Genomic DNA, 53,474 nt, shown 5'->3' with positions numbered 1-53,474 from the left:
AGCGCCGGCAGCACCTGGTCGGCGTACTGGTCGAAGCGGGTGCGGTACTTCTGCGGCTGGGTGCCGGCAATCGGCTGGTAGTGGCGGTCGAACAGGTCGTCGAGGCCGATGCGCCCGGCCTGGACGTCCGCCTCGAACTGCGCGGCGATGGCCGCGGCGCCCTCGCGGGCGAGGTCGTAGGCGCGCTGGTGGTAGGCGTCGAGGCCGACCTCGGCAAGCTGCTCGCTGACCGTCTCGGCCTGGCCCACCAGCTGTTCGGCGGCGCCGGCGAGCTGGCGGGTCTGCGCCTCGCTGCCCTGCACGTCGCTCTGCAGCTGCACCGCGGCGGCGGACAGGCTGGCCAGGCGCTGGTGGTTGTCGGCGGTGCCGGCACTGATCTGCGCCACCTGCTGCTCGACCTCCTCGGCCTGCTCGGCGATGCCGTGCAGCTGGCTGCCGGCCATCTCGATCTGCTGCGCAGCCTGCTCCAGCTCGCCGCTCTGGCGCTGGATATGGGCGACCACCGCGGCGCTCTGCTGGCGGATGTCGGCGACCATCTGGCTGACTTCCTCGGTGGCGCTGGCGGTGCGCGCGGCGAGGTTGCGCACCTCGTCGGCGACCACGGCGAAACCGCGGCCCATCTCGCCGGCGCGGGCCGCCTCGATGGCGGCGTTGAGCGCCAGCAGGTTGGTCTGGCTGGCGATGGACTGGATCACCTGGGTGACCTGCTCGATCTGCTCGGTGCGGCTGCCGAGGCCGTCGATCAGCTCGCGGCTGGCCAGGGTCTGCGCACTGAGCTGCTGCATGCGCGCGATGGCCTGGCTCAGCTCGGCCTGGCCGCTGGCGCTGGCATCGCGTACCTGGCGCGCGGCGGCCAGGGTCTGCTCGGCGCGGGCGGCGCTGTCCTGCTCGGTGTGGGTGATGGCCTCGGCGGCCTGGCTGACCTGCGCCACCGCCGCCAGTTGCGACTGCAGGCGCTCGGCCAGCTGCTTGACCGCATGCGCCACCTGGGCGGCGGACAGCGCGTTGTGACAGGTGTGCCGCGACAGGCCGCGGCTGAGTTCGACGAAGTCGCCGCCGGCCGGCTGCTGCGCGGCCGCAGGCTCGTCGCGACGCTGCCAGGGGCCGAGCCAGGGCCACAGCGCCAGCAGCAGCAAGGACGGCACGCTGACATAGAGCGGAAGCGCCGTCTGCTGGTAGACCAGCATCAACCCGGCCAGGCCGAGGGCGTGCAACAGGCAGGCAATCGGGGAACGGACAAAGGCAGCTTGCATGACCGACCTCAGAGTTCTTGTTCTTGGGCGCGGCGAGGCGCTGTAGGCGGACGGGGTCACGGCGGGTTCTCCTCGAACTTCCCGCGTAACCTGGCGCAGGCTACGCGATCGACAGGCCCGGCGGCAAAGACGCGCGCAACTCGGGCAGGATGGAATCGATTCGAACACCTTGGAAGCAGCAGCACCATCGCACTTTGGTCGCAGCTGGCTGCGACCTTAACCCACCAGACGATGACGCTGGATAAAGCGCTGATCCAGCCAATCCTTGCAGCGCCCGTAGAACTGCCCGCCGGCGCTCCAGTCGTGCCAGGCGAGCAGCGCGCCGCCGTCGCCGGTGGCCAGCAGCGCCAGGCTGTGGCGCTGCGGGCGGTACTGACGCAGCGGCCGGCCCTGCAATGCCGCCTGCAGGTTGGCCGCCAGCACCGGGCCCTGGCGCACCGCGTAGACGCCGCTGCGCCGCGCGCCAGCCAGGCTGGCGCAGTCGCCGACGGCGAACAGCTGGGCATGGGACTGGCTCTGCAGGCTCGGGCGAATGGCGACGAAGCCCGCGTCGTCGCAGGCCAGGCCGCTGGCCGCCAGCCAGGGCCAGGGCCGTGCGCCGCTGGCCAGCAGCAGGCGCCGGCCGCGCCATACCGGCTCGTCGCCGCTGAGCAGCCAGTCGTCCTCGATCCGCCCGATCGGGCAGTGCTCGCGCACCTGCACGCCGCGCTGACGCAGGTGGCCGAGGGCGCGCAGGCGCAGGCCCGGGGCGTGCCCGGCGAGCAGCGGGCCGGCGCAGAACAGCGCCAGCGCCGGCACCTGCCCGGTCAGCGCCAGGGCCAGCTCGACCCCCGCCGCGCCGCCGCCGAGGATGGCCAGGCACCGTGGCTCGGCCTGCCACTGCTGCCAGCCGGCGAGAAAACCGGCGAAGGGCTTCACCGCCAGCAGCTGCATGGCGTCGCCCTGCTGCGGCGGCGCAGCCACCGCGGCGCCGACATTGAGCGCCAGCCACTCGGCCGCAAGGCGCCGGCCATCTGCAAGTTCGACCTGGCGGCTGGTGGCATCCAGCGCGGCGATCTCGCCCTCGATCAGCTCCACCTTCGCCGCGCGGCACAGCGGCTGCAGTTCCAGGCGACAGTCGGCGGCGGCGTAGCGCCCGGCCAGCAGACCCGGCAGCATGCCCGAATACCAGGCCTCGGGGCCGGGGCTGAGCAGGGCGATGCGTCCCGGCGGGCGCTCCACCAGGGCCCAGCGGCGCAGCACGCCGAGGTGGGCATGGCCGGCGCCGGCCAGCAGCAGGTCGTACTGGCTCATGGCTGCTTCAAGCCGTCGCGGTACTGGCTCGGCGTCTGCCCGGTCCAGCGCTTGAAGGCGCGGCCGAAGCTGCTGCTGTCGCTGAAGCCGAGCAGGTAGGCGACCTCGCCGATGGAGCAGCGTGGATCGCGCATATGGCGCAGGGCCAGGGCGTGGCGGGTGTCGCCGAGCAGCGCCTCGTAGCTGGTGCCCTCCTCGGCCAGGTGGCGTTGCAGGCTGCGCAGGCTCAGGTGCAGGGCCTGGGCGATGCGCTCGGCCGAGGGCTCGCCGTCCGGCAGCTGCGTCTCCAGGCAGCTGCGCACCCGCTCGCTGCAACTGGCGGCGCGAAGTTGTTCCAGGCTGCGCTTGAGCACCGCCTCGTTGTGTTCGGCCAGCTCCGGGTTGCCGTCGTCCAGGCGCTGCTCGAAGGCGGCGCGGGGGAAGCGCAGCAGGCTCTCGGCCGCATCGAACTGCAGCGGCGCGCGGAACACCGCCTGCCAGGGCGCGGGATCGGCCGGCGCCGGGCGCTGCAGCTGCACCAGCAGCGGGGCGAAATCACGGCTCAGGCGATTGCGGCAGCTGCGCACGTAGATCGCGGCGAAGGCGTCCAGCGCCTCCGGGGCCGGCGGCGGGCTGCCGGGCGGCACGCGAAAACGGAACTCGTAGGCGTCGTCCAGTTGACGCAGCTCCAGTTCCAGGGCGTCGCTGACCACCCGGTGGTAGCGCACGATGCGCTCGAACATCTCGCGCAGGCTGCTGCTGGCGATCAGCGCGTAGCCGAGGGCGTGGAAGGTGGTGGGGCTGACGTACTGCGAGGTCTTCAGGCCCAGCGCCGGGTCGCCGCTGGCCGCCACCGCCAGTTGCCACAGGCGCGTGGTCACCGACAGCGGGCAGCGCGCGTTGGGGTCGTCGAGCAGCGCCGGGTCGAGGCCGGCGGCGTGGCACAGCGCGGCGCTGTCCAGGCCGAGGGCGTCGAGCTGCTTGCGCAGGGCGCGGGTCCAGCTGGCCAGGGTGGTGGGTTCGGCGGTCATTGCAGGTTGGCGTGTCCGGTAGGCAGGTTGGCGTGCTCGGTCGGGCGCGTTGGCGGGCGCGGCGGCACAGTAGCGTCACTGTCCAAGCACAAGAGGATGTCGGCATGTCCCCCTCCCCCGCAAGCCTTAATGACCAGCAACGCGCCGCGCTGATCCGCGAACGGGTGATGGCCCATGGCAACGCCCTGCGCCAGCGCTACCCGATCCTGCAGCACCAGGACGCCCTCGGCGCCGCCATCCTCGCCTTCGCCCTGGCCGGCATGCTCGGCTCGGCCGCGCTGTATATCGGCGGGCACATGGCCTGGTGGGCCTGCCTGCTGCTCAACGCCTTCTTCGCCTCGCTGACCCACGAGCTGGAGCACGACCTGATCCACTCGATGTACTTCCGCAAACGCCCCGTGCCGCACAACCTGATGCTGGCGCTGGTCTGGCTGGCGCGGCCGAGCACCATCAACCCCTGGGTGCGCCGCCACCTGCACCTGAACCACCACAAGGTCTCCGGCAGCGAGGCCGACATGGAGGAGCGCGCCATCACCAACGGCGAGCCCTGGGGCCTGGCGCGCCTGCTGATGGTCGGCGACAACATGATGAGTTCCTTCATTCGCTGGCTGCGGGCGAAGAACCCCGAGCACCGCCGGCTGATCCTCAGTCGCACGCTCAAGGTCTATGCGCCGCTGGGGCTGCTCAACTGGGCGACCTGGTACCTGTTCCTCGGCTTCCATCTGCTCGACTGGGCCGCCGCCGCGCTCGGCGCGCCGATCGCCTGGTCGGCCACCACCCTGAGCCTGATGCAGGTGGTGAACATCGCCGTGGTGGTGCTGGTCGGGCCCAACGTGCTGCGCACCTTCTGCCTGCACTTCGTCAGCTCCAACATGCACTACTACGGCGACGTCGAGCCGGGCAACGTGATCCAGCAGACCCAGGTACTCAACCCCTGGTGGCTGTGGCCGCTGCAGGCGTTCTGCTTCAACTTCGGCAGCAGCCATGCGATCCACCATTTCGTGGTCAAGGAGCCCTTCTACATCCGCCAGCTGACCGTGCCCTTCGCCCACCAGGTGATGCGCGAGATGGGCGTGCGCTTCAACGACTTCGGCACCTTCGCCCGCGCCAACCGCTGGACCCGTCGCGCCCCGCAAGCCGCCGGCGAACGCACCCAGACCGCCTGACGTTCACCTGGCCGCGGTGCGCACGGCGCACCCTAGCGGGTCTCGATTAGCGCGGGCGCGGCGAAAGAGCTGTCGACGCGCTCGCCGGTGTTGTCGCTGTCGGCGGCGAAGACCACGCCGAGGATGCGCCGCGGCGCGCTACCGAAGGCGGCGATGGCGTCGCTGCGCAGGTCGCGCGACTCCGCCAGCCACTGCCCCAGCGGCGCCTCCGGGCCGCGCAGCACGCGCATCTCCACCGTCTCGCTGTAGGCGCTGCGGGCGTGGCTGCCCGGCGCTTTGCGGTTGTCCCAGACGTAGCTCAGGGTCGCCGCCGGCAAGTCGGGGTCGAAGAAGGTGCGCGCCAGGCGCAGCTTCTGCCGGGTGAGGAAGGTGAGCGACTCCAGCGGGTAATCCAGCAGCACATAGACCCGCGCCACGTAGTCGTCGCCCTCGCGGGTGGCGAAGCGCGCCTGCTCCAGCCGCTGCTCGCTGCGCCACTGCCAGCTCAGTTGCCAGGGCCGCTCGCCGGGCAGCTCCAGCGGATGCAGCAGGCCGCCGGCGGCGGCAGCGGCCTGGATGCGCAGCACCAATCGGCCGTCCTGCTCGACCAGGCTGCGCTGCGCCGGCGCGATCTTCGGGATATCGGCCAGGCGCCAGGGCGGCGACCACGGGCCGCCCGGCGGGCCGGCCGTCCAGGGCGTCAGCCGGTTCTCCGCCAGTGCCGGCGCCGCGACCAGCAGCAGCGCGAGCCACAGCGCCCGCATCAGCCGCGCCTCCAGGCGTGAAAACGCTCGACCCAGCGCAGCAGCCCCTGCGGCGCATGGGCGCGCTTCCATTGCCCGGCCGCGTATTTGTTGGCCTCGGCCAGGGTCGGGTAGCTGTGGGTGGTGCCGAGGATCTTGTTCAGGCCGAGGCCGTGCTTCATCGCCAGCACGTACTCGGCGAGCAGCTCGCCGGCCTGGGCGCCGACTATGCTCACGCCGAGAATGCGGTCGCGCCCCGGCTCGGTCAGCACCTTCACATAGCCGCGGGCGACGTCGTCGACTATGGCCCGGTCCAGGTCGTCGAGGCCAAAGCGGGTCAGCTCGAAGGCGATGCCCTGCTCCTGCGCCTCGCGCTCGCTCAGGCCGACCCGCGCCACCTCGGGGTCGGTGAAGGTGCAGTGGGGGATGGTGCGGTAGTCCACCTTGAAGCGCTTGAGGCCGCCGAACAGCGCATTGACCGCGGCGTACCAGGCCTGGTGCGCGGCAACGTGGGTGTACTGGTGGGGCCCGGTGACGTCGCCCACCGCGTAGATATTGGGAAAGCGCGTGGCCAGGTACTGGTCGGTTTCCAGGCTGCCGTCGGGGCGCAGCGCCAGGCCCAGTTCCTCGGCGCCATAGCCGGCGACATGGGGCTGGCGACCGAGCGCCAGCAGCGCGGCGTCGAAGGCGATGCTGCGTTGCTCGCCGCTGCCTAAGTCGCGCACCAGCACGCGCTGCTCACCCTCGACCAGTTCGAAGCGCTCGACCACGTGGCGCAGGCGCACGTCGACACCGTCGTCGCGCAGGCTGGTCAGCACCAGCGCGCTGGCGTCCTCGTCCTCGCGCGGCAGCAGGCGCGCATTGCGCTGCAGCAGGATCACCTGGCTGCCCAGGCGCTGGAAGGCCTGGGCCAGCTCGCAGCCCACCGGCCCGCCGCCCAGCACCAGCAGCCAGCGCGGCTGCTGGCGCAGGCTCCAGATGCTCTCGCTGGTATAGCTACGCACCTGCTCCAGGCCGGGAATCTCCGGCACCCGCGGCCGCGCCCCGGCGGCGATGACGATGCTGCGTGCGGTCATACGCTCACCGTTCACCTCCACCGCCCAGGGCGACACCAGTTTCGCCTGGCCCTGGATCACCTCGACGCCCAGGCCGCTGTAGCGCTCGACCGAATCGTGCGGCTCGATGGCGGCGATCACATTCTGGATGCGCTGCATCACCGCGGCGAAATCCACCTGGCCCTGCACCCCGCGCAGGCCCAGCGCCTCGGCGCGGCCCAGCTCATGGGCCAGCTTGGCCGAACGCAGTAGCGCCTTGGACGGCACGCAGCCGCTGTGCAGGCAGTCGCCGCCCATCCGGTGCTTCTCGATCAGGCCGACCTTGGCTTTGACCGCCGCGGCGATATAGGCGCTGACCAGGCCGCCGGCGCCGGCGCCGATCACCAGCAGGTTGCGCTCGAAGCGCTTGGGCTTGTGCCAGCCGGCATAGACCCGGCGCGCCTGGAGCACATCGAGCGCACGCCGGGCCAGCAAGGGGAAAACGCCGAGCAGAACGAAGGCGCCGAGCAGCCCCGGCGAGAGGATGCCGGCCAGCGACTCCAGCTGGCCCAGCTCGCGCCCGGCGTTCACGTAGACCAGGGTGCCGGGCAGCATGCCCAGCTGGCTGACCCACCAGTAGGTACGCAGCGGCAGGCGGGTCAGGCCCATGGCCAGGTTGATCAGAAAGAACGGGAACACCGGCACCAGGCGCAGGGCGAACAGGTAGAAGGCCCCCTCGCGCTCGACCCCGGCATCGATCCCGGCCAGACGCCGGCCGAAGCGCTGCTGCACCCAGTCGCGCAGCAGGAAACGGCTGCTGAGCATGGCCAGGCTGGCGCCCAGGGTCGAGGCGAAGGACACCAGCACCAAGCCTTCGAGCAGACCGAATAGCGCACCGCCGAGCAGGGTCATCAGCGCCGCGCCCGGCAGGGACAGCGCCGTTACCAGCACATAGGCGAGAAAGAACAGCCCGGCGGCCTGCCAGGGCTGGGCAGCGACTTGGGCATTCAGCGCGGCTTGCTGCGCCTTGAGCGCGTCGAGGCTGAGGTACTGGCCGAGGTCGAAGACGAAGAAGCTGCCCAGCAGGGCCAGGATCAGGCCCATCAGGGCCAGTTTGCGGCTATTCATCGATCACCTCTGCTGGGGAGCGTCGGGCGCACCGACCGCGCGCCCGGGTGCGCACGGCGCACGGCCTAGTCATGCAGCGCACCGCCGCAACTGGAGCCCTGCCCGGCGGTGCAGGCGAAGCAGTGGTCGCGGCTGACGATGGGGTTGCCGTCCAGACGCGCATCGAGCAGGTCGCGCAGATGGGCGCGCTCACGGCCGATCAACGCCAGCGGCAGATCGAGCATCTGGTTGAAGTCGCAGTCGTAGAGGTAGCCCTGCCAGTCGACGCTGACCAGGCTGCGGCACATCAGGCCCTCCAGATTCTCCGGCCGGTAGCTGTCGCGCAGCAGCTGCATATAGGCGGCGAACTGGCCCTTGCTGACCAGGGTGCTGCCGAAGCGGGCGATGGGCTGGTTGGTGATGCACAGCAGGTGGTCGAAGCGGACGCCGAAGTCCTCGGCCAGGTGGCGCTTGTAGTCGGCCTCCAGCGCCGCCTGCGGCGGCGGCAGGCTGGGGCCCTGCGGGTTGTACACCAGGTTGAGCAGCAGGCCGCTGCCGGGTTGGCCGTAGCCGAGGGCGTTGAGCCGCCTGAGGCCGGCGATACTGGCGGCGAACACCCCGTCGCCACGCTGGCGGTCGACGTTCTCGCGCGAGTAGCAGGGCAGCGAGGCGGTGACCTCGACGCCGGCGCCGGCGAGGAACTCGGCCAGGTCTTCCTGGCCCGGTTCGCCGAGTATGGTCAGGTTGCAGCGGTCGATCACCCGCAGGCCCTCGCGCCGCGCGTGCCGCACTATCTCGCGAAAGCGCGGGTGCAGCTCCGGGGCGCCGCCGGTGAGATCCAGGGTGTGCACCGGATGGGCATCGATCACCCGATGCAGCACCGCCAGGCACTCGTCGCTCATGGCCTCGGTGCGGGTCGGCCCAGCGTTGACGTGACAATGCAGGCAGCGCTGGTTGCAGCGGTAAGTCAGGTTGACCTGCAGCGCTTCCAGCACACCGCGACGGATGGGCGGAAAGGCCAGCTGGTCGAGCAGGGGCAGCATGGCGTGCATCAACAAGTCCTCGGCGACGGCCAGCCATTAGAGCAGGTCTGGCGTGGCTCGTTACAGCATGGGCCGAAATCGCCGCCAAGCCCAGGGGCCGACATCGTTGCGAGGCTGGAGCGGGCTCCGCCTGCAGATCCGGCGACAGCGTCCGGGTCGAGCATGGCGATACCCGGCGCCGCAGAAATCGCAGGCACAAAAAAGCCCGCCATGCGGCGGGCTTCTTCGACAGGTCGCCGATCAATTACTTGATCTTGGCTTCCTTGTACATCACGTGCTTACGCACGACCGGATCGAATTTCTTGATTTCGATCTTGTCGGGGGTGGTGCGCTTGTTCTTGTCGGTGGTGTAGAAGTGGCCGGTACCGGCGCTGGACACCAAACGGATCAATTCACGCATGACTCTCTCCTTAAACCTTTTCGCCGCGAGCGCGCAGCTCGGCCAGCACTACGTCGATGCCACGCTTGTCGATGACACGCATGCCCTTGGCAGATACGCGCAGACGCACGAAGCGATTCTCGGACTCGACCCAGAAGCGATGGTGCTGCAGGTTCGGCAGGAAACGACGACGGGTTTTGTTGTTTGCGTGGGAAATGTTGTTCCCGGTTACCGGACCCTTACCGGTAACTTGACAGACTCTCGACATGCCTCAGCCCTCTAAAACCACATGCCCAACCCGGCATGGGTTGGCCGCTTAAACTCAATGTCATTGGCGCTCGGCGCCGCGTTTCTCGAGGGTCTTACCGGGCGCACTGCAAAGCGCAAGAACCGGGCCCCTAGAAAAGAGCGCTGCTTTATACCAGAAAGCCCCTGGCGCAACAAGGGAAAGCGCAGGATAAAAACAGTCGCCCGCACCCCGCCACCCAGCCGCCCCGGAGCCTGCCGGGGTTCACCCAGGCTCGACCATTCGTCGCCCGAAGCGGTATTCAGCTCCCGGCAAATCGACTAGGGTTAGGTCGTTGCCGGCCAACCCGGCGTTTCGTGAAGAAGGAGTTCGCCATGCGCCTGGCTCTCGCCGCCCTGCTCTGCGCCCCGCTACTGGCCCAGGCCGCCACCCTCAGCGTGTGCACCGAGGCCAGCCCGGAGGGCTTCGACGTGGTGCAGTACAACTCGCTGACCACCACCAACGCCTCGGCCGACGTGCTGATGAACCGCCTGGTGGAGTTCGACGCCGAACAGGGCAAGTTGCTGCCGAGCCTGGCGCGCAGCTGGTCGATCTCGGACGACGGCCTGGTCTACGACTTCCAGTTGCGCGACGACGTGCGCTTCCACCAGACCGCCGACTTTACGCCCAGTCGCAACCTCAACGCAGAGGATGTGCTATTTAGCTTCCAGCGCATGCTCGACCCCGCCCATCCCTGGCACCAGAGCGCCGCCAGCGGCTACCCGCACGCCCAGTCGATGCAGTGGCCCAGCCTGATCGCCGGCATCGAGGCGCCGGATGCGCATAGCGTGCGCATCCGCCTGAACCGCCGCGACGCCACCTTCCTCGCCACCCTGAGCATGGGCTTCGCCTCGATCTACCCGGCCGAGTACGCCGCCCAGCTGCTCGCAGCCGGCACCCCGGAAAAACTCAACAGCGCCCCGGTGGGCAGCGGCCCCTTCGTTTTCGAGCGCTTCCAGAAGGATGCCGTGGTGCGCTACCGCGCTAACCCCGAGTACTTCGCCGGCAAGCCGGCCGTCGACCGCCTGTTGTTCGCCATCACCCCGGACAGCAACGTGCGCCTGCAGAAACTGCGCCGCGGCGAATGCCAGATCGCCCTGTCGCCCAAGCCGCAGGACGTGCAGGCCATCGCCGGCGACGCCAAGCTCAAAAGCGCGCAGACCGCGGCCTTTATGACCGCCTTCGTCGGCATCAACAGCCAGCATGCGCCGCTGGACAAGCCGCAGGTGCGCCAGGCGATCAACCTGGCGTTCGACAAGGCCAGCTACGTCAAGGCGGTGTTCGAGGGCAGCGCCGAGCCGGCCAGCGGGCCCTACCCGCCCAATACCTGGAGCTATGCCGGCGAGTTGCCCGGTTACCCCCATGATCCGGCCAAGGCCCGCGCCCTGCTGGCCGAAGCCGGTCTGGGCGAGGGTTTCAAGACCACCATCTGGACCCGGCCGAGCGGCAGCCTGCTCAACCCCAACCCCAGCCTCGGCGCCCAGCTGCTGCAGGCCGACCTGGCCAAGGTCGGCATCGCTGCCGAAATCCGCGTGATCGAATGGGGCGAGCTGATTCGCCGCGCCAAGGCCGGCGAGCACGACCTGCTGTTCATGGGCTGGGCCGGCGACAACGGCGACCCAGACAACTTCCTCACCCCGCAATTCGCCTGCGCCTCGGTGCAGTCCGGGCTGAACTTCGCCCGCTACTGCGACGACGCGCTGGACCTGCTGATCGCCGACGGCAAGGCCAGCAGCGACCAGGCCGAACGCAGCCGCCTGTATCGGCAGGCGCAACAGATCATCCAGGAGCAGGCGCTGTGGCTGCCGCTGGCCCACCCCACCGCCTTCGCCCTGCTCAGCGCCAAGGTCGAGGGCTATAAAGTCAGCCCCTTCGGCCGGCAGAATTTCGCCGCGGTAAGCCTGGCACCTTGAGCCGGGCACACTCGTGTGCAGGGCGTACCGGTGCGCCCTGCACGGTTGCCTCCACCGCCCCGCTATATCCAGCCCAGCTCGGCCATCGACAGAGGCTCGCCGTCGCCGACGATGAAATGGTCGAGCACCCGCACGTCCACCAGCGCCAGCGCGTCCCTGAGGCGCTGGGTCAGCACGCGGTCGACCTGGCTCGGCTCGGCGACGCCGGATGGATGGTTGTGGGTCAGGATCAGCGCGGCGGCGTTGTGTGCCAGGGCGCGCTTGACCACCTGCCGTGGGTAGACGCTGGCGCTGTCGATGCTGCCGTGAAACAGCGCCTCGAAGGCCAGCACGCGATGCTTGGCATCGAGGAACAGGCAACCGAACACCTCGTGCGGCTCGTGGCGCAGCAGTGCCTTGAGGTAGTCGCGCACCGCCTGCGGGCTTTCCAGCGCGGAGTCGCGGCGCAGCCGTTCGGCCAGGTGGCGGCGGGCCATTTCCAGCACCGCCTGCAACTGCGCGTACTTGGCCGGGCCCAGGCCGAGGTGCTGGCTGAAATCGGCCAGATCGGCCTGCAGCAGGGCGCGCAGGCTGCCGAACTCGGCGAGCAGCTGGCGCGCCAGGTCCACCGCGCTCCTGCCCGCCACCCCGGTGCGCAGGAAGATCGCCAGCAGCTCCGCATCGGTCAGCGAGGCGGCACCCTGGGCCAGGAGTTTTTCCCGCGGGCGCTCCGCCGCGGGCCAATCGCGAATGCTCATCTCACCTCCTTGTCCGAGCCAGGCGCCCGCTGCTCCGCTGCGGGCGCTGTGCTATCGTAGCCCATCTTTTTACGCGGGGCCGGCCTGGGGAGGCGTTGGCACCGTGGCGCACATCCACCTGTATATAAAAGGCAGGCCTATGCAGCGGCTGTATCGCAAACGCATCATCGTCGGCGTCGGTGGCGGCATCGCCGCCTACAAGAGCGCCGAACTGGTGCGCCGACTCAAGGATCAGGGCGCCGAAGTGCGCGTGGTGATGACCCAGGGCGGGCGCGAGTTCATCACCCCGCTGACCCTGCAGGCCCTCTCCGGCCATCCGGTGCACCTCGACCTGCTCGACCCGGCCGCCGAAGCCGCCATGGGCCATATCGAGCTGGCGCGCTGGGCCGACCTGATCCTCATCGCCCCGGCCACCGCCGACCTGATCGCGCGCCTGGCCCAGGGCATCGCCAACGACCTGCTGACCACCCTGGTGCTGGCCACCGATGCGCCGATTGCCCTGGCCCCGGCGATGAACCAGGCGATGTGGCGCGACGCCGCCACCCAGGCCAACCTGGAACTGCTGCAGCAGCGCGGCATGCGCATGTTCGGCCCGGCCGCAGGCGCCCAGGCGTGCGGCGACGTCGGCCTCGGCCGCATGCTGGAAGCCGAGCAGCTGGCGCAACTGGCCGCCGACTGCTTCCAGCGCCAGGCGCTGGACGGCCTGCATATCCTGATCACCGCCGGGCCGACCCAGGAAAACATCGACCCGGTGCGCTACATCACCAACCACAGCTCCGGCAAGATGGGCTTCGCCCTGGCCGAGGCCGCCGCCGAAGCCGGCGCGCGGGTGACCCTGGTCAGCGGCCCGGTGCACCTGCCGACGCCGGACCGGGTCAGCCGCATCGACGTGGTCAGCGCCCGCGACATGCTCGCTGCCTGCGAAGCGGCGATGCCCTGCGACGTGCTGATCGCCGCCGCCGCGGTGGCCGACTACCGCCCGGAAGTGGTCGCCCAGCACAAATTGAAGAAAGACCCCACCAGCGGTGATGGGCTGCTCCTGCAAATGGTGCGCAACCCGGATATCCTCGCCACCATCGCCGGCCGCGCCGATCGCCCGTTCAGCGTCGGCTTCGCCGCCGAGACCGAGAACCTGCTCGAATACGCCTCGCGCAAGCTGCGCGACAAGAACCTCGACCTGATAGTCGCCAACGATGTGGCCAACCCCAGCATCGGCTTCAACAGCGAGGAAAACGCCATCACCGTGATCGACCGCGAGCTGCAGCAGAGCAGCTTCGCCCAAACCAGCAAGGGCAAGATCGCCCGCCAGTTGATCACCCTTATCGCCGACCGCCTGAACAAGAACTGACCATGCACGCTTTGCAAGCCAAGATCCTCGACCCCCGCCTCGGCCAGGACTTTCCCCTGCCGCAGTACGCCACACCCGGTTCGGCCGGCCTCGACCTGCGCGCCATGCTCAAGGAGGACGTCGTTCTCGAGCCGGGCCAGACCCTGCTGATCCCCACCGGCCTGTCGATCTATATCGGCGATCCGAACCTGGCCGCGCTGATCCTGCCGCGCTCGGGCCTGGGCCACAAACACGGCATCGTCCTCGGCAACCTGGTCGGCCTGATCGACTCGGACTACCAGGGCGAGCTGATGGTGTCGTGCTGGAATCGCGGCCAGAGCGCGTTCCGCATCGCCGTCGGCGAGCGCATCGCCCAGCTGGTGCTGGTACCGGTGGTGCAGGCGCATTTCGAGTTGGTCGAGGAGTTCGACGAGAGCCAGCGCGGCGCCGGCGGCTTCGGCCACTCCGGCAGCCACTGAGCCCAATGCCAACACGGACGACCCGCCGAGGAGCCCCCGCGTGAAACTCTTCAAGCGCACCGCCAAGGAAGCCGACAGGCCTCTGAACGACGCCGCGGCAGCGAAACAGCCGACCGGCAAAGCGCTCGGCCCGTTGCTGCCCGGCCTGCTCGCCGCCGCCCTCGGCATCGGCGCCGGCGGCGCCCTGCTGTGGTTCGCGCAGAACAGCGACAGCCAGGCCCGCCAGGCCGAGCTGACCCAGGCCATCGGCAGCAGCCAGGCCGCCGCCGTGCAGCAGGCGCTCAAGCAGCTGCAGGCCGACAACCTCGCCGCCGCGCGCAACCCCGAGCTGCTGCAGGCGCTGCAGAGCGGCGACAACCAACAGCAACGCGACGCCGAGCGACGCCTGGGCTACTGGGACGGCGTGGTCGACGCCCACCTCAACCGCCGCGCCGAAGCGGTGCAGGACGGCAGCCGCGCTGCGCCGATGAACTTCGCCGGACTGGACATGCTGCGCCGCGCCGAAAGCGGCCAGCAGCCGGCAGTGGAGGCCTATCGGGTCGGCGACCGCTGGCTGGCTTACAGCGCCGTGGCGCTGCGCCTGAACGACAACCAGCCGGCGCAGGGCACCCTGCTGCTGGCCGTCGACCTCCAGCGCCTGCTCGCCAGCCTGCCGCCGCTGCCGGTGGAGCTCGGCCAGCTGCAACTGGTGCAGAAGTTCGGCAACAGCCCGCCCCAGGTGTTGCTGCAACGCGGCCAGAGCGAGGGCGGCACGGCGCAGAGCTTCGCCACCGGCAACCCCAACTGGACGCTCAGCTTCGCCCCCGGCCCGGCCCTGGCCAGCGGCCTGCCGCCGACCCTGCTCGGCCTCGCCGCCCTGCTCGCCCTGGGCGGCGCGCTGATCGGCCTGATGCTGCTGCAGAGCGCTCAGCAGCGCCGCCTGCTCGACGACGTTCAGCGACTCGCGCAGATGCTCAAAGAACTCTCCGCGGGCAAAGCCGTCAAAGCCATCAGCCTGAGCCTGCCGGCCCTGGACAGCCTGGCCCAGGGCCTGGCGCGCCTGCCGCGCCGCAGCAACGACAGTGCCGGCAGCGCCACGGGCAACGGAACAGCCGCGGCCCCCGCCGCCCAGCCCGCGAGCAAGCCGGCGGAGGCGGTCGACCCGCTGTTCCAAGACACCGATATCCTCGATATCGACATTCTCGACGACGACCAGGATCTCCTGGGACTGGAGCAGACATCCGCAATGACCATTAGCCAAAGCGCCCCGACCCTCCCCGCCGACATCTTCCGCGCCTACGACATCCGCGGTGTGGTGGGCGACAGCCTGACCGCCGAATACGCCTACTGGATCGGCCGCGCCGTCGGTTCGCAGAGCCTGGCGCAGGGCGAGCCCAACGTCATCGTCGGCCGCGACGGCCGCCTGTCCGGCCCCGAGCTGCTGCAGCAACTGGTGCAGGGCCTGCTCGACTGCGGCTGCCAGGTCACCGACGTCGGCATGGTGCCAACCCCGGTGGTGTACTTCGCCGCCAACGTGCTCGAAGGCCGCTCCGCGGTGATGCTCACCGGCAGCCACAACCCGCCGGACTACAACGGCTTCAAGATCGTCATCGCCGGCGACACCCTGGCCAACGAGCAGATCCAGGCGCTCAAGGCGCGCATCGACAACAACGACCTGGCCAGCGGCGTCGGCAGCGTGCAACAGGTCGACGTGCTGGAGCGCTACTTCAAGACCATCCGCGACGACATCGCCCTGGCCAGGCCGCTCAAGGTGGTGGTCGATTGCGGTAACGGCGCCGCCGGGGTGATCGCCCCGCAACTGATCGAGGCCCTCGGCTGCAGCGTGATCCCGCTGTTCTGCGAAGTCGACGGCACCTTCCCCAACCACCACCCGGACCCGGGCAAGCCGGAGAACCTGGTCGACCTGATCGCCCGGGTCAAGGCGGAAAACGCCGACCTCGGCCTGGCCTTCGACGGCGACGGCGACCGCGTCGGCGTGGTGACCAACACCGGCACCATCGTCTACCCGGACCGCCTGCTGATGCTGTTCGCCAAGGACGTGGTGTCGCGCAACCCCGGTGCCGACATCATCTTCGACGTCAAATGCACCCGCCGCCTGACTCCGCTGATCAGCGGCTACGGCGGTCGCCCGGTAATGTGGAAGACCGGCCACTCGCTGATCAAGAAGAAGATGAAGGAAACCGGCGCGCTGCTGGCCGGCGAGATGAGCGGGCACATCTTCTTCAAGGAGCGCTGGTACGGCTTCGACGACGGCATCTACAGCGCCGCGCGCCTGCTGGAAATCCTCAGCCTCGACAAGCGCGACGCCGAACACGTGTTCAGCGCCTTCCCCAGCGACATCTCCACCCCGGAGATCAACATCCAGGTCACCGAGCAGAGCAAGTTCCCGCTGATCGAGCGCCTGCAGCGTGAAGGCCAGTGGGGCGAAGCCAACCTCACCAGCATCGACGGCGTGCGCGTCGACTATCCCAAGGGCTGGGGCCTGATCCGCGCCTCCAACACCACGCCGGTGCTGGTGCTGCGCTTCGAGGCCGATACCCAGGAAGAGCTGGAGCGCATCCAGGATGTGTTCCGCGGCCAACTGCACAAGGTCGCCCCCGACCTGCAACTGCCCTTTTGATCGATTTGTTCCAGGAGCCCCCCATGACCCTCGAGCGTGACGCCGCCGCCCAGGTTGCCAAGGTACTGTCCGAAGCCCTGCCCTATATCCGCCGCTTCGTCGGCAAGACCCTGGTGATCAAGTACGGCGGCAACGCCATGGAAAGCGAGGAGCTCAAGCAGGGCTTCGCCCGCGACATCGTGCTGATGAAGGCCGTCGGCATCAACCCGGTGGTGGTGCACGGCGGCGGCCCGCAGATCGGCGATCTGCTCAAGCGCCTGTCCATCGAGAGTCATTTCATCGACGGCATGCGCGTTACCGACACCGCCACCATGGACGTGGTGGAGATGGTGCTCGGCGGCCAGGTCAACAAGAGCATCGTCAACCTGATCAACCAGCACGGCGGCAGCGCCATCGGCCTGACCGGCAAGGATGCCGGGCTGATCCGCGCCAAGAAGCTCAAGGTCAGCCGGCAGACGCCGGAAATGACCCAGCCGGAAATCATCGATATCGGCCACGTCGGCGAGGTCACCGGGGTCAACACCGACCTGCTCAACATGCTGGTCAAGGGCGACTTCATCCCGGTGATCGCACCGATTGGCGTCGGCCCGGACGGCGAGTCCTACAACATCAACGCCGACCTGGTGGCCGGCAAGGTGGCCGAAGCGCTCAAGGCCGAGAAGCTGATGCTGCTGACCAATATCGCCGGCCTGATGGACAAGCAGGGCGAAGTGCTCACCGGCCTGACCACCGAGCAGGTCGACGCGCTGATCGCCGACGGTACCATCTACGGCGGCATGCTGCCGAAGATCCGCTGCGCCCTGGAAGCGGTGCAGGGCGGCGTGCACAGCGCGCACATCGTCGACGGCCGGGTGCCCAACGCGGTGCTGCTGGAGATCTTCACCGACAGCGGCGTCGGCACCCTGATCACCAACCGCAAGCGCCATTGAAAAGCGGCCGCTAGCGGCCTGCCGATGCCCCTCTCCCTCCGGGAGAGGGTGCCCGCGGCCGTACCGCCCAACCGGCGTGTTCGCAAAGCCGGTGCGCACGGCCTGGGCGGCCACGCTATGCCCTACGGGCTAACGCCGGCCATCGAGCCGGTTTATCACCGGCCATCCGTGTGGCGACTCGAACTTGCCGCAAGTCCGCGCAAGAGCGACCCTCGCCAGGCAACCCTCGTAACGGAGCGCCCATGAGCAGCCGGCCCGAACCCAGCCAGTTCAGCTTCTTCCACCCCCTGCGCGTGCGTTGGGCCGAGGTCGATCCGCAGAGCATCGTCTTCAACGGCCACTACCTGACCTACGCCGACGTCGCCATCACCGAGTATTTCCGCGCCCTCGGCGTGGCCTACCCGGCCGATCTGGCGCAAGACGGCGGCGACTTCTTCGCCATCCGCACCCTGCTCGAATACCGCGCCCCGGCGCGCTTCGACGAGCAGCTGCAGATCGGCATCCGCGCCGCCCGCCTCGGCCGCTCCAGCCTGACCTTCGCCCTTGGCATCTGGCGCGACGGCGAGCTGCTCACCAGCGGCGAGATCGTCTACGTGCATGCCGATGGTGCCACGCGCAGCAGCGCGCCGCTGCCGGGTTGGCTGCGGGAGAAGATTCTGGGCTTCGAGAGGACGGCGCCGCAGAGCTGAGGCGCCAGCGCTTAGGGCTTGGCCTTAGGCGCGCCGAACAGCTCGGCCAGCCGGGCACGGTCGGCAGCGAAATCGGCCTCGGCCTTCTTGCGCGCCTCCTGGTAGCGGGCGATATCGCGCAGCAGGCGCTGCTGTTCGTCCTTGAGATTGTTGATCTGCACCAACAGGTGCTCCGGCACCGCCCGTCCGGCACGTTCGTGGTCGGCAGCCTGGCTCTGCAGGTTGGCCTGCTGGGTACGCACCGACTGCAGGTTGCCGCGCGCCACGCTGGTCACCCCGTCCAGCTCGGCGAGCTTACGCTCGCGGGCCCGGTCGACGTCGTCCAGGTTGGTGTACAGCCGCAGCAACTGCGCATCGCTGCTGGCACGCGCCTTGTCCGCCTGCATCCGGGCGAACTCCTCGGCCGTCGGCGCCGGCGGGATCACCCGCAGCACCCGGCCCTGGTCGTTGAGCACCTCGTAGCCCTTGGCGATGAACTCCGGTGGCACGCCCTGGCGGCTGAGCACCGTCACGCCCTTGTCGTCGACGTAGCGATACAGCTCGGCGGCCACCCCCGACAACGGCAGTAGCAAGCTGAGCAGCAGCGTACAGCGGGTCAGGAGCGGCTTGGGCATAAGAGGCAGATACCTTGTGCTGGACTAGATTCCGTACTCGGCGCGATAGGCTTGCACAGCCGGCAGATACTGCTTCAGTTCAGCATCCCCCGCCAGATATTCCAACACCTGCTCGAGTGACACGATGCTCACTACCGGCATGCCGAAGTCGCGCTCGACTTCCTGAATGGCGGACAGCTCGCCCTGGCCGCGCTCCTGGCGGTTCAGCGCGATCAGCGTGCCGGCGGCCTGGGCGCCCTGGCCCTGGATGATCTGCATCACCTCGCGGATCGCGGTGCCGGCGGTGATCACGTCGTCGACGATCAGCACCCGGCCCTTGAGCGGCGCGCCGACCAGGGTGCCGCCCTCGCCGTGGTCCTTGGCTTCCTTGCGGTTGAAGCACCAGGGCAGGTCGCGGCCGTGGTGCTCGGCCAGCGCCACCGCGGTGGTCGCCGCCAGCGGGATGCCCTTGTAGGCCGGACCGAACAGCACGTCGAAGTCGATGCCGCTGTCGACGATGGCCGCGGCGTAGAAACGCCCCAGCTGGGCCAGCGCCAGGCCGCTGTCGAACAGCCCGGCGTTGAAGAAATAGGGGCTGGTGCGCCCGGACTTGAGGGTGAACTGACCGAAACGCAGCACCCCGCGTTCGATGGCAAAACGGATGAAATCGCGCTGGTACGCTTGCATGAAAAAGCCCCGGGCGGCACGGATTTAGCTAATTAAGATGAGCTCGGGTATCATACACGCACGTGTTTTTGGGGGCCATTTATGCGGATCATCAGTGTGAACGTGAATGGTATTCAGGCTGCGGCCGAGCGAGGATTGCTCAGCTGGCTGCAAGCCCAGAATGCCGACGTGATCTGCCTGCAGGATACCCGTGCCTCCGCCTTTGAAATGGACGACCAAGCCTTCCAGCTGGATGGTTATTTCCTCTATGCATGCGATGGTGAAGTGCCCAGCCAAGGTGGCGTGGCACTCTATTCGCGGTTGCAACCCAAGGCGGTGATCAGCGGCCTCGGCTTTGAAATGGCCGACCGTTATGGGCGCTACCTGCAGGCCGATTTCGACAAGGTAAGTATCGCTACCCTGCTGCTGCCATCGGGGCGGGACGGCGACGAGAGCTTGAACCAGAAGTTCAAGTTCATGGACGACTTCACCCATTATCTGGACAAGCAACGGCGCAAGCGTCGCGAGTACATCTACTGCGGCTCGCTGCACGTGGCGCACCAGAAGCTGGACGTGAAGAACTGGCGCGACTGTCAGCAGTCACCGGGCTTCCTCGCGCCCGAGCGCGCCTGGCTGGATGAGGTGATCGGCAGCATGGGCTATGTCGACGCCCTGCGCGAAGTCAGCCGCGAAGGCGACCAGTTCAGCTGGTGGCCGGACAGCGAGCAGGCGGAAATGCTCAACCTGGGCTACCGCTTCGACTACCAGCTGCTCACCCCGGGCATGCGCCGCAGCGTGCGCACCGCGCGCCTGCCGCGCCAGCCGCGCTTCTCCCAGCATGCGCCGCTGATCGTCGACTACGACTGGATTCTCAGCGTCTGATCGACAGGTAGAAAAAAGCCGGCATCGCGCCGGCTTTTTTATTTATTACACCCTTATTTTTAGCGGATTCTAACGTAGCTCCATCGCCAGCCCATACTTCAGCCCATACTCTTAAGTGAGGCTTGCCCTCCACGCCTCGGCCCCTCGACGGGTAATTTAACGGGTCAGTGCCTTACAGGAGCTTGTTAACAGTCACCACCAAGCCTGGCCCTGAAACCCCAAATCAGCTTCCGCCTCGACCAAGAATGGAGCGGAGCCTGCCTGTTGGAATGTTCGTGTGGCCGATGGCGGCGCTGTCGATCATTCAGCCCGCAGGTTATAGAGAGCCAAATCCTCGCTCTTGATCTCGTATGCAGGTACCAGTCGATAGTGCTTCTCTTCCATGACCTTGACCTCACCGTCCTGCACAGCGAGCTCGAACATTGCGATCCGGTCGTCACTCATGAACTGCGCAGAGACAGCGCGGCACACCAAGTCGGGAAACTTCGCTTTGCATAAGGCAATGTCTTGATGGGTCTGGACAACTCCGTGCTTGTCCGAACCGCCTTTGGCTTGGACAGGGACAACGAACTGGCGGCCGTGGCGGTCGAGGCCGACGTAGACTTCGTCAATTTCGAGCTGGCCGATACCCTTTAGATTGGTGCGCAGGTGGTTTTGTAGCGAGTAGGCAGTGACACCCAAGAAAATGTCAATTAGGCGGTTATAGCGCACCTTGGCAAGCAAGGCTTGCTCGTCAGTGAGAGCGTAGGCGGCGATGATCTCAGGCGTGGCGTCCGGCACCTTAATCGTGATCAGGTGCTCGTTTGGGACGATGCGGCTCAGCTTCGCTAGGCGGAAGCGGTAGAGGGCTTGGCCACTACCTTCAATAATCCACTCCAACCCCTCTTCTGCAGTCTCAAGGATGCGCTGCGGTAGATCGTAGCGATATCGAAATGAGTAGATCAGATCTCCGAGATTCTTCGGGAGAGCAATCTTTAGCTCTGCTGCCACCTCGACGATCTCCTCCCGGGCGAACTGGAATTCTCGTGCGCCTGAGGTGTAGTGGGAGAAGAAGATATTCTCGATGATTGCAGCGTAGCGGTTTGGTTTTCGAACCGTTTTGTCATCAGGCATTGGCTACTTCCATGAGCGGTTCTTTCTCTGCCGTCTTGCGGGTGCGCTGAGCAATGGTGTCATGAGGCACATCAAAGTACCGAGCTGCCCTGCTCATATCTAGATTCAGAAGCTCCGTATTGCCCGACAGCAGAGTCTCCGATGGCTTGCTCGGCACGATGCCAAGCGCCCGAATGACTGAGCTGGCAATGGCGCGACCAAGCAGCGGGGGAACACTATTTCCGATCTGGCGGAAGCCGTGCCACTTTGTGGTGTGAAAGCGGAACCAGTCGGGAAACGAGTGTAGGCGAGCGGCCTCGCGCACGGTTATTACACGGGGCAGGTGGGGATGGATAGGCCGCGGCGATGTGAAGGCGCCGCGCGCACTGTCAGTGCCTGCGCGCAGGGTGTTGCACAAGCCATCGAGCGGCAGCTTTCGGAAGCGGCTGACTGGCTCGGTTTTGCCCGGTTCGGTCGCCAGGAATCGCTCTTGTGATAAGGGGGTATGCTCGGTGCGCAAACTGGAAGTGAGCAGATCGCGCGCGAAATGACGTTCGTAGCCGAAGTCGTGCGGGTCAACTTCGAGCCGGCGCAAGCGACGTGCGTAGGAGGCCTTAGTTTCCCAGGCAGCACGCACTTCGTCGCTGTAACGTAGTTCGTCGAATTCGTTCGCATCGGGCAGATCAGCAATGGCTTCGGCGACAGTTGTCCTCTTAGTTAAAGGCTCGGGATACGCTGCCGGAGTGAGGCCGCGGCGAGTGCCAATCAGGAACAAGCGCTTGCGGTCCTGCGGGACGCCGTAGTCTGCGGCATTGAGTACTTTGTAAGGCAGCGTGACCTCATACCCCGCGTCGCTGAGAGCTGCGATCAGCTCCTTGAGAAAGCCTGCATGCTTGCCGAGAGTGAGCCCTTTGACATTCTCGAAGACACAATACTTGGGCTGCAGCTCTGCGACGATGCGTACATAGTGGAAAACGAGTTGGTTTCTAGGATCATCCAGAGCGCGCTTACCGATCAAGGAAAAGCCCTGGCAAGGGGCGCCACCGAAGACCACATCGACGTCACGATCACCTAGACCTGCCCGCAGACGGATCTCATCACCACTGATATCGGTGACGCTGGCACAGATCGTAGTGCAGCGAGGGAAGTTGAATTCGTGCGTGGCGCAATGGACGGGATCGATTTCAACCGCTGCCGCGATGTCGAAACCCGCTTGCTCGAAGCCCAGCGACAGGCCTCCGGCACCTGCAAAGAGGTCGATACCTATCGGGCGGGAATTACTCGCTTTGGATGAACTCATTTAACCTATTCGCCAACTTTTCGATGTCTTTCAGTTCGCACTGCCATACGGTGAGCACTTGCCAACCGTCGGCCTCGAGCGAAGCGATGTTTTCCCGGTCACGCTCGCGATTCCGGTCGATCTTGGTCTGCCAGAACTCGACGCGAGACTTGGGAAGGCGGCCATACTGGCAGCCGGAGTGACCATGCCAGAAGCAGCCGTTCACGAAAATGACCTTCTTTCGCCTGGGGAAAACTAGGTCGGGGCTGCCCGGCAGGTGCTTAGGGTGCAGACGATACCGGTAACCCATAGCGAAGGCCAAGCGCCTTACGACGAGCTCGGGCCCGGTATTCTTCGAACCAACCCGGCTCATCAGCCAGCTACGGCGTTCGGGGGTGAGCCTGTCCATGTGGCTTGCTTCATTGGACGCTGCAAGGGATGTATCAACCATCCGCCTTTGCGTTGGTTTTCGAAAGGGACACCAGATCAAATCAGCCTAGCCTTTGAGGGAAAGCAGAGCGATCCGTCCTGAGGTGCAGTGGACGCTGATTTGTTATTGCTTCTGTAGCAGCGCGTGGGGTTCTACGCCGAGAGCACCAGCGAGCCTCTCGATGCTGTAGAGCGTGGCGTTCTTTTCACTCCGCTCCAGCATTCCCACATAGGTTCTATGCACGCCTGCGCGCTCGGCTAGCTCTTCTTGCGAGAGGCCTAGTTCTATGCGTCTACGTTTCACATTTGCTGCGAAGACGGCGACTAGGGGGCACTGGTCGGGTTGGATTGGCATCCGGCCAATCTCGTTCGTTGCATACTAAGATTCGACAGACTAGAGTTAGCATTTCCTGGGCTGGGTGCCCGAAAAGTCAACTGAACAAGGGAAGTGCTGATGTACAAAATCGCTGCGCTCGCTGTTTCCTCGATGCTACTTGCATCGGTCGCTCAGGCCGAGGTTAAGGAGGATTGCAGCGCGAAAATGAACGGGGAAATCAGGTGCGAATTCACCAATGCCGGCCAGAAAAAGGACAGCATGTGTGTTGTGGTGGAGGTCGTCCGGCTGTATGACGCCGATGTTTATAGCCGTACCAGTCTCGGGGGAAAGGGGGCTGCATTGAGTTCTGACAAAATCTGTTCGGGACTGGTCGAACCTCAGGATGTGAGGGAACGTGCCCCCTCTGCGTCGTGGTCGGTGAACGGCATCTCGATGACGCCAATGGAGTTCTGTGACTCGGACAATCCCTGGTTTAAGGCGCCTCAAAACTGCTCGATGAGGACCACCGCAGTTCCGAACTGATTACCGAGGTTGCGGCGCGGATGCCGTTTTGCCAGTATCCGGCCGCGCATTTTGATAAAGAGGCTGGAGGCCCTATGAAATTCCCACGAGCGTTCGGAGCAATCATCCTTGGGGTTGGTTTCTTGAGCGGCTGCGTAATTGCCCCGACTGATGCTGACAAAAGCCCAGTTGCAGCGCAGTTCGTCCTGAACGAGTCTGCAAGTGATCTCTATTACCGGCTGACAGCTCCGACCGTTGACGACCCAGCGTGTAGCAACGTCTATCGCAATGCGTTTTACCAAGACCGTGGGGAGTTCCGTATTTACTACGGCGCCGACGTCGCGTCCGTGGCCGGTGGATCGCAGGTCATGATGAATGCCGTCTATGCCAAGCAAACCAGCGAGGGCACCGAGGTGGTTGTCCGGGACACTCAATTCGGTCTGGCTCACGAGCGGTTCACCCGCAAGCTGGTCAACTTCATCAAGACCGGCAATTGCTCGTAACGCGGACTTCTTTCAACTCAATCCACTCCAATCGATCTGGCTTGCTGATGGATGGTTAGAGTGCGTGAGCCCTACCCCAAGGTGAGGGAAGGGGTGATCGCTTCACCTACGAGTTCCTGAGGGGCTTTACGGCCCCTCTCATTCTTAATCCACTGCACAAGCTCTTCGTAAAGCTCTCGGCCTGCTCTGCTGGCGCTGTGACTGGCGTAATCCGGGGCACCTCCCAACTTGCGCTGAGTGAGTAGGTACTCTTTGTTGATGTAGCTCGCCCAAGCGCCGGGTGTGGTGATCGGCTGCAAGTCGATGGCTTTGTTTACGTAGCGCTGGCGATAGCCCCGGATTGGGTTGAGAGTCTGAGCCACCAAGCTTGGCCTAGTTGGTTCCGGCGCCAGCACAGCCCGGATGCGCTCCTCAGTCAAACCATCCGGGATGCAGGCGATGCCATGTAAATGAAGCGGGTGACTCCCATTACTGGCACTGTTCGAGAATTCGAGGATGAAGGCGATGTCCCCAATACCAAGCTTCCGCTTGAGTAGAGCGGCCAGGTAAGCAGCCGGCCCCGCTGTTGCTGCAAGAGCCTTCTCAGCGACCTCATGACCAAGCCTGAAGGTAACGATGCGAGCGCCGGGCTGCCTCGCTACTCCAAGCTGTGTGAATGCTCGCTTAACCTCTGGTGAAAGCCTCCGTTGCCAATCGCTCAGAGTGATTCCTGATGTGTATTCCAGAGCTAGCTTGGTAGGTACATGGAGCTTCTTTAGGGTAGTGATATCAGGGTTAGAGGTATCCAATTGCCCTAATACTGCTACGTGTCGTTGGTAGCCATTGTGGAAGCTGGCTAGAGCCCCCACCATTCCTGGCGTCAACGCTCGTTGAGTGCGAGCCGTCACTCGATGTTTTTTTAGAAAATGTCCGCGAGTAGTGGGGCGGCGTTGATTGCTGTTTTTCATCGTCAGGCTCGATCTTGCCGGAGTACCGGATTTTCAAAAAATGCGGGCGCTCATTGCAGCCAGTGGGTTGACTTCATTTGTCTGGTTCTAAGACTTTGACACCTTGGGTAGTCATCATATGATCAAGCCGATGTCAGCTTTCGATGACAATAATGTCTTCACTGTCAGAGCGAAGCGCCTTTCTCCCCGCGATCCAATGCAGGGCTTCTAACTCCTCTTTGACGGCCTCTTCGTCGCCATTCAACTCCGCTTCTTCAAGTCGTTGCTGAGCCCGCATTTCTTCTACGTCCATGCCCGACATGATGTGAATCTGAAGCTCCGGCAGTTCCTCAACCGATTGCGCCTGCTCTAGCTTGTCCAACGGCAAGGCACGGCGGCCCACATCCTGCGTCAGCTTGAGCGCGGTAGCGCTGGCAGCAAGCGATCTGAAGACAATCGGACTATCTGGTTCGAGCACATCCAGCGCGTTGGACAGCTTCCGCCTGATCTGCCGCGCTATCGCAAGGTCATCCAGCACCAGCGAAGCAGCAGTCTGCTGAATCCTCTCCAGCGAAAATGCTGAGGCCAGCATCTCTTCCCGGGCCTTCTCAATCAGAGCCTGAGTCGTAGCGCCAGCAACCGCCTTGTGCTTCTTCAGCAGGCGTTGCACTGTGCTGAGGCTGATCCCTAGGCGGTCGGCAATAGTTGGCAGCGTGTACCCGGCCTCGCGCATTATCACTGCCTGAGCGCCTTGATCTGGGGTGGTTTGTTTACCAGTCATGTGATCATTGCTCCTCAACCGCGGGCTTGCTGGCGCAGGCTCGTTTCACTGCCGCAACTGAAATGCCGAACTCGGCTGCTGTCTCTTGAATCGTTGCCTGATTAGCCGCGCGCCAGTTTGCAACAGCTTGATCGTCGATCCTCTTAGGGGCGCCCAACTTCTTCCCTTGCGCCCTAGCGCGCTCGATGCCAGCCATTTGCCGGGCTTTGATGTTGGAACGCTCCAGTTCCGCGACAGCTACCAGCATTGTCAGCATGGCTTTTCCGATTGAGGTGGACAGGTCAAAGCCCTCTCGCATCGAAACGACGGCGACGCCTTTGGCTTTGAGAGCTTCCACTGTTTCGAGTACGTCGATGGTGTCTCGGCCAAGGCGATCAATTGCACCGACAACTACGGTATCCCCCTTGCGGGCGAACTTCAGCAGTGCTGCGAAACCTTCTCGCTGTGCAGCCTTGGTTGCCCCGCTGGTGGCCTCATCAACAAACCACTCTTGCACGTTGTAGCGCTCTGCAATGCTGTGGCGCTGTGCGGCCGTGGACTGGCCATCTGCTGAAACACGAAGGTAGGCGAGAGTGGCGGTCATGGCGTTGGGTCTATGGCTCTTAATGTTGGCTCAAATTATCTGGTATAGCTCAGAATAAATCAACAGTTATGAGCCACTCGCAAGGCCAATGATTGCGTTGCGCCGAGTGAGCGAAATGTCTGGCTCAGAGCCTACACCTTCCGAGCCACTGACCGAGATGGAGGCATCCTGCTTTACCGAGCATCACGCTTCTTGCCCGTGATCCTATCCTCCAGTCGCGCTAGTGATGCCGCTGTCGCGAAGTAGGCTTTTCCGGCCGGACTCGATGAATCAAAGCCTTCTAGCGACACTACACTTGCGCCCTTCTTTCGCAATGCTTGCAGGGACTCAAACAATTCACGATTACAAGAACCTAGGCACATGATCGAAGCAACGATTACGATGTCGCCCCTTTTGGCTAGCTTGCATAGCTTTGCAAAGCCGGGCAGCCCGACTGTAGAGCCGCTAAGCCCTACATCTTGAAACCAATACTCAACGTGATGCGCTTGGGCGATATCATGGCGCTGAGCGCCTTCGCTTGCGAGGTCGCTGGCAACACGGACATAGGCAAGAGTTTTCACAGCAGCGCTCCATGTGCGACAGCGCTGACGGCCGGCTTGCCAGAAATGCGATCCTCCACCCATTTCTCAATGGCAAGCGAATCCCATCCTACAGCCCTAGGTCCAAGGCGTACCGATTTCGGGAATCGCCCTTGATTCATGAGGCTATAGATGTGGGCGCGCTTGAACCCTGTAAGGTGTTCAACGCCTGGAAGGCGGAGGATTCGCCGATTTAACAAGCCTGCGGGCGCGAGGTGGGCGTGAGTGGGAACAGAGAGTTGCATTGCTTACTTCCTTGGCGCCGAGTAGCGCGGTGTGGACTGAGGAAGCCATTCAAGCCGCCAGCACCAGGGAAGTCATTTCAACTGCAATTTTCTCTATTGCATTTGCAATTACTGCTTTTTTGCGTCTGACATTGCAGTGTTGGCGTCCGCGAAGATTTTCTTAAGGTTGCTGTCGCCCAAACCTCGCAGCTCGGAACCTGATTTCTTGCCATACCGATCGTCAATTTCGCTGATGATTGAATCCTGGTTGTAAACCGGTCGCCCCTTCTCCGTCAGCAGCTCAAGCAAGGCGGCAATTGTTAGAAGGTGCGATGGCTTCGGGGGCCTCAGGGGAGGGACTATCCCACCGATTATCCGCGCCAGCTCTACCACCTCTGAGGTCTTGAAAACCGGATGGCAGCGGTCTTGAGGGATTGTCGCGACCCATTCAACGCCCTTGTAGCACTCAGCTTCTGCCCGTTCGATTTGACGCACCTCACCGAAGATGTAGAGCTGTATTTCGCTTGCCCCTTCCGCCTCAATCAAAGCTCTAGGATTGAGAATCTGACCTTTGCCGACGCCAAAGACAGTGCCGAACCAATTGCCCTCCTCGTCGATCAGGGCTTCAGGGCATTCTCCCTTCAACCTGTCGACGCTTAGGTATACGGCGCAGTGACCGGCATCGCACTGACTCAGCAAATCCTGCTTCGAGAGCTGAATGCCGGTCTCATTCGCCAACCAAAGCAGCGCTTGCTCCAAAGTGAGCCATTGTAAACTGACCAAATCTGCTCGCACGCCGCGCTACCTTATTCAATGACCATGTGTGGGGAAGCGAAGGCTACTGCATTTGCTATGGAGCGTTCGAACCCACTGCATAGGCCGCCCAGTCGGCCATCAAGCCCCGACGCTTCTCAAGAAAATCTGTGCGCGAGTAAGCACCTTCAGTCTGGTCTCGCTCATCGTGCGCCAACGCCATCTCGCAGATTTCGCGAGGATAGCTGGTTCGCTCAGCAGCCCAATCGCGGAAAGTTGAACGGAAGCCATGCCTAGTGATGTCAGCATGGTTCATACCATGCAGAAGGTTCCGGACGGCATTGGCATGCATCACCCCACTCCTACCACGACCAGGGAAGAGATAAGGGCTGTCCTCAACGCGTGGAATCTTGCTCAACAGCTCAATTACCGGATCAGCCAAAGGGATAACAAATTCCTTCCGCATCTTCATGCGCTCGGCAGAGAGCAACCACGTGCGCGCTGCAAAATCAAATTCATCCCAGCGAGCTTGCCCCACCATGCGGGCACGCGCGCCAGTCAGGATCAGAAGCCGGGTAGCGAACGAGGGCAACGTTTCATGCATTTGAAGCTCAGCCATCAGAGCCGGCAGCGCCTGCCACCTCATGGCGGCAAAGTGCGTACGCTTTCTTGCCTCTTTCTTGGCGTCTCTCGATAGCAGATTGTCCAAGTGCCCGCGCCAGCGAGCCGGATTCTCGCCTTCGCGCAATCCGCGAGCCTTAGCAGCATCTAGAACTTGCTCAATCTGCCCTCTGACCTCGTCAGCCGTGCGCGGCTTGGAATGCCAGATGGGTTTAAGCACTCCAACGACCTGCTCAGTCGCAATCTCACTTGCCGGCAAGCTGCCGATGCTGGGGAACGCGAAACGCTCCATCTTGGAGAGCCACCCCTTACGCCACTTCTCCGACCAGCCCCCACCGTGAGCCTTGATGTAATCGCCGACAAGTTTTTCGAAGGTGGCTGTCTTGGCGGCGCTGGCGCGCTGAGCTTCCCGCTCAGCCTCTCGCTCCAGGTCCCGCTCACGCAAAGGGTCCATTCCGTGTGCGATCTGCTTTCGCGCATCAGCGGCCTTCATGCGAGCGCTTTGCAGGCTGACATCAGGGAATGAACCTAAGCCCATGTCCCGGAGTTTCCCACCTGAGCGATACCGAAAAATCCATCCACCACCACCCGCTGGAGTAATCCTGAAATACAGGCCTTGGCCATCGTTGGTCATACCCGGCTTGCGCTCTTTGAGCAGCTTGTTAATACCCACAACCGTCAGCTTCGTCACACCAACCTCCACCCAGCCCATACCTCAGCCCATACAAAAAGCCACAGCTTCTGATGGGCATTCCTGGCAATCAGTGGACAAATACTAGGCTCAATCCCTTGAAATTCCTATGATTGGCAGATCAACACCATTACTCAGCAGATTATCATGGAGCACAAAAAAGCCGGCATCGCGCCGGCTTTTTTATTGCGCGCCCGTCGCTACTTCAGCAGGCGCCAGGCGAAGGGATAGCGGTAAGCCTGGCCTTCGTTGGCCTTGATCCCGGCGATGATGGTCAGCACCAGCGCGGCGATGCCCAGCAGCACCAGCAGCGGGAAACCGATCACCACCACCATCAGGATGAAGCAGACCACCGCCGCCAGCGCCACACTGATCTGAAAGTTCAGCGCCTCCTTGCCCTGGGCGTCGACGAAGGGATCGAGGTCCTTCTTGATCTGCCAGACGATCAGCGGGCCGAGCAGGTTGCCGAAGGGGAACACCAGGCCGAAAAAGGCGGCGAAGTGGCAGAACATCGCCCACTGACGGGCTTCCTGGCTGGGCGTCGGGATCGGGGTTTGCGCGTCGTCGCTCATGGTGGTGCTCCTTGCTCGGGGAAAAGGTCAGTCGGCCAGCGCCGCCTGCTGCAATTCGAACAGCTCGTTCATGCCCTTCTGCGCCAGCGCCAGCATGGCGTTGAACTCGTGCGGCTGGAACGGCGCGCCTTCGGCGGTGCCCTGCACCTCGATGAAGCCGCCGGCATTGGTCATCACCACGTTGAGGTCGGTCTCGGCGGCGGAGTCTTCCAGGTAGTCCAGATCGAGCACCGGCTCGCCCTGGTAAATGCCCACCGACACCGCGGCGATCATCTGCTTGAGCGGCTCGCCCTTGAGTGCGCCGCGCTTCTTCAGCACCTTCAGCGCGTCGATCAGGGCGACCATGGCGCCGGTGATCGAGGCGGTGCGGGTGCCGCCGTCAGCCTGGATCACGTCGCAGTCGACGTACAGGGTGTTCTCGCCCAGCTTGCTCATGTCCAGCGCGGCGCGCAGCGAACGGCCGATCAGCCGCTGGATCTCCAGGGTGCGCCCGCCCTGCTTGCCGCGGCTGGCTTCGCGCTGGTTACGCTCGCCGGTGGCGCGCGGCAGCATGCCGTACTCGGCGGTCAGCCAGCCCTGGCCCTGTCCCTTGAGGAAACGCGGCACGCCGGACTCGACGCTGACCGTGCAGATCACCTTGGTGTCGCCGAACTCCACCAGTACCGAACCCTCGGCGTGCTTGGTGTAGTTGCGGGTGATGCGAATCGAGCGCAACTGATCGGCGGCGCGGCCACTGGGACGTTTCATCGGGACAATACCTACTTCTTGAGTGAAATCTGCCCGCATTATAGGGGCCCGGCGGCACAGGCGACATGCCGAATTGGGTAGGGCCGACGCACTGCGCTACAATCGCCCGCCTTTCGAGCCGACTTTCCGAGAGGTACCCCATGGTTCACAGCATGACGGCCTTCGCCCGCTGCGAGCAGGCAACCGCGCACGGCACCCTGAGCTGGGAGCTGCGCTCGGTCAACCACCGTTACCTGGAACCGCACCTGCGCCTGCCGGACGCCTTCCGCGACCTCGAAGGCGCGGTGCGCGAAGCCCTGCGCCAGAGCCTGTCGCGCGGCAAGGTGGAATGCACCCTACGCTTCGCCGAGGACAATGCCGGCAAGCCGCTGCAGGTCGACGGCGAGCGCGCCCGCCAACTGATCGCCGCCGCCGAGCAGGTCGCCGCGCTGATCCAGCAACCGGCGCCGCTCAACCCGCTGGAAGTGCTGGGCTGGCCCGGCGTGCTGGTGGCCGACGCCGCCGACCCGCAGACGCTGAATGCCGCCGCCCTGGCGCTGTTCGACCAGGCGCTGGGCGAGCTCAAGGCCGGCCGCGCCCGCGAAGGTGCCGAGCTGGCCAAGCTATTGGGTGAGCGTCTGGACGCCATCCTCGCCGAGGTCGCCGCACTGCGCGAGCTGGTGCCGCAGATGCTCGCCGCTCAGCGCGCCAAGATCGAGACCCGTTTCGCCGAACTGCAGGCCGAGCTCGACCCGCAGCGCCTGGAGCAGGAGCTGGTGCTGCTGGCACAGAAGAGCGACGTCGCCGAGGAGCTGGATCGCCTGAGCACCCACGTCAGTGAGGTGCGCCGGGTGCTCAAGGCCGGCGGCGCCGCCGGCCGGCGACTGGATTTCCTCATGCAGGAACTCAACCGCGAGGCCAACACCCTCGGTTCCAAGGCCTTCGATACGCGCAGCACCCAGGCCGCGGTCAATTTGAAAGTCCTGATCGAGCAGATGCGCGAACAGGTACAGAACATCGAGTAAGCCGCTGCTAGGCTTCGCATAACGTTTTCCGGGAAGCATCCATGACCGTCACCACCGGCATTCTCTATATCGTTTCCGCGCCCTCCGGCGCCGGCAAGACCAGCCTGGTCAAGGCGCTGATCGACAGCGAGGCGCAGATTCGCGTGTCGGTGTCGCACACCACCCGCGCCATGCGTCCGGGCGAGGTGGACGGGGTCAACTACCACTTCGTCGACCACGCCCAGTTCAACGCCATGCTCGAGCGCAGCGAGTTCCTCGAGCATGCCCAGGTCTTCGACAACCTCTACGGCACCTCGCAGCGCTGGGTCGAGCAGACCCTGGCCGCGGGCTTCGACCTGATCCTGGAAATCGACTGGCAGGGCGCGCAGCAGGTGCGCCGGCTGATGCCGCAGTCGAAATCCATCTTCATCCTGCCGCCGACCCAGGAAGCGCTGCGCCACCGCCTGACCAACCGCGGCCAGGACAGCGGCGAGATCATCGAGCGGCGCATGCGCGAGGCGGTCAGCGAGATGAGCCACTACGTCGAGTACGACTACCTGGTGATCAACGACGATTTCGCCCACGCCCTGAGCGACCTCAAGGCGATTTTCCGCAGCAACCAGTTGCGCCAGGAAACTCAGCAGCAGCGCCACGCCGGTCTGCTCAGCGAGTTGCTGGCCTGACCCGGCGCGCGCCGCCTGACGGTGGCGCCGCAGAAAATCAGCGCTTCCATTGTCGCTGGTGATTTTTTAGACTATTCAGTCCGCTCGCCCGCTCGGGCCAAGCCTATCCGCACAAGTTACGAGGAACACCATGGCTCGCGTTACCGTCGAAGATTGCCTGGACAACGTTGATAACCGCTTCGAACTGGTCATGCTCGCGACCAAGCGTTCGCGCCAGCTGGCCACCGGCGGCAAAGAGCCGAAAGTGGCCTGGGAAAACGACAAGCCCACCGTCGTCGCCCTGCGCGAAATCGCCGCCGGCCTGGTGGACTACGAAGTGGTCGCCCAGGAAGACATCGTCGAAGAAGAACCGCTGTTCGCCGCCTTCGAGGAAGAGGCCAACGAGCCTCTGTAAGCCGATGAAGCCGGGTCGAAGTCGCACGGCGCAGAGCCACGGCTGCCAACGGGGGAACCTCCCATGGCTGGCATAGACGCTCTCGCCGACCGACTTTCGGCCTACCTCGGCCACGACCAGGTCAACCTGGTCCGCCGCGCCTACTTCTACGCCGAACAGGCGCACGATGGCCAGCGCCGCCGCAGCGGCGAAGCCTACGTGACCCACCCGCTGGCCGTGGCCAGCATCCTCGCCGACATGCACATGGACCATCAGAGCCTGATGGCCGCCATGCTGCACGACGTCATCGAAGACACCGGCATCGCCAAGGAAGCGCTCAACGCGCAGTTCGGCGAGACCGTGGCCGAACTGGTCGACGGGGTCAGCAAGCTGACCCAGATGAACTTCGAGACCAAGGCCGAGGCGCAGGCCGAGAACTTCCAGAAGATGGCCATGGCCATGGCCCGCGACATCCGCGTGATCCTGGTCAAGCTCGCCGACCGCCTGCACAACATGCGCACCCTCGATGCCATGCCGCACGAGAAGAGCCGACGCATCGCCAAGGAAACCCTGGAAATCTACGCGCCCATCGCCAACCGCCTGGGCATGCACGCCATGCGCGTGGAGTTCGAGGATCTGGGCTTCAAGGCCATGCACCCGATGCGCTCCGAGCGCATCCGCGCCGCCGTGCGCCGCGCTCGGGGCAACCGCAAGGAAATCGTCAACAAGATCGAGGAGTCGATCAAGGCCTGCCTGCAGCGCGAAGGCATGGAGGGCGAGGTGCTCGGCCGCGAGAAGCACCTCTACAGCATCTACCAGAAGATGCGCGGCAAGCGCCGGGCGTTCAACGAGATCATGGACGTCTACGCCTTCCGCATCATCGTCGACAAGGTCGACACCTGCTACCGCGTGCTCGGCGCCGTGCACAACCTGTACAAGCCCCTGCCCGGCCGCTTCAAGGACTACATCGCGATTCCCAAGGCCAACGGCTACCAGTCGCTGCACACCACGCTGTTCGGCATGCACGGCGTGCCCATCGAGATCCAGATCCGCACCCGCGAGATGGAGGAGATGGCCAACAACGGCATCGCCGCGCACTGGCTGTACAAGTCCAACGAGGACGAAACGCCCAAGGGCAACCACGCCCGGGCACGGCAGTGGGTCAAGGGCGTGCTGGAGCTGCAGCAGCGCGCCGGCAACTCGCTGGAATTTATCGAGAGCGTGAAGATCGACCTGTTCCCCGACGAGGTCTACGTGTTCACGCCCAAGGGCCGCATCATGGAGCTGCCGAAAGGCTCCACCGCGGTCGACTTCGCCTACGCGGTGCACACCGACGTCGGCAACACCTGCATCGCCTGCCGCATCAACCGCCGCCTGGCGCCGCTGTCGCAGGCGCTGGAGAGCGGCTCGACGGTGGAAATCGTCACCGCACCGGGCGCGCGGCCCAACCCGGCCTGGCTCAACTTCGTGGTCACCGGCAAGGCGCGCACCCATATCCGCCACGCCCTCAAGCAGCAGCGCCGCTCGGAATCCATCAGCCTCGGCGAGCGCCTGCTGAACAAGGTGCTGGCCAGCTTCGACACGCACCTGGAGAAGATCGCCCCCGAGCGGGTGCAGGCCGTGCTCGGCGAGTACCGCCAGGACGTCATCGAGGACCTGCTCGAAGACATCGGCCTGGGCAACCGCATGGCCTACGTGGTGGCCCGCCGCCTGCTGGCCGAAAGTGGCGACGAGACCCTGCCGAGCAGCGAGGGGCCGCTGGCCATTCGCGGCACCGAGGGCCTGGTGCTGAGCTACGCCAAATGCTGCACACCTATCCCAGGCGACCCCATCGTCGGCCACCTGTCGGCCGGCAAGGGCATGGTGGTGCACATGGAAAGCTGCCGCAACATCGTCGATATCCGCCACAACCCGGAGAAATGCATCCAGCTCAACTGGGCCAAGGATGTCACCGGCGAGTTCAACGTCGAACTGCGCGTCGAGCTGGAGCACCAGCGCGGCCTGATCGCCCTGTTGGCCAGCAGCGTCAACGCCGCCGACGGCAACATCGAGAAGATCAGCATGGACGAACGCGACGGCCGCATCAGCGTGGTGCAACTGGTGGTCAGCGTGCATGACCGCGTGCACCTGGCCCGGGTGATCAAGAAGCTGCGCGCGATCAAGGGCGTGATGCGTATCACCCGGGTGCGCGCCTAGCGCCAGCGACAAATTTCAAGCTGCAAGCGACAAGCACCAGCCGGTTTCTTGAGCCTGCCATTTGCAGCCTGTAGCCTGACAGCCGCCTTTACTTGCAGCTCGAGGCCCATGGCTTGAAGCTGCCTTTTCCAAGGAGCGATTCATGAGCAAGACCGTCATCACCAGCGACAAGGCCCCGGCCGCCATCGGCACCTACTCCCAGGCGATCAAGGCCGGCAACACCCTCTACATGTCCGGACAGATCCCGCTGGACCCGGTCAGCATGGAGCTGGTCGAAGGCTTCGAAGCGCAGACCGTGCAGGTGTTCGAGAACCTCAAGGCGGTGGCCGAAGCCGCCGGCGGCTCGTTCAAGGACATCGTCAAGCTGAACATCTTCCTCACCGACCTCTCCCACTTCGCCAAGGTCAACGAAGTCATGGGCCGCTACTTCGAGCAGCCCTACCCGGCCCGCGCCGCCATCGGCGTGGCCGCCCTGCCGCGCGGCGCGCAGGTGGAAATGGACGCTATTCTGGTTCTCGAGTAAGTCCTGCGGCGGGGCCCGCTGCCCCGCCCTCTCTTCCCGCCCGGCATGGAGACCGCCATGCGCCTGCTTTCCCTGCTGCTGTGCAGCGCCCTGCTGGTCGGCTGCGCCGGCACCCCGAGCAACGACCCGAGCGGCACCTGGATCAACCAGGCGGCCATCGACGCCGCGCGCGAAAGCGGCCGCCTGCGCGAGGCGCTGCTGGCCTACGGGCCGAACCTGGAGTGGCAGATCGACCCCGAGCGCCAGCAGGCCAGCTACAGCAACGGTTTCGAACTGGCCGAAGGGCGCCTGCAGGCGGCCGGCGACGGGCGCTGGCAGGTGACCTTCTACGGCGACTACCAGGAGCAGCTGAGCCTGCAGGGCGGCCAGCTGACCCAGGTGGCCAGCGGCTACTGGCCGGAGCAGCGCTTCGCCCGCAGTGCCGACCAGAGCAATGGCGCGCCGCTGGGCAGCAGCTTCGAGCAGGCGCTGTACCGCGGCTACCTCGGCGGCGACTGGCTGATCGCCGAGGGCCTGGGCCAGGGCGGCCTGGTGCGTTTCGCCGCCGACGGCCAGGTCCAGGGCCTGCCCGGCGCCGAACGCTTCGCCCTGTGCCTGGCCGGCGACTGCGCGGCCATGAGCGGCGAACACGACAGCCTGTGGCTACAGGCGGGCGACCAGGGCAGCCCCTGGCTGTTCGTCCACGAGGGCGACCAGCTGCGCATCTTCGAGGCGCACAACCGCGCCCAGTTCGACGAAATGCCCGAGTACCAGCCCGGCCCGCAGCGCTGGCTGCTCAAGCGGCGCTGAGCGGCGTCGCGCCGATCCCGCCAAGCTGGCTGCCACGTAGCGCCCGGATGCAACCCGGGACTGTGGCGGCAGGCGATTGCCGGATTGCATCCGCACCAGCCGCCCCCCTTCAGCCCAAAGCACCCAGCAGCAGCCAGCTCCCCAGCGCCAGCAGCAGCGCCCCGCAGCCACGATCCAGCCAGCGCACCCGGCGCTGCAGCCAGCCGCGCCAGCGTCGCCGGCCGAGCAGGCGCACCAGCGCCAGATCCCACAGCCAGACCACCAGGGTCATCCAGGCCATGGCCAGGACCAGCCCCCAGACCGGCATGGCCGCCTCGCGCAGCACGCCGAACAACCCGGCATAGAACAGCGGCAGCTTGGGATTGAGGCTGCTGGCCAACAGCCCTTGGCGCAGCCCGCGCCACCAGCTGCCGGCCGCCGCCTGCTGTCCCAATGGCAGGTTCAGCTCACGCCGCGACAGCAAGGCCTGCAGGCCGAGCCAGGCGAAGTAGGCGCCGCCCAGCGCCTGCAGCACGCGCCAGAAGCCACCGCCCTGCCCCGGCAACAGGCCCAGGGCGAGCGACACCAGCAGCATGCTCAGCAGATTGGCCAGGGCGATACCGGCGGCGCAGCCATCGGCCTGACGCCGGCCGTCGCCGAGGGCGGTGCGAATCAGCAGCAAGAAGTCCGGCCCCGGCGACAGCAGGGCGGCGAAATGGGTGCTGGCCACCAGCACGAACAAGGCAGACATCGAAAGCGACCTCCGGCGAACAGGGCGATCAGTTTCCCGAGGGCTCTGCGCCGGAGTCTTGGAGAAAACTCAGGTCACCGCGCCGCGCCGGAACTGGCCGGGGGTGACGCCGGTAAAACGCTTGAAGGTCCCGGCAAAATGCGCCTGATCGTAGAAGCCCAGGCTCAGCGCCACCGCCAGCGGCGCCTGCTCGCCCAGCAGCAGGCGCTTGGCTTCGCGCACGCGGCGCTGCAGCAGGTAGGTGTGCGGCGGCACGCCATAGGCGCGGCGAAAGGCTTCGATCAGGTGGCGCGGATGGCGCTGCACCAGCCCGGCCAACTGCTCCAGGCTGACCGCCTCGGCATAGTGCGCCTCCAGGTAGTCGCGCACGAAGGCCGTCACCCCGCCGTCGCGCGGCGCCGGGCGCGCCGCGCGCAGGCCGCCATGGCGGACGAACACCAGTTCCAGCACGGCCAGCAGCTCGCTCTCCAGCGCCAGCGCGTCGCCGCGCTCGAACTCCTGCGCCAGACGCGCCAGACCCGCGGCGACCTGACCGTCGTCGGTCGGATTGAGGCTGCGAGAGCCATCGGGCAGGCGCTTGCGCCCGAGCAGCGCCGGCAGCCGCGCCTCCTCGATATAGAGCATGCGGTAGACCAGCCGCGGCGATTCGGCATGGCCGGTGTGCGGCTCCTCGGGATTCATCAGCGACAGGGTGCCGGCCGGCAAGGCGTGGCGCTGACCACGACACTGGTAGCCGCCGACGCCCGCCAGGATGGCGCCGACGGCGAAGGCATCGTGACTGTGACGGCCGAACGCCTGCCCGGAGAAGTCGGCATGGAACAGCTCCACACCCGGCAGCCAGGGCTTGGCCAGCAGGCGATTGGCGTCCATCTAGCGTCCCGCCAGAATCGCCGCATAGCCCTCGCGGTAGCTCGGGTACTGCGGCGCCCAGCCCAGTGCGCGGGCGCGGGCGTTGCTGCAGCGCTTGCTGCCGGCGCGGCGCACGCGCTGCTCGTCGCTCCAGTGGCTGACGCCCAGTTGCCCGCGCAGCCAGGCCACCACCTCGTGCAGCGGCGCCGGCTCGTCGTCGACGCCCAGGTAGCAGTCGGCCAAGGGCGCACCCGCGGCGTCCGCCTGCAGAAGCGTGGCGAACAGCCCCGCTGCATCATCGACATGGATGCGGTTGCCGTACAGCGGCGGCGTCTCGCTGACCCGATAACCGCCGCGCACCTGGCTCAGCAGCCACTCGCGGCCAGGGCCGTAGAGGCCGGTCAGGCGCACCACGCTGGCCGGCAGGCCGCTGCCCAGTGCCAGTTGCTCGGCCTCGCGCATGATCCGCGCCGAATAGCTCTGTGCCGCGGCCGGCGAGTCCTCGTCGACCCACTCGCCCTGCTGCTGCCCGTACACCCCGCTGCTGGAGGCGAACAGGATGCGCCGCGGGCGTTGGCCGTGCTGCGCCAGCCAGGCCAGCACGTGGCGCAGGCCGTCGACATAGGCGGCGCGATAGCCGGCCTCGTCGTGCTGGCTGGCCGCCGCGCAATACACCAGGTAATCCAGCTCGCCCGGCGGCCAGGCCGCCGGGCAGGCGTCTGCGTGCAGATCACCGGCCACCGGCGCGATGGCGGCGGGCAACTGCGCCACCGTACGGCGCAGGCCGTGCACCCGCCAACCGGCTTCGGCCAGGCGCAGGCCGAGCCGGGTGCCGACGTCGCCGCACCCGGCGATCAGCAGGCTGTTGCATGCGGACATGCTTTTCTCCCCGAGATTTGTGCGAAGGCGCAGTGTAGCCCGGTTGGTTCATCTCAATGCAAAGGCTATGCTTGCCGGCAACTTAATGGATAAACACTATGACCCTCACCGAACTGCGCTATATCGTCACCCTCGCCCAGGAACAGCACTTCGGCCGCGCCGCCGAGCGCTGCCACGTCAGCCAGCCGACCCTGTCGGTCGGGGTGAAGAAGCTGGAGGACGAGCTCGGCGTGCTGATCTTCGAGCGCAGCAAGAGCGCGGTACGCCTGACGCCGGTCGGCGAGGGCATCGTCACCCAGGCGCAGAAGGTGCTGGAGCAGGCCCAGGGCATCCGCGAACTGGCCCAGGCCGGCAAGAACCAGCTGGCCGCACCGCTGAAGATCGGCGCCATCTACACCGTCGGCCCCTACCTGTTCCCCCACCTGATTCCGCAGCTGCACCGGGTCGCCCCGGACATGCCGCTGTATATCGAGGAAAACTTCACCCATATCCTGCGCGACAAGCTGCGCACCGGCGAGCTGGACGCCATCATCATCGCCCTGCCGTTCCAGGAAGCCGATGTACTGACCAAGCCGCTGTACGACGAGCCGTTCTACGCCCTGCTGCCAGCCGGCCACCCCTGGGCGGCGATGGACACCATCGACACCAAGCTGCTCAACGACAAGAGCCTGCTGCTGCTCGGCGAGGGCCACTGCTTCCGCGACCAGGTGCTGGAGGCCTGCCCGACCCTGCGCAAGGGCGGCGACGACCACGGCAAGCACACCACGGTGGAATCCAGCTCGCTGGAGACCATCCGCCATATGGTCGCCTCCGGCCTCGGCGTGTCGATCCTGCCGTTCTCCGCGGTGGACAGCCACCACTACGCGCCCGGCGTGATCGAGGTGCGTCCGCTCAGCGCGCCGGTACCCTTCCGCACCGTGGCCATCGCCTGGCGCGCCAGCTTCCCGCGGCCCAACGCCATCGAAGTGCTGGCCGACTCCATCCGCCTCTGCTCGGTCGCCCGCAACCCGCAGGCCAAGAGCGCCTGAGGTCGCAGCATGACCGAGTTGGCGACGGTTTCCATCACCGCGCTCAAGGGCGTGGGTGCGGCCCTGGCCGAGAAGCTGGCCAAGGTCGGCCTGGAAAACCTGCAGGACGTACTGTTCCACCTGCCGCTGCGCTATCAGGATCGCACCCGCATCACCCCCATCGGCGCCCTGCGCCCAGGGCAGGATGCGGTGGTCGAGGGCATCGTCGCCGGCGCCGACGTGGTCATGGGCCGGCGCCGCAGCCTTCTGGTGCGCCTGCAGGACGGCAGCGGCACGCTGAGCCTTCGTTTCTTCCACTTCAGCCAGGCGCAGAAGGAAGGCCTCAAACGCGGCACCGCGCTGCGCTGCTACGGTGAAGTACGCCCCGGCGCCACCGGCCTGGAGATCTACCACCCGGAATACCGCGCGCAGAGCGGCGACGAGCCGGCCCCGGTGGAACAGAGCCTGACGCCCATCTACCCGACCACCGAGGGCCTCACCCAGCAGCGCCTGCGCAGCCTGAGCCAACTGGCCCTGGCCCGCCTCGGCCCGCACAGCCTGCCGGACTGGCTGCCCGACGAGCTGGCCCGCGACTACCGCCTGGCGCCGCTGAGCGATGCCATCCGCTACCTGCACCGGCCACCGCCGGACGCCGATGTCGAGGAACTCGCCGAGGGTCGCCACTGGGCCCAACATCGGCTGGCCTTCGAAGAGCTGCTGACCCACCAGCTGTCGCTGCAACGCCTGCGCGAGCAGGTGCGCGCGCAGCAGGCGCCGGCGCTGCCGCCGGCGAAAAGACTGCCGCAGCAGTACCTCGCCAACCTCGGTTTCGCCCCCACCGGCGCGCAGCAGCGGGTCGGCGCCGAGATCGCCTACGACCTGGCGCAGAGCGAACCCATGCTGCGCCTGGTGCAGGGCGACGTCGGCGCCGGCAAGACGGTGGTCGCCGCCCTGGCCGCGCTGCAGGCGCTGGAGGCCGGCTATCAGGTGGCATTGATGGCGCCGACCGAGATTCTCGCCGAGCAGCACTTTCTCAACTTCAGCAAGTGGCTGGCGCCGCTCGGCCTGGACGTCGCCTGGCTGGCCGGCAAGCTCAAGGGCAAGGCCCGCGCGGCCGCGCTGGAACAGATAGCCGCGGGCTGCCCGATGGTGGTCGGCACCCATGCGCTGTTCCAGGACGAAGTACGGTTCAAGCGCCTGGCGCTGGTGATCATTGACGAGCAGCACCGCTTCGGCGTGCAGCAGCGCCTGGCCCTGCGCCGGAAGGGCATCGACGGCCGGCTCTGCCCGCACCAGCTGATCATGACCGCCACACCCATCCCGCGCACGCTGGCGATGAGCGCCTACGCCGACCTGGACACCTCGATCCTCGACGAGCTGCCGCCGGGGCGCACCCCGGTCAACACCCTGGTGATCGCCGACAGCCGCCGCGACGAGGTGGTCGAGCGCGTGCGCAGTGCCTGCCAGCAGGGGCGCCAGGCCTACTGGGTGTGCACCCTGATCGAGGAATCCGAGGAACTCACCTGCCAGGCCGCCGAGACCAGCTTCGAGGAGCTCTCCAGTGCGCTGGGCGAGCTGCGTGTGGGGTTGATCCACGGGCGCATGAAGCCGGCCGAGAAGGCCGCGGTGATGGACGAATTCAAGCTGGGCCGGCTGCAGCTGCTGGTGGCCACCACGGTGATCGAGGTGGGCGTCGACGTGCCCAATGCCAGCCTGATGATTATCGAAAACCCGGAAAGATTGGGCTTGGCGCAACTGCACCAGCTGCGCGGGCGGGTCGGTCGCGGCAGCGCCGCCAGCCACTGCGTGCTGCTCTACCACGCGCCGCTGTCGCAACTGGGCCGCGAACGCTTGGGCATCATGCGCGAGACCACCGACGGTTTCGTCATCGCCGAGAAGGACCTGGAGCTGCGCGGACCGGGCGAGATGCTCGGCACCCGCCAGACCGGTCTGCTGCAGTTCAAGGTGGCCGACCTGATGCGCGACGCCGACCTGCTGCCGGCCGTGCGCGACGCCGCCGCCGCCTTGCTGGAGCGCTGGCCGCAGCATGTCGCGCCGTTGCTGGAGCGCTGGTTGCGTCACGGCCAACAATACGGTCAAGTGTGAACTGAATCACAGGGCGACCGTCGCCCCGAACCTTCGCACCGATGCCCGCTGGTTATACTCCGGGCACATGCGCCACCGCCGGATACCCGAAATGACTGAAGCCGCCTTCGCCCCCAACGCCCATCCGCAGCCGCCCGCGGTGATCCTGCAGCTGCTGGACAAGCTCGCCGTGCCCTACCGGGTCTGCGCCGAGCGCCCCGGCCTGCCGGCCGCCGCTCGCCTGCAGGCGGTGCTGCTGGAGGATGCCGTGGGCGCCCTGCTGGTGCTCTACCCGCGCAGCCAGCTGCTCGACCTCGGCCGCCTGGCCGAACTCACCGGGCGCCAGCTCACCGCGGTCAAGCCGGAGCGGCTGGAGCGCATGCTCGGCAAGCACAACCTGGCGCTATTGCCCGGCCTGCCGCCGCTGACCAGCTCGCCCTGCCTGTACGACGAGCGCCTGCTGCAGGTGCCCAGCCTGCTGGTGGAGTCCGGCCAGCCCGGGGTGCTGCTGGAGATTCCCACCGAGGCCTACAAGACGCTGCTGAGCAAGGCCAGCGCGGCGCGCTTCGGCGAGCCGCTGAGCGCGATCAGGCCGAACCTCGACCGCCCCGACGACGACCGCGCCGAGATCACCCAGGCGGTGCAGGCCTTCACCGCGCGGCGCATCCAGCAGCGCCTGGAGGAAACCATCGAGATTCCGCCGCTGCCGGAGACCGCGCAGAAGATCATCAAGCTGCGCGTCGACCCCGACGCCACGGTGGACGACATCACCGGCGTGGTCGAGACCGACCCGGCGCTGGCGGCCCAGGTGGTCAGCTGGGCCGCCTCGCCCTACTACGCCGCGCCGGGCAAGATCCGCTCGGTGGAGGACGCCATCGTCCGCGTGCTGGGCTTCGACCTGGTGATCAACCTGGCGCTCGGCCTGGCCCTGGGCAAGACCCTCAGCCTGCCCAAGGACCAGCCGCAGCACGCCACGCCCTACTGGCAGCAGGCGATCTACAGCGCCGCGGTGATCGAGGGCCTGACCCGCGCCATGCCCCGTGCGCAGCGCCCGGAAGCCGGCCTGACCTACCTCGCCGGGCTGCTGCACAACTTCGGCTACCTGGTCCTGGCGCACGTGTTCCCGCCGCATTTCTCGCTGATCTGCCGGCACCTGGAGGTCAACCCGCACCTGCCGGCCAGCCATATCGAGCAGCACCTGCTGGGCATCACCCGCGAACAGATCGGCGCCTGGCTGATGCGCCACTGGGACATGCCCGAGGAACTGGCCTGCGCCCTGCGCTTCCAGCACGACCCCAGCTACGCCGGCGATCACGCCGCCTTCGCCAACCTGGTGTGCCTGGCCGTGCGCCTGCTGCGCAACCGCGGCATCGGCGCCGGACCGCAGGAAGAGATTCCCGATGAACTGTTCGAGGCCCTGGGCCTGAGCCGGGAAAAGGCCGACGACGCGGTGAGCAAGGTGCTGGCCGCCGAAGTGGCGCTGCGCGAACTGGCGGCGCAGTTCCAGCATCCGCACTGAGCCGACGCCGCCCGCGCGCTGCTCGCGGGGTCATGCACGGGCGCGCGTAGCTTGGCGCTGAGCGCAGCGAAGCCCAACGCGCGCGCAGCGCTCCGCCCGACGCTGCCGAGGCTTGCTCCGCCTAGCGCGCCTGGCGCAATTGCTCGCGGCGTTCGCCGAACAGCTGCGGTACCGCCGCCACGCTGGCGGCGAGCAGGCGGTTGACGCTGGCGTGCTCGTACAGCGCGGCATACTCGGCCAACTGCTCGCTGGGCATCTGCCGGTAGGCATAAAGCATGAAGGATTCCACCGCCTGGGCGCTGGACTGGCGAATGGCCGCGGCCTGGGTCTGGGTCTGCGCCTGCAGCTCGGCCTCGTCGAGGTTCTCGCCGCGCGCGCGCAGCGCCAGCAACGCCTGGGTCTTGCCCACCTCGTAACGCAGCAGGCTGGCCAGCACCGTGGTGTGCGCCGCCGCATCCAGACGCTTGACCAGTTCCAGGCGCACACCGCGCGGCGGCTGCGCGGCCAGGCGCTGGCGATACTCGACCAGGCCCTGCGGCTGCTCGCCGACCGCCCGTTCGGCGGCGGTGAAACGCCGCGCCAGCGGGCTGTCGAGGCGCTCGCGGGCCTGCGCCAGCTGCGCGGCATCGAGCTGGGCGCTGACCCGCTTGGCCAGCTCCAGGCACAGCGCCGGGCCGGCGAACAGCTGCCCCAGGCGCTGCTGCTCGGCCGGTTCCTGGCCGCGCTGCAGCAAGGGCGCGCTCTGCTCGCAGAGCAGATGGATACCGGCCAGTTCGAACAGCGGCAACAGCGCGTGGGGAGAGGCCGGCTCGGCCCGCAGCGAGGCGGCCGCCAGCAGCAGGAGGGGCAGGACGATCAGACGCATGGCCAGGCTTTCCACTGGGACTTGCCGGGCAGCCTAACCAAAGCGCGGCGCGCCGACCAGCGACGGCGCGCGCAACTGGGGATCAGGCGGCCTTTTTCGCCGAATCGACCTTCTTCTTCGGTGTCAGGTACTTGGTCAACCCCTGGAACCACATCACCAGCGCCGGGTTGCCCTGGATCTGGATGTCCTTGTTCTGGATGCCCTGCATGAAGGCCAGCTGCTTGTTCTTCGCGGTCATGGTGGCGAAACCATAGGCGGCATCCTTGAAGCCGATGGCGAAAGCGGGCTGACTGGCCGGGCCACGCTTGCTGCTGATGCGCTGGCCCGCGACGATGAAGTGGCGCGCCACCTTGCCGTCCAGGGTATGCAGCTGGAACACCATATCGCGGCCTTCGAGCTGCTGACGAAACGCCGGGTTGTCGCGACTGGCCTTGGCCATGAGGCGGCCCAGCATCCACAGGAGAAAACGGAATTTCATGCACAGGCCCCAATGATCGAAGATGATGGCCGCGCATTGTAGTGGTTTTCTTGCAGGACTACAGCCTGCCAAAAGCACGGTGGGGACGCTGAAGGCGCCGGCTGCGTCGTACGCACCCAGACGGGAGAGGCCCGGAGCCGAGCGGCTCCGGGCGACAGGCTCAGTTGACCGCGTCTTTCAGGGACTTGCCCGGTTTGAAGGCGACGGTGTTGCTGGCCTTGATCTTGACCGGCTGACCGGTTTGCGGGTTCTTCCCGGTGCGGGCGCCACGGTGGCGCTGGACGAAGGTACCGAAGCCCACCAGGGTCACACTGTCCTTGCGGTTCAGTGCACCGGTGATTTCTTCCAGTACGGCGTTGAGTACACGATTGGCCTGATCCTTGGTCAGATCAGCCTTTTCGGCGATGGCGGCGGCGAGTTCCGGTTTACGCATAGATGCCTCTTTGACGGTTTTTTGTTGTTGTGTCCGTGCTGTCCTTCCAGAACAGCGCCCAAGGCGCCGCAACAGCTCTGCGCTGCGGCAGACCCCAGGGAGAATGGCATGCCGCATCGCACTGCGCCAGTCTCGTCCGACACTTTGGCCGGGCATTTTCGTGGCGTATCCGACAGAACCGCCGGCAATCATGCCAACAGCGCCGGCAGCTCCCGGTTCAGCGCCAGTTTTTCCTGCACGGCGCTGCCGGTCAGGGCGTAGCCCAGCAGGCTGCCCGCGGCGTCGCGGCACAGCGCCTTGATATCGCCGCCGCTGCCTTCCACCGTCCACTCGCCCTGGCTGCCGCGCGGCGGCGGCGACACCACCAGCGGGCACACCGGGGTCTTCACCGTCACCGGCATGGGGCCATAGCTGACCGCCGTCGGCTCGCCGGCCAGGGTCTTGGCCAGGGCGCGGGCGCAGGCCATCAGCGGCATCACGTAGAGCAGGTTGAGGCCGTCCACCTCGGCGCAGTCGCCGAGGGCATAGATATGGGCGTGGGAGGTCTGCAGCCGGCGGTCGACCACCACCCCGCGGCCCACCGCCAGCCCGGCGGCGGCGGCCAGCTCGATGCGCGGGCGCAGGCCGACGGCGGACACCACCAGGTCGCAGTCGATCAGGCTGCCATCGGACAGCAGCGCCTGCAGCGCCTCACCCTTGTGGTTGAGGCTGGCCAGCACCGGGCCGAGGTGGAACCGCGCGCCGAGGCTTTCCAGGCCGGCCTGCACCGCCGCCGCGGCGGCCGGGTGCAGCAGGCCGGGCATGACCTGCTCGCAGGGCGCCACCAGCTCGACCTGATAGCCGCCGGCGCTGAGGTCGTTGGCGAACTCGCAGCCGATCAGGCCGGCGCCGAGCAGCAGCACGCGGCGCTTGCCGGCCGCCGCCGCGCGAAAGCGTGCGTAGTCCTCCAGGTCGTTGATCGGGTAGATGGCGTCCTGCGCGTCGCCTTCCACCGGCACGCGGATCGGCTCGGCGCCCCAGGCCAGCACCAGGTCGCGATAGGCCACGGCCTCCTCGCCGATCCACAGGCGCTGGTGCTCCGGGTCGATGCCGGTGATGCGGGTGTGGGTGCGGATCTCGGCCTTGAGCTGCTCGGCCATGGCGCCCACCTCGGCCATCGCCAGGCCGTCGGCGTCCTTGTTCTTGCCGAAGCCGGTGGACAGCATCGGCTTGGAGTAGGAGCGCCCGTCGTCGGCGGTGATCAGCAGCAGCGGCGTATCGCCGTCCAGCTTGCGCCACTCCTTGGCCAGGTTGTAGCCGGCCAGGCCGGTGCCGACGATCACCACAGGTGCACTCATGTTCACAACTCCTCGCTTCGCATACGACGCGACGGCCCGCGGGCCGTCGCCATTGATCCAGTGAAAGAAACCGCGCCGCTCAGGACACTTCGATCATCTCGAAATCCGCCTTGCCCACGCCGCAGTCCGGGCATACCCAGTCGGCGGGAATGTCCTCCCAGGCCGTGCCGGGATCTATGCCCTCTTCGGGTAGGCCCTCGGCCTCGTCATAGATGAAACCGCAGACCACGCATTGCCACTTGCGCATCGCCCTCTCCTTCCGCGCCCGCTCACACCGACCCTACTCCAGATAGGGTTCGCCAGCCAAGCGCGCGGCGCCCCCTCCAGACGGAGGTTGGGGCGCCGCATGGCCGTAATCGGTACGCAACGTGACGCCCTCGGATATGTCCGCGGGCCGGGGTTGAAGCAGTATCCAGGGCCTCCCGGGGAAAACCGGGCGATTCCAACAAGAAAGCACGAGGCCACGCACCGATGAACGCGATTCTCTCCGCGGCGATCCTCGCCCTCCTCGCTCTGACCTTCTGGGTGCTGCTGCGCTGGGGCCGGCTACGCTGCACCGGCAGCGAGCCGGTGGGGCTGTTCACCTTCCTCGCCATCCTCTTCACCTCGGGCCTGGACATGGGCCTGATCATCTTCCCGCTCACCGAATTCCCGGTGTACGCCAGCGAGGCGCCCTACCAGTTCTCCAACCCGCTGGCGGTGGCCTTCGGCTTCTGGGGCTTCCTGGTCTGGCTGCTGTACTTCATCACCACCTTCTACTTCTGCGTGATCGAACCCAAGGTCAAACTGTTCGAGCTGCGTCCGGTGAAGCTGGTGAACAACCTGGTGATAGTCGCCACCTGCGCCTTCACCGCCTACCTGTTCCTGGTCAATATCGCCTGGTACGCCCCCGAGGTCGGCGAGGCCTGGCAGTACCTGACGGTGGTGGCGATCCTCCTGGCGGCGATCTACTCCAGCACCGATATCCGCTACCTGAAGATCCTCAGCGTCGCCTCCACCTGGCTGTTCTTCGCCCTGATCCTGGCCATGGCGCTGGTCGGCGGGGTCGGCCCCGAACATTTCGCCGCGGCAGCGGCGGCCATCGGCAGCGGCTACTTCGCCGAGCTGCCGCGCTTCGTCCTGCCGCTGAGCGACTACCACGCCTTCTACCTGTTCTGGTGGTTCGCCTGGAGCATCATGATCGGCCAGTTCGTCTCGCGCTTCGTCGGCGGTCTGAAGACCTACCAGCTGCTGCTGGCGCTGCTGATCATCCCGTCGATTCCGCTGGCGATCTGGTTCGCCGTGCTGCACCACCATTTCGCCGAGAACATCGCCATCGCCCCGCTGTGGAAGCTGGCGATGCTCGCCGTGGGGGTGATCTTCGTGATCAACTCGGTGGATTCGCTGGTGCGCCTGTACAGCGACAACCTCGGCCTCAGCGTGCAGCGCCTGGGCCGCGGGCGCTTCCTGGCCTGCCACTTCACCCTGCTCGGCGCCCTGGTGCTGGCCTTCAAGTTCACCCCGTTCGAGATCCACTGGGTGGGCCTGACGGTGATCGGCCTGTACGCCGTGACCCTGGTCCTGCTGCTGCGCCGCTGCCGCCCGGCGTTGCGCGGCATCGGCGCGCCACGCCCAGGCGTCAGTCGAGCTTGAGCACCTTGGCCAGCACCACCTTGGGCCCCTTCATCTTCTTGACGATGATGCGCAGGCCGTCGGTTTCCAGCACCTCTTCCTCCTCGGGCATGCGCTTGAGGTAGTCGTAGATCAGCCCGGCCAGGGTCTCGGCCTCGATATGGTCGAGGTCGACGCCGAGCAGGCGCTCGACCTTGGCCAGCGGCGTGTCGCCGCGCACCAGCAGCTTGCCCGGCTGGTAGGCGAGGATGCCGCGCTCGGCCTTGCGGTGCTCGTCCTGAATATCGCCGACCAGGGCCTCGAGCACGTCCTCCATGGTCAGGTAGCCGATTACTTTGCCGTCGGCCTCCTCGACCAGGGCGAAGTGCGCGCCACCCTGGCGGAACTGTTCGAGCAGCTGCGACAGCGGCATGTGCCGGTTGACCCGCTCCAGCGGGTGCATCAGTTCGCCCAGCTTGAGCGCCGAGGGCAGCATCTCCAGCAGCGACAGGTGCAGCAGCAGGTCCTTGATATGCAGCACGCCGACGAACTCGCCCTTGCTCTCGTCGAAGATCGGGTAGCGGCTGTACTTGTGCCGGCGGAAGGTGGCGAACACCTGGTCGAGGCTGGCGTTGAGCTCCAGGTACACCAGGTCCTCGCGCGAGTTGGCCCAGTCCACCACTTCCAGCTCGCCCAGCTCCACCGCCGAGGCCAGCACGCGCATGTCCTGGTCGCTGGGCGCGCTGGCGCGGCTGGAGTGGAGGATCAGCTTGAGCTCGTCGCGGCTGTAGTGGTGCTCGTGGTGCGGCCCCGGCTCGCCCTGGCCGGCGACGCGCAGGATGGCGTTGGCGCTGGCGTTGAGGACGAAGATCGCCGGGTACATCAGCCAGTAGAAGGCGTACAGCGGCGCCGCCGTCCACAGCGAGAGCAGCTCGGGCTTGCGGATCGCCCAGGACTTGGGCGCCAGCTCGCCGACCACTATGTGCAGGTAGGAAATGATCGAGAACGCGGTGAAGAAGGCGATGCCGTGCACCAGCTTGGGCGACTCCACGCCCAGGGCGCCGAGCAGCGGCTCGAGCAGGTGAGCGAAGGCCGGCTCGCCGACCCAGCCCAGGCCCAGCGAGGCCAGGGTGATGCCCAGCTGACAGGCCGACAGGTAGGCGTCCATCTGGTTGTGCACGGTGCGCAGGATATGCCCGCGCCAGCCGTGCGCCTCGGCCAGGGCGTCGACCTTGGTGGCACGCAGGCGGACGATGGCGAACTCGGCGGCGACGAAGAAGCCATTGAGCAGGACCAGAAACAGGGCGAACAGGACGAGGCCGAAGTCGGCGAAGTAGGTGGAAACGGAGAGGCTCGTGGAAGGGTCCATGGGGATTCGGGTTGGCCAATGACCGCTAGAGGGTGGGGGCTGGCGCGACGCTTTGCAAGAGCCGAGGCGGCCTCAGCGGACGCGCTGCACCACCTGCGCCGGGGCGAAATGACAGGTGAAGGTACTGCCCTTGCCCGGCACGCTGACGATCGCCAGATTGCCGCGATGGCGCAGCAGCACGTGCTTGACGATGGCCAGGCCGAGGCCGGTACCGCCGGTGTTGCTGGCACGGCTGGAGTCGACCCGGTAGAAACGCTCGGTCAGCCGCGGCAGGTGCTTGGCCTCGATGCCCATGCCGGTGTCTTGCACGCTGAGGTGCGCGCCCTGCTCGTCGCCCTGCCAGCGGATGCGAATCTCGCCGCCGGCCGGGGTGTACTTCACCGCATTGAACACCAGGTTGGAGAAGGCGCTGCGCAACTCCGCCTCGCTGCCCTTGAGCCTGAGGTGCGGGTCGGCTTCCAGGCTGATGCGATGGTGCTGCTCGCCGGACAGCGCCTGGGCGTCGTTCTTGATCGACAGCAGCAGCAGGTCGACCGCCACCGGCTGGTTGTCCGAGGGGTAGTCGGTGGCCTCCAGCTTGGCCAACAAGAGCAGGTCGTTGAGCAGCGTCTGCATGCGCGCGCCCTGCTGCTGCATCTGCTGCAGCGCCCGCAGCCAGCGCGGATTGACCGCCTCGACGTTGTCCAGCAGGGTCTCCAGGTAACCGGCGATCACCGTCAGCGGCGTGCGCAGCTCGTGGGAGACGTTGGCGACGAAGTCCTTGCGCATCTGCTCCAGCTGATGCAGGCGGGTGACGTCGCGCACCAGCAGCAGGTGCTCGCGGTTGCCGTACTGGGTGATATGGAATTGCAAACGACGGCGGTCGTTGACCGGCGAAGGAATCTCCAGCGCCTCGGCATAGTTGCCGCGCTCGAAGTAGTCCTTGAAACGCGGGTCGCGCACCAGGTTGGCGATGGGCTGGCCGCTGTCCTGCGGCGTCTTCAGGCCCAGCAGGGTCTCGGCGGCGCGGTTCCACCACTCCAGGTTGCCCTGGCTGTCGAGCATCACCACCGCGTCCTTGAGCGCCGCGGTGGACTCTTGCACGCGATCGATCACCGCCTGCAAACGGCCGCGCGCCTTCTCGTTGCGCCGCTGCAGGTGATAGATGCTGTCGAACACCTCGCCCCACAGGCCGTAGCCGTCCGGCGGCGGCTCGTCGGGTTTGTGCTCGCGCAGCCACTTGTGCAGGCGCAGCAGCTGGCTGAGGGTCCAGCCCAGGTGGACGGCCAGGCCGGCGGCCAGGGCCCAGGCATATTCGCCGGTGACCAGGCCCAGCAGCAGGCAGGCGCCGATCAGCAGCAGCAGGCGACGCACCACGGCGCCACGCCAGTCTTGGTTCACGATGGAGCGCATCCTTGTCAGCAGAGCGCGTGCGCAGAAGCTCCGCGCCAGCGATCAGCCTTTGGTGGAGAAACGATACCCGGTGCCGCGCACCGTCTGCACCAGGTTTTCGTAGGCATCACCGAGGGCCTTGCGCAGGCGGCGGATATGCACGTCGACGGTGCGTTCCTCGACGTAGACGTTGCCGCCCCAGACCTGATCGAGCAGTTGGCCGCGGGTATAGGCCCGCTCCTGGTGGGTCATGAAGAACTGCAGCAGGCGGTATTCGGTGGGGCCCATCTCGGCGGGTTTGCCGTCGATGGTGACGCGGTGGCTGATGGGGTCGAGCAGCAGGCCGCCAACCTCGATCGGCGCCTCGCTGTCGCTGGGCCCGGCGCGGCGCAGCACGGCCTTGAGACGGGCGACCAGCTCGCGCGGGGAGAAGGGCTTGGTGATGTAGTCGTCGGCGCCGACTTCCAGGCCCTGGATCTTGTTGTCCTCTTCGCCCTTGGCGGTAAGCATGATGATCGGAATGTCGCAGGTCAGCTCGTCGCGCTTGAGGCGGCGGGCCAGCTCGATGCCGCTGGTGCCGGGCAGCATCCAGTCGAGCAGGATCAGGTCGGGTTTGCGGTCGACGATGACGGCATGCGCCTGCTGGGTGTTCTCCGCCTCCAGGCACTCGTAGCCGGCCATCTCCAGGGCCACCGCGATCATCTCGCGGATCGGTGCTTCGTCGTCGACGATCAGGATGTTCTTGCCAACCATGGGTACCGCCTCGGTTCGTTCATCTGTCTGCGCCGCATTAGATAACGGAATTATTGCAGCGATATGACAGGTGCGCGGCCTGCTTCAGCGCCAGGCGTAGTCCAGCACTATGCCGACGAAGATCGCCAGCCCCGCCCAGTGGTTGTGCAGGAAGGCGTTGAAGCAGGCCATCGGCTTGCGGTTGCGCGTGGCGTGGTACTCCCAGGCGAAGCAGGCGGCGGCGACCAGCAGGCCGGCGTGGAAGCAGAGCCCCAGCTCGAAACGCGCGCCGGCCAGCAGCAGGCAGAGCAGCGTCAGTCCCTGCAGGGTGGCGATGATCAGACGGTCGGCGTCGCCGAACAGGATGGCGGTGGACTTGACCCCGATCTTCAGGTCGTCCTCACGGTCGGCCATGGCGTAGTAGGTGTCGTAGGCCACGGTCCACAGCAGGTTGGCGATGTACAGCAGCCAGGCCTCGGGCGGCAGGCTGCCGGTCTGGGCGGTGAAGGCCATCGGCATGCCCCAGGAGAATGCCGCGCCGAGCACCACCTGGGGGTAGAAAGTGTAGCGCTTCATGAAGGGGTAGCAGGCCGCCAGGGCCAGGCCGCCGAACGACAGCCAGATGGTCGCGGCGTTGGTCAGCAGCACCAGGCCGAAGCTCAGCGCCACCAGCACGGCGAACAGGATCAGCGCCTCGCGCGGCTGGATCTTGCCGCTGGCCAGCGGGCGGGCCCGGGTGCGGCTGACGTGGCCGTCGAAGTTACGGTCGGCGTAGTCGTTGATCACGCAGCCGGCGGCGCGCATCAGGATCACGCCGACGACGAAGACGAACAGGTTCTTCGCGCTGGGCACGCCTTCGGCCGCCACCCACAGCGCCCACAGCGTCGGCCACAGCAGCAGGTAGATGCCGATCGGCTTGTCCAGGCGCATCAGCTGGATGAAATCCCAGGCGCGCGGGTGCAGGCGGGTGGTCGATTGCAGCAGGCGGGTGTACATCGAAGCGTCTCCGGGCAGATTGCGCGGATTATACGGGGGAACAGAATCGCGGATGGCAACGGGGAATGCTGGGAGGCGCTTTAGCGACGACGGTGACAACTGCGGCTGCGGCTGCATGGATGCAGGATGCCCAAGCCGAAAGCCCCTCCCACGAGGCCGTTCAGATATCGATCCCGGCCGCCAGCCAGAAGGCCGGCAGAAAGACTTCGGCCACCAGCACGCCGAGTGCACCGCGACTAAAACAGGAGCGCCGCGCCCACAGACGCTCGGCGCGCGCCTCTTGCGGCAGCCAGGCAGCGGGATAGCGACAGGCCTGCAGCTCGCCGCGGTCGAAGGCGCGATCGCTGAACAGCAGCTCGCCGAGCGAACGGCTGCCCAACTCGGCCAGGTTCAGCCCGGAGCCTTCCAGCACGCTACGCGCGGCGACGCTGCGGGCGAATACCCAGGGCTGGCCGTGGCCGCACAGGTACACCTCGCGCACCCAGCCCTGGCTGCCCTCGGCGACGCCGAGCGCGGCGCACTCGTCGCTGCGCAGGCGCTGCCAGCCCTCGTCCAGCGGGGTAACGGAGAAACCGTCATGCGACAGCGCGGTGAGGCGGCGGGTCAACGAGTCCTGGTTGAACAGCCAGTCGCGCACCCCCGCGGTCGGCTGCGGATGCAGCTGGGCGCAGGTCAGCCAGCGCGGCGGATGGGCAAGGGCAGCGTGGGGCACGAAGGACAATCACCACAGAACGAAAGCGCGCGAGTCTAGCACGCGGCAGTTAGTCATTCGTGGATCAAAACGCATAATGCCTCGTCCAGGCGGCTCTGCCTGTAGGAGCTGTGGAGCGAGCTTTGCTCGCAAAGCTTTCCCGGCGCAAAGAAGAAACCCCAGACCGCGTTGGCGATCTGGGGTTTCGTATAGGAGCTTGACGATGACCTACTCTCACATGGGGAAGCCCC

General features: G+C 66.2%; 57 protein-coding genes (1 of these 57 running past the window's edge). 20 read left to right on the top strand and 37 right to left on the bottom strand.

The features are described 5' to 3' along the window. The 3 genes from ACIGFL_RS23160 to ACIGFL_RS23150 all read right to left on the bottom strand — a co-directional run. Positions 1-1,187: the 5' portion of a methyl-accepting chemotaxis protein gene (locus ACIGFL_RS23160; protein WP_397498731.1), read on the bottom strand. The gene continues 316 nt to the left of window position 1, outside the view; 1,187 of the gene's 1,503 nt are visible here — the first part of the coding sequence; the start codon lies at positions 1,185-1,187; the stop codon falls past the left edge of the window. Positions 1,188-1,469: 282 nt separating this feature from the next. Continuing rightward, complete coding sequence (locus ACIGFL_RS23155) at positions 1,470-2,546, bottom strand: FAD-dependent oxidoreductase (protein ID WP_397498697.1); 1,077 nt, start codon at positions 2,544-2,546, stop codon at positions 1,470-1,472. Next, positions 2,543-3,556: an AraC family transcriptional regulator gene (locus ACIGFL_RS23150; RefSeq protein ID WP_397498695.1), complete on the bottom strand. Its 1,014-nt coding sequence runs from the start codon at positions 3,554-3,556 to the stop codon at positions 2,543-2,545. The genes ACIGFL_RS23155 and ACIGFL_RS23150 overlap by 4 nt, the downstream gene beginning before the upstream one ends. A 104-nt stretch (positions 3,557-3,660) precedes the next feature. Here ACIGFL_RS23150 and ACIGFL_RS23145 point away from each other — a divergent pair, with 104 nt between their 5' ends. Further along, complete coding sequence (locus ACIGFL_RS23145; protein WP_397498694.1) at positions 3,661-4,722, top strand: fatty acid desaturase; 1,062 nt, start codon at positions 3,661-3,663, stop codon at positions 4,720-4,722. Between the two features lie 32 nt (positions 4,723-4,754). On the opposite strand, the gene ACIGFL_RS23140 is transcribed toward ACIGFL_RS23145, so the two are convergent. From ACIGFL_RS23140 to rpmB, 5 genes are all read right to left on the bottom strand, one after another. Further along, a complete protein-coding gene (locus ACIGFL_RS23140) occupies positions 4,755-5,465 on the bottom strand; it encodes a DUF3047 domain-containing protein (protein WP_397498693.1) in 711 nt (236 codons plus the stop codon). Continuing rightward, positions 5,465-7,606 carry an FAD-dependent oxidoreductase gene (locus ACIGFL_RS23135; protein ID WP_397498692.1) on the bottom strand — a complete coding sequence of 714 codons (2,142 nt, stop codon included), beginning with the start codon at positions 7,604-7,606 and terminating at the stop codon, positions 5,465-5,467. The genes ACIGFL_RS23140 and ACIGFL_RS23135 overlap by 1 nt, the downstream gene beginning before the upstream one ends. 65 nt (positions 7,607-7,671) lie before the next feature. After that, positions 7,672-8,637, bottom strand: coding sequence for an arsenosugar biosynthesis radical SAM (seleno)protein ArsS (gene arsS / locus ACIGFL_RS23130; RefSeq protein ID WP_021443891.1), 966 nt, complete (start codon positions 8,635-8,637; stop codon positions 7,672-7,674). Positions 8,638-8,872: 235 nt separating this feature from the next. Then, entirely contained in the window at positions 8,873-9,028 is a 156-nt protein-coding gene (gene rpmG, locus ACIGFL_RS23125; protein ID WP_003464575.1) for a 50S ribosomal protein L33, read from the bottom strand. A 10-nt stretch (positions 9,029-9,038) separates the two neighbouring features. Beyond that, the gene (gene rpmB, locus ACIGFL_RS23120) at positions 9,039-9,275 is read right to left on the bottom strand and encodes a 50S ribosomal protein L28 (protein ID WP_021444015.1); all 237 of its coding nucleotides are present in this window, start codon (positions 9,273-9,275) and stop codon (positions 9,039-9,041) included. A 353-nt stretch (positions 9,276-9,628) separates the two neighbouring features. Between rpmB and ACIGFL_RS23115 the strand changes: the two genes are divergently transcribed. Further along, a complete protein-coding gene (locus ACIGFL_RS23115; protein WP_397498691.1) occupies positions 9,629-11,206 on the top strand; it encodes an ABC transporter substrate-binding protein in 1,578 nt (525 codons plus the stop codon). A 62-nt stretch (positions 11,207-11,268) separates the two neighbouring features. Here ACIGFL_RS23115 and radC read toward each other — a convergent pair whose 3' ends face one another. After that, complete coding sequence (gene radC, locus ACIGFL_RS23110; protein WP_397498690.1) at positions 11,269-11,943, bottom strand: DNA repair protein RadC; 675 nt, start codon at positions 11,941-11,943, stop codon at positions 11,269-11,271. A 139-nt stretch (positions 11,944-12,082) separates the two neighbouring features. Between radC and coaBC the strand changes: the two genes are divergently transcribed. The 5 genes from coaBC (at position 12,083) to ACIGFL_RS23085 (ending at position 17,987) form a co-directional block, all read left to right on the top strand. Continuing rightward, positions 12,083-13,291 (top strand): bifunctional phosphopantothenoylcysteine decarboxylase/phosphopantothenate--cysteine ligase CoaBC, encoded by a 1,209-nt coding sequence (gene coaBC, locus ACIGFL_RS23105; protein WP_397498689.1) that lies wholly within the window; start codon positions 12,083-12,085, stop codon positions 13,289-13,291. Between the two features lie 2 nt (positions 13,292-13,293). Beyond that, positions 13,294-13,749 (top strand): dUTP diphosphatase, encoded by a 456-nt coding sequence (gene dut / locus ACIGFL_RS23100; protein ID WP_122110045.1) that lies wholly within the window; start codon positions 13,294-13,296, stop codon positions 13,747-13,749. Between the two features lie 1,225 nt (positions 13,750-14,974). Then, the gene (gene algC, locus ACIGFL_RS23095) at positions 14,975-16,369 is read left to right on the top strand and encodes a phosphomannomutase/phosphoglucomutase (RefSeq protein ID WP_397498730.1); all 1,395 of its coding nucleotides are present in this window, start codon (positions 14,975-14,977) and stop codon (positions 16,367-16,369) included. A 23-nt stretch (positions 16,370-16,392) separates the two neighbouring features. Beyond that, positions 16,393-17,298 (top strand): acetylglutamate kinase, encoded by a 906-nt coding sequence (gene argB, locus ACIGFL_RS23090; RefSeq protein ID WP_021446444.1) that lies wholly within the window; start codon positions 16,393-16,395, stop codon positions 17,296-17,298. A gap of 242 nt (positions 17,299-17,540) precedes the next feature. Next, the gene (locus ACIGFL_RS23085; RefSeq protein WP_122110047.1) at positions 17,541-17,987 is read left to right on the top strand and encodes a thioesterase family protein; all 447 of its coding nucleotides are present in this window, start codon (positions 17,541-17,543) and stop codon (positions 17,985-17,987) included. 11 nt (positions 17,988-17,998) lie between these two features. Here ACIGFL_RS23085 and ACIGFL_RS23080 read toward each other — a convergent pair whose 3' ends face one another. Together ACIGFL_RS23080 and pyrE are read right to left on the bottom strand one after the other, a co-directional pair. Next, positions 17,999-18,601 (bottom strand): DUF4124 domain-containing protein, encoded by a 603-nt coding sequence (locus ACIGFL_RS23080; RefSeq protein WP_021446446.1) that lies wholly within the window; start codon positions 18,599-18,601, stop codon positions 17,999-18,001. A 24-nt stretch (positions 18,602-18,625) separates the two neighbouring features. After that, a complete protein-coding gene (gene pyrE, locus ACIGFL_RS23075; RefSeq protein WP_122110048.1) occupies positions 18,626-19,267 on the bottom strand; it encodes an orotate phosphoribosyltransferase in 642 nt (213 codons plus the stop codon). An 81-nt stretch (positions 19,268-19,348) separates the two neighbouring features. Between pyrE and ACIGFL_RS23070 the strand changes: the two genes are divergently transcribed. Continuing rightward, entirely contained in the window at positions 19,349-20,128 is a 780-nt protein-coding gene (locus tag ACIGFL_RS23070; protein WP_031304344.1) for an exodeoxyribonuclease III, read from the top strand. A 300-nt stretch (positions 20,129-20,428) separates the two neighbouring features. Here ACIGFL_RS23070 and ACIGFL_RS23065 read toward each other — a convergent pair whose 3' ends face one another. The 4 genes from ACIGFL_RS23065 to ACIGFL_RS23050 all read right to left on the bottom strand — a co-directional run bounded on the left by ACIGFL_RS23065 (position 20,429) and on the right by ACIGFL_RS23050 (position 23,283). Then, on the bottom strand, positions 20,429-21,241 hold the full coding sequence (locus ACIGFL_RS23065; protein WP_397498688.1) for an endonuclease: 813 nt from the start codon (positions 21,239-21,241) through the stop codon (positions 20,429-20,431). Then, the gene (locus tag ACIGFL_RS23060; RefSeq protein ID WP_397498687.1) at positions 21,234-22,520 is read right to left on the bottom strand and encodes a DNA cytosine methyltransferase; all 1,287 of its coding nucleotides are present in this window, start codon (positions 22,518-22,520) and stop codon (positions 21,234-21,236) included. The genes ACIGFL_RS23065 and ACIGFL_RS23060 overlap by 8 nt, the downstream gene beginning before the upstream one ends. Then, complete coding sequence (locus ACIGFL_RS23055; protein WP_397498686.1) at positions 22,498-22,908, bottom strand: very short patch repair endonuclease; 411 nt, start codon at positions 22,906-22,908, stop codon at positions 22,498-22,500. The genes ACIGFL_RS23060 and ACIGFL_RS23055 overlap by 23 nt, the downstream gene beginning before the upstream one ends. A 144-nt stretch (positions 22,909-23,052) precedes the next feature. After that, complete coding sequence (locus ACIGFL_RS23050; RefSeq protein ID WP_397498685.1) at positions 23,053-23,283, bottom strand: helix-turn-helix domain-containing protein; 231 nt, start codon at positions 23,281-23,283, stop codon at positions 23,053-23,055. A gap of 99 nt (positions 23,284-23,382) precedes the next feature. On the opposite strand from ACIGFL_RS23050, the gene ACIGFL_RS23045 reads away from it, so the two are divergent. Both ACIGFL_RS23045 and ACIGFL_RS23040 read left to right on the top strand, forming a co-directional pair. Then, positions 23,383-23,787 (top strand): hypothetical protein, encoded by a 405-nt coding sequence (locus tag ACIGFL_RS23045; protein WP_397498684.1) that lies wholly within the window; start codon positions 23,383-23,385, stop codon positions 23,785-23,787. 74 nt (positions 23,788-23,861) lie between these two features. After that, on the top strand, positions 23,862-24,269 hold the full coding sequence (locus ACIGFL_RS23040) for a hypothetical protein (protein WP_397498683.1): 408 nt from the start codon (positions 23,862-23,864) through the stop codon (positions 24,267-24,269). Between the two features lie 71 nt (positions 24,270-24,340). Here ACIGFL_RS23040 and ACIGFL_RS23035 read toward each other — a convergent pair whose 3' ends face one another. The 9 genes from ACIGFL_RS23035 to rph all read right to left on the bottom strand — a co-directional run bounded on the left by ACIGFL_RS23035 (position 24,341) and on the right by rph (position 30,745). Next, on the bottom strand, positions 24,341-25,216 hold the full coding sequence (locus tag ACIGFL_RS23035) for a hypothetical protein (protein ID WP_397498682.1): 876 nt from the start codon (positions 25,214-25,216) through the stop codon (positions 24,341-24,343). A 133-nt stretch (positions 25,217-25,349) separates the two neighbouring features. Further along, positions 25,350-25,976, bottom strand: coding sequence for a helix-turn-helix domain-containing protein (locus tag ACIGFL_RS23030; RefSeq protein ID WP_397498681.1), 627 nt, complete (start codon positions 25,974-25,976; stop codon positions 25,350-25,352). A gap of 4 nt (positions 25,977-25,980) precedes the next feature. Further along, positions 25,981-26,559, bottom strand: a complete 579-nt coding sequence (locus tag ACIGFL_RS23025; RefSeq protein ID WP_397498680.1) for a recombinase family protein — start codon at positions 26,557-26,559, stop codon at positions 25,981-25,983. Between the two features lie 173 nt (positions 26,560-26,732). Next, the gene (locus ACIGFL_RS23020) at positions 26,733-27,119 is read right to left on the bottom strand and encodes a recombinase family protein (protein ID WP_397498679.1); all 387 of its coding nucleotides are present in this window, start codon (positions 27,117-27,119) and stop codon (positions 26,733-26,735) included. Beyond that, on the bottom strand, positions 27,116-27,382 hold the full coding sequence (locus ACIGFL_RS23015) for an AlpA family transcriptional regulator (protein WP_397498678.1): 267 nt from the start codon (positions 27,380-27,382) through the stop codon (positions 27,116-27,118). The genes ACIGFL_RS23020 and ACIGFL_RS23015 overlap by 4 nt, the downstream gene beginning before the upstream one ends. Before the next feature lie 108 nt (positions 27,383-27,490). Then, on the bottom strand, positions 27,491-28,156 hold the full coding sequence (locus ACIGFL_RS23010; protein WP_397498677.1) for a hypothetical protein: 666 nt from the start codon (positions 28,154-28,156) through the stop codon (positions 27,491-27,493). A 55-nt stretch (positions 28,157-28,211) separates the two neighbouring features. Next, on the bottom strand, positions 28,212-29,426 hold the full coding sequence (locus tag ACIGFL_RS23005; RefSeq protein WP_397498676.1) for a tyrosine-type recombinase/integrase: 1,215 nt from the start codon (positions 29,424-29,426) through the stop codon (positions 28,212-28,214). A 200-nt stretch (positions 29,427-29,626) separates the two neighbouring features. Then, a complete protein-coding gene (locus ACIGFL_RS23000; RefSeq protein WP_122110050.1) occupies positions 29,627-29,998 on the bottom strand; it encodes a DUF4870 domain-containing protein in 372 nt (123 codons plus the stop codon). Between the two features lie 27 nt (positions 29,999-30,025). Further along, positions 30,026-30,745, bottom strand: a complete 720-nt coding sequence (rph, locus tag ACIGFL_RS22995; protein ID WP_397498675.1) for a ribonuclease PH — start codon at positions 30,743-30,745, stop codon at positions 30,026-30,028. A gap of 140 nt (positions 30,746-30,885) precedes the next feature. Between rph and ACIGFL_RS22990 the strand changes: the two genes are divergently transcribed. From ACIGFL_RS22990 to ACIGFL_RS22965, 6 genes are all read left to right on the top strand, one after another. After that, complete coding sequence (locus ACIGFL_RS22990) at positions 30,886-31,749, top strand: YicC/YloC family endoribonuclease (protein WP_397498674.1); 864 nt, start codon at positions 30,886-30,888, stop codon at positions 31,747-31,749. A gap of 41 nt (positions 31,750-31,790) precedes the next feature. Further along, positions 31,791-32,411, top strand: coding sequence for a guanylate kinase (gene gmk / locus ACIGFL_RS22985; protein ID WP_021446452.1), 621 nt, complete (start codon positions 31,791-31,793; stop codon positions 32,409-32,411). A 130-nt stretch (positions 32,412-32,541) separates the two neighbouring features. Further along, positions 32,542-32,805 (top strand): DNA-directed RNA polymerase subunit omega, encoded by a 264-nt coding sequence (rpoZ, locus tag ACIGFL_RS22980; RefSeq protein WP_003242550.1) that lies wholly within the window; start codon positions 32,542-32,544, stop codon positions 32,803-32,805. A gap of 63 nt (positions 32,806-32,868) precedes the next feature. After that, positions 32,869-34,980 (top strand): bifunctional GTP diphosphokinase/guanosine-3',5'-bis pyrophosphate 3'-pyrophosphohydrolase, encoded by a 2,112-nt coding sequence (gene spoT, locus ACIGFL_RS22975; RefSeq protein ID WP_021446453.1) that lies wholly within the window; start codon positions 32,869-32,871, stop codon positions 34,978-34,980. Positions 34,981-35,122: 142 nt separating this feature from the next. Then, the gene (locus ACIGFL_RS22970; RefSeq protein WP_021446454.1) at positions 35,123-35,503 is read left to right on the top strand and encodes a RidA family protein; all 381 of its coding nucleotides are present in this window, start codon (positions 35,123-35,125) and stop codon (positions 35,501-35,503) included. Between the two features lie 57 nt (positions 35,504-35,560). Continuing rightward, positions 35,561-36,292 (top strand): hypothetical protein, encoded by a 732-nt coding sequence (locus tag ACIGFL_RS22965; protein ID WP_397498673.1) that lies wholly within the window; start codon positions 35,561-35,563, stop codon positions 36,290-36,292. 109 nt (positions 36,293-36,401) lie between these two features. Here ACIGFL_RS22965 and ACIGFL_RS22960 read toward each other — a convergent pair whose 3' ends face one another. From ACIGFL_RS22960 to ACIGFL_RS22950, 3 genes are all read right to left on the bottom strand, one after another. Next, positions 36,402-37,022, bottom strand: a complete 621-nt coding sequence (locus tag ACIGFL_RS22960) for a LysE family translocator (protein ID WP_397498672.1) — start codon at positions 37,020-37,022, stop codon at positions 36,402-36,404. 69 nt (positions 37,023-37,091) lie between these two features. After that, a complete protein-coding gene (locus ACIGFL_RS22955) occupies positions 37,092-37,892 on the bottom strand; it encodes an AraC family transcriptional regulator (RefSeq protein WP_397498671.1) in 801 nt (266 codons plus the stop codon). Next, positions 37,893-38,750, bottom strand: coding sequence for an NAD-dependent epimerase/dehydratase family protein (locus tag ACIGFL_RS22950; protein ID WP_397498670.1), 858 nt, complete (start codon positions 38,748-38,750; stop codon positions 37,893-37,895). 98 nt (positions 38,751-38,848) lie between these two features. Here ACIGFL_RS22950 and ACIGFL_RS22945 point away from each other — a divergent pair, with 98 nt between their 5' ends. The 3 genes from ACIGFL_RS22945 to ACIGFL_RS22935 all read left to right on the top strand — a co-directional run bounded on the left by ACIGFL_RS22945 (position 38,849) and on the right by ACIGFL_RS22935 (position 43,361). Next, positions 38,849-39,778, top strand: coding sequence for a hydrogen peroxide-inducible genes activator (locus ACIGFL_RS22945; RefSeq protein ID WP_021444296.1), 930 nt, complete (start codon positions 38,849-38,851; stop codon positions 39,776-39,778). Between the two features lie 9 nt (positions 39,779-39,787). Continuing rightward, positions 39,788-41,863 (top strand): ATP-dependent DNA helicase RecG, encoded by a 2,076-nt coding sequence (recG, locus tag ACIGFL_RS22940; RefSeq protein WP_397498669.1) that lies wholly within the window; start codon positions 39,788-39,790, stop codon positions 41,861-41,863. 91 nt (positions 41,864-41,954) lie between these two features. Then, positions 41,955-43,361 (top strand): aminoacyl-tRNA deacylase and HDOD domain-containing protein, encoded by a 1,407-nt coding sequence (locus ACIGFL_RS22935; RefSeq protein ID WP_397498668.1) that lies wholly within the window; start codon positions 41,955-41,957, stop codon positions 43,359-43,361. A 121-nt stretch (positions 43,362-43,482) separates the two neighbouring features. Here the strand turns inward: ACIGFL_RS22935 and ACIGFL_RS22930 are convergent, their stop codons facing one another. The 5 genes from ACIGFL_RS22930 to rd form a co-directional block, all read right to left on the bottom strand. Further along, entirely contained in the window at positions 43,483-44,226 is a 744-nt protein-coding gene (locus ACIGFL_RS22930) for a hypothetical protein (RefSeq protein ID WP_397488894.1), read from the bottom strand. An 82-nt stretch (positions 44,227-44,308) separates the two neighbouring features. Continuing rightward, a complete protein-coding gene (locus ACIGFL_RS22925) occupies positions 44,309-44,704 on the bottom strand; it encodes a helicase (RefSeq protein ID WP_397498667.1) in 396 nt (131 codons plus the stop codon). Positions 44,705-44,864: 160 nt separating this feature from the next. Then, the gene (locus tag ACIGFL_RS22920; RefSeq protein ID WP_003242571.1) at positions 44,865-45,137 is read right to left on the bottom strand and encodes an HU family DNA-binding protein; all 273 of its coding nucleotides are present in this window, start codon (positions 45,135-45,137) and stop codon (positions 44,865-44,867) included. A 188-nt stretch (positions 45,138-45,325) separates the two neighbouring features. Further along, on the bottom strand, positions 45,326-46,474 hold the full coding sequence (locus ACIGFL_RS22915; RefSeq protein WP_397498666.1) for an FAD-dependent oxidoreductase: 1,149 nt from the start codon (positions 46,472-46,474) through the stop codon (positions 45,326-45,328). Between the two features lie 79 nt (positions 46,475-46,553). Continuing rightward, entirely contained in the window at positions 46,554-46,721 is a 168-nt protein-coding gene (rd, locus tag ACIGFL_RS22910) for a rubredoxin (RefSeq protein ID WP_021443301.1), read from the bottom strand. 224 nt (positions 46,722-46,945) lie between these two features. Here rd and ACIGFL_RS22905 point away from each other — a divergent pair, with 224 nt between their 5' ends. Then, positions 46,946-48,106, top strand: coding sequence for a BCCT family transporter (locus ACIGFL_RS22905; RefSeq protein ID WP_397498665.1), 1,161 nt, complete (start codon positions 46,946-46,948; stop codon positions 48,104-48,106). Here ACIGFL_RS22905 and ACIGFL_RS22900 read toward each other — a convergent pair. From ACIGFL_RS22900 to ACIGFL_RS22880, 5 genes are all read right to left on the bottom strand, one after another. After that, complete coding sequence (locus ACIGFL_RS22900; protein WP_122110065.1) at positions 48,093-49,433, bottom strand: hemolysin family protein; 1,341 nt, start codon at positions 49,431-49,433, stop codon at positions 48,093-48,095. The two genes, ACIGFL_RS22905 and ACIGFL_RS22900, sit on opposite strands and share 14 nt — an antisense overlap. A 72-nt stretch (positions 49,434-49,505) precedes the next feature. Continuing rightward, entirely contained in the window at positions 49,506-50,825 is a 1,320-nt protein-coding gene (gene phoR, locus ACIGFL_RS22895; protein WP_021443304.1) for a phosphate regulon sensor histidine kinase PhoR, read from the bottom strand. 42 nt (positions 50,826-50,867) lie between these two features. Beyond that, on the bottom strand, positions 50,868-51,557 hold the full coding sequence (gene phoB, locus ACIGFL_RS22890; protein WP_003464641.1) for a phosphate regulon transcriptional regulator PhoB: 690 nt from the start codon (positions 51,555-51,557) through the stop codon (positions 50,868-50,870). A gap of 84 nt (positions 51,558-51,641) precedes the next feature. Continuing rightward, the gene (gene ubiA / locus ACIGFL_RS22885) at positions 51,642-52,532 is read right to left on the bottom strand and encodes a 4-hydroxybenzoate octaprenyltransferase (RefSeq protein ID WP_397498664.1); all 891 of its coding nucleotides are present in this window, start codon (positions 52,530-52,532) and stop codon (positions 51,642-51,644) included. Positions 52,533-52,692: 160 nt separating this feature from the next. Then, on the bottom strand, positions 52,693-53,244 hold the full coding sequence (locus ACIGFL_RS22880) for a chorismate--pyruvate lyase family protein (protein ID WP_397498663.1): 552 nt from the start codon (positions 53,242-53,244) through the stop codon (positions 52,693-52,695). Positions 53,245-53,474: the final 230 nt, after the last annotated feature.

Origin of the sequence: Pseudomonas sp. NPDC077649 (assembly GCF_044542855.1) — a bacterium.
Classification (GTDB): domain Bacteria; phylum Pseudomonadota; class Gammaproteobacteria; order Pseudomonadales; family Pseudomonadaceae; genus Aquipseudomonas.
Note: the sequence above shows the minus strand (reverse complement) of the source record. Positions and strands in the feature narration are given on the sequence as shown.

Bases quoted from the DNA above. Each gene is read 5' to 3' on its own strand.
- ACIGFL_RS23155 (WP_397498697.1), bottom strand. From the start codon at position 2,546: ATGAGCCAGTACGACCTGCTGCTGGCCGGCGCCGGCCATGCCCACCTC.
- ACIGFL_RS23150 (WP_397498695.1), bottom strand. From the start codon at position 3,556: ATGACCGCCGAACCCACCACCCTGGCCAGCTGGACCCGCGCCCTGCGC.
- ACIGFL_RS23145 (WP_397498694.1), top strand. From the start codon at position 3,661: ATGTCCCCCTCCCCCGCAAGCCTTAATGACCAGCAACGCGCCGCGCTG.
- ACIGFL_RS23140 (WP_397498693.1), bottom strand. From the start codon at position 5,465: ATGCGGGCGCTGTGGCTCGCGCTGCTGCTGGTCGCGGCGCCGGCACTG.
- ACIGFL_RS23135 (WP_397498692.1), bottom strand. From the start codon at position 7,606: ATGAATAGCCGCAAACTGGCCCTGATGGGCCTGATCCTGGCCCTGCTG.
- arsS (WP_021443891.1), bottom strand. From the start codon at position 8,637: ATGCACGCCATGCTGCCCCTGCTCGACCAGCTGGCCTTTCCGCCCATC.
- rpmG (WP_003464575.1), bottom strand. From the start codon at position 9,028: ATGCGTGAATTGATCCGTTTGGTGTCCAGCGCCGGTACCGGCCACTTC.
- rpmB (WP_021444015.1), bottom strand. From the start codon at position 9,275: ATGTCGAGAGTCTGTCAAGTTACCGGTAAGGGTCCGGTAACCGGGAAC.
- ACIGFL_RS23115 (WP_397498691.1), top strand. From the start codon at position 9,629: ATGCGCCTGGCTCTCGCCGCCCTGCTCTGCGCCCCGCTACTGGCCCAG.
- radC (WP_397498690.1), bottom strand. From the start codon at position 11,943: ATGAGCATTCGCGATTGGCCCGCGGCGGAGCGCCCGCGGGAAAAACTC.
- coaBC (WP_397498689.1), top strand. From the start codon at position 12,083: ATGCAGCGGCTGTATCGCAAACGCATCATCGTCGGCGTCGGTGGCGGC.
- dut (WP_122110045.1), top strand. From the start codon at position 13,294: ATGCACGCTTTGCAAGCCAAGATCCTCGACCCCCGCCTCGGCCAGGAC.
- algC (WP_397498730.1), top strand. From the start codon at position 14,975: ATGACCATTAGCCAAAGCGCCCCGACCCTCCCCGCCGACATCTTCCGC.
- argB (WP_021446444.1), top strand. From the start codon at position 16,393: ATGACCCTCGAGCGTGACGCCGCCGCCCAGGTTGCCAAGGTACTGTCC.
- ACIGFL_RS23085 (WP_122110047.1), top strand. From the start codon at position 17,541: ATGAGCAGCCGGCCCGAACCCAGCCAGTTCAGCTTCTTCCACCCCCTG.
- ACIGFL_RS23080 (WP_021446446.1), bottom strand. From the start codon at position 18,601: ATGCCCAAGCCGCTCCTGACCCGCTGTACGCTGCTGCTCAGCTTGCTA.
- pyrE (WP_122110048.1), bottom strand. From the start codon at position 19,267: ATGCAAGCGTACCAGCGCGATTTCATCCGTTTTGCCATCGAACGCGGG.
- ACIGFL_RS23070 (WP_031304344.1), top strand. From the start codon at position 19,349: ATGCGGATCATCAGTGTGAACGTGAATGGTATTCAGGCTGCGGCCGAG.
- ACIGFL_RS23065 (WP_397498688.1), bottom strand. From the start codon at position 21,241: ATGCCTGATGACAAAACGGTTCGAAAACCAAACCGCTACGCTGCAATC.
- ACIGFL_RS23060 (WP_397498687.1), bottom strand. From the start codon at position 22,520: ATGAGTTCATCCAAAGCGAGTAATTCCCGCCCGATAGGTATCGACCTC.
- ACIGFL_RS23055 (WP_397498686.1), bottom strand. From the start codon at position 22,908: ATGGACAGGCTCACCCCCGAACGCCGTAGCTGGCTGATGAGCCGGGTT.
- ACIGFL_RS23050 (WP_397498685.1), bottom strand. From the start codon at position 23,283: ATGCCAATCCAACCCGACCAGTGCCCCCTAGTCGCCGTCTTCGCAGCA.
- ACIGFL_RS23045 (WP_397498684.1), top strand. From the start codon at position 23,383: ATGTACAAAATCGCTGCGCTCGCTGTTTCCTCGATGCTACTTGCATCG.
- ACIGFL_RS23040 (WP_397498683.1), top strand. From the start codon at position 23,862: ATGAAATTCCCACGAGCGTTCGGAGCAATCATCCTTGGGGTTGGTTTC.
- ACIGFL_RS23035 (WP_397498682.1), bottom strand. From the start codon at position 25,216: ATGAAAAACAGCAATCAACGCCGCCCCACTACTCGCGGACATTTTCTA.
- ACIGFL_RS23030 (WP_397498681.1), bottom strand. From the start codon at position 25,976: ATGACTGGTAAACAAACCACCCCAGATCAAGGCGCTCAGGCAGTGATA.
- ACIGFL_RS23025 (WP_397498680.1), bottom strand. From the start codon at position 26,559: ATGACCGCCACTCTCGCCTACCTTCGTGTTTCAGCAGATGGCCAGTCC.
- ACIGFL_RS23015 (WP_397498678.1), bottom strand. From the start codon at position 27,382: ATGCAACTCTCTGTTCCCACTCACGCCCACCTCGCGCCCGCAGGCTTG.
- ACIGFL_RS23000 (WP_122110050.1), bottom strand. From the start codon at position 29,998: ATGAGCGACGACGCGCAAACCCCGATCCCGACGCCCAGCCAGGAAGCC.
- rph (WP_397498675.1), bottom strand. From the start codon at position 30,745: ATGAAACGTCCCAGTGGCCGCGCCGCCGATCAGTTGCGCTCGATTCGC.
- ACIGFL_RS22990 (WP_397498674.1), top strand. From the start codon at position 30,886: ATGGTTCACAGCATGACGGCCTTCGCCCGCTGCGAGCAGGCAACCGCG.
- gmk (WP_021446452.1), top strand. From the start codon at position 31,791: ATGACCGTCACCACCGGCATTCTCTATATCGTTTCCGCGCCCTCCGGC.
- rpoZ (WP_003242550.1), top strand. From the start codon at position 32,542: ATGGCTCGCGTTACCGTCGAAGATTGCCTGGACAACGTTGATAACCGC.
- spoT (WP_021446453.1), top strand. From the start codon at position 32,869: ATGGCTGGCATAGACGCTCTCGCCGACCGACTTTCGGCCTACCTCGGC.
- ACIGFL_RS22970 (WP_021446454.1), top strand. From the start codon at position 35,123: ATGAGCAAGACCGTCATCACCAGCGACAAGGCCCCGGCCGCCATCGGC.
- ACIGFL_RS22965 (WP_397498673.1), top strand. From the start codon at position 35,561: ATGCGCCTGCTTTCCCTGCTGCTGTGCAGCGCCCTGCTGGTCGGCTGC.
- ACIGFL_RS22960 (WP_397498672.1), bottom strand. From the start codon at position 37,022: ATGTCTGCCTTGTTCGTGCTGGTGGCCAGCACCCATTTCGCCGCCCTG.
- ACIGFL_RS22955 (WP_397498671.1), bottom strand. From the start codon at position 37,892: ATGGACGCCAATCGCCTGCTGGCCAAGCCCTGGCTGCCGGGTGTGGAG.
- ACIGFL_RS22950 (WP_397498670.1), bottom strand. From the start codon at position 38,750: ATGTCCGCATGCAACAGCCTGCTGATCGCCGGGTGCGGCGACGTCGGC.
- ACIGFL_RS22945 (WP_021444296.1), top strand. From the start codon at position 38,849: ATGACCCTCACCGAACTGCGCTATATCGTCACCCTCGCCCAGGAACAG.
- recG (WP_397498669.1), top strand. From the start codon at position 39,788: ATGACCGAGTTGGCGACGGTTTCCATCACCGCGCTCAAGGGCGTGGGT.
- ACIGFL_RS22935 (WP_397498668.1), top strand. From the start codon at position 41,955: ATGACTGAAGCCGCCTTCGCCCCCAACGCCCATCCGCAGCCGCCCGCG.
- ACIGFL_RS22930 (WP_397488894.1), bottom strand. From the start codon at position 44,226: ATGCGTCTGATCGTCCTGCCCCTCCTGCTGCTGGCGGCCGCCTCGCTG.
- ACIGFL_RS22925 (WP_397498667.1), bottom strand. From the start codon at position 44,704: ATGAAATTCCGTTTTCTCCTGTGGATGCTGGGCCGCCTCATGGCCAAG.
- ACIGFL_RS22920 (WP_003242571.1), bottom strand. From the start codon at position 45,137: ATGCGTAAACCGGAACTCGCCGCCGCCATCGCCGAAAAGGCTGATCTG.
- ACIGFL_RS22915 (WP_397498666.1), bottom strand. From the start codon at position 46,474: ATGAGTGCACCTGTGGTGATCGTCGGCACCGGCCTGGCCGGCTACAAC.
- rd (WP_021443301.1), bottom strand. From the start codon at position 46,721: ATGCGCAAGTGGCAATGCGTGGTCTGCGGTTTCATCTATGACGAGGCC.
- ACIGFL_RS22905 (WP_397498665.1), top strand. From the start codon at position 46,946: ATGAACGCGATTCTCTCCGCGGCGATCCTCGCCCTCCTCGCTCTGACC.
- ACIGFL_RS22900 (WP_122110065.1), bottom strand. From the start codon at position 49,433: ATGGACCCTTCCACGAGCCTCTCCGTTTCCACCTACTTCGCCGACTTC.
- phoR (WP_021443304.1), bottom strand. From the start codon at position 50,825: ATGCGCTCCATCGTGAACCAAGACTGGCGTGGCGCCGTGGTGCGTCGC.
- phoB (WP_003464641.1), bottom strand. From the start codon at position 51,557: ATGGTTGGCAAGAACATCCTGATCGTCGACGACGAAGCACCGATCCGC.
- ubiA (WP_397498664.1), bottom strand. From the start codon at position 52,532: ATGTACACCCGCCTGCTGCAATCGACCACCCGCCTGCACCCGCGCGCC.